General features: G+C 70.3%; 50 protein-coding genes, 1 tRNA gene, 1 rRNA gene and 1 pseudogene (1 of these 53 running past the window's edge). 29 read left to right on the top strand and 24 right to left on the bottom strand.

What is annotated here, in order from left to right:
* Window positions 1-2 precede the first annotated feature (2 nt).
* From rrf to EHO50_RS15345, 3 genes are all read left to right on the top strand, one after another.
* Window positions 3-119: ribosomal RNA gene (gene rrf, locus EHO50_RS15335) — 5S ribosomal RNA — on the top strand.
* A 114-nt stretch (window positions 120-233) separates the two neighbouring features.
* The gene (locus tag EHO50_RS15340) at window positions 234-896 is read left to right on the top strand and encodes a DegT/DnrJ/EryC1/StrS family aminotransferase (RefSeq protein WP_128431245.1); all 663 of its coding nucleotides are present in this window, start codon (window positions 234-236) and stop codon (window positions 894-896) included.
* 76 nt (window positions 897-972) lie between these two features.
* A tRNA-Thr gene (locus EHO50_RS15345) sits at window positions 973-1048 on the top strand.
* Between the two features lie 58 nt (window positions 1049-1106).
* Here EHO50_RS15345 and EHO50_RS15350 read toward each other — a convergent pair.
* Window positions 1107-3857 carry a SpoIIE family protein phosphatase gene (locus EHO50_RS15350; protein ID WP_128430728.1) on the bottom strand — a complete coding sequence of 917 codons (2751 nt, stop codon included), beginning with the start codon at window positions 3855-3857 and terminating at the stop codon, window positions 1107-1109.
* Between the two features lie 377 nt (window positions 3858-4234).
* On the opposite strand from EHO50_RS15350, the gene EHO50_RS15360 reads away from it, so the two are divergent.
* The 9 genes from EHO50_RS15360 to EHO50_RS45005 all read left to right on the top strand — a co-directional run bounded on the left by EHO50_RS15360 (window position 4235) and on the right by EHO50_RS45005 (window position 18654).
* The gene (locus EHO50_RS15360; protein WP_128430730.1) at window positions 4235-9709 is read left to right on the top strand and encodes a HAMP domain-containing protein; all 5475 of its coding nucleotides are present in this window, start codon (window positions 4235-4237) and stop codon (window positions 9707-9709) included.
* A 244-nt stretch (window positions 9710-9953) separates the two neighbouring features.
* Window positions 9954-10634 (top strand): response regulator, encoded by a 681-nt coding sequence (locus EHO50_RS15365; RefSeq protein WP_062700248.1) that lies wholly within the window; start codon window positions 9954-9956, stop codon window positions 10632-10634.
* A gap of 161 nt (window positions 10635-10795) precedes the next feature.
* Window positions 10796-13537 (top strand): DNA translocase FtsK, encoded by a 2742-nt coding sequence (locus EHO50_RS15370; RefSeq protein WP_246101179.1) that lies wholly within the window; start codon window positions 10796-10798, stop codon window positions 13535-13537.
* Window positions 13538-13818: 281 nt separating this feature from the next.
* Window positions 13819-14649 carry a helix-turn-helix domain-containing protein gene (locus EHO50_RS15375; protein ID WP_128430732.1) on the top strand — a complete coding sequence of 277 codons (831 nt, stop codon included), beginning with the start codon at window positions 13819-13821 and terminating at the stop codon, window positions 14647-14649.
* 94 nt (window positions 14650-14743) lie between these two features.
* Window positions 14744-16225, top strand: a complete 1482-nt coding sequence (gene rimO, locus EHO50_RS15380) for a 30S ribosomal protein S12 methylthiotransferase RimO (RefSeq protein WP_128430733.1) — start codon at window positions 14744-14746, stop codon at window positions 16223-16225.
* Window positions 16222-17004 (top strand): CDP-diacylglycerol--glycerol-3-phosphate 3-phosphatidyltransferase, encoded by a 783-nt coding sequence (gene pgsA, locus EHO50_RS15385; protein WP_128430734.1) that lies wholly within the window; start codon window positions 16222-16224, stop codon window positions 17002-17004. Before rimO ends, pgsA begins: the two co-directional genes overlap by 4 nt.
* Entirely contained in the window at window positions 17001-17546 is a 546-nt protein-coding gene (locus tag EHO50_RS15390; RefSeq protein ID WP_128430735.1) for a CinA family protein, read from the top strand. The genes pgsA and EHO50_RS15390 overlap by 4 nt, the downstream gene beginning before the upstream one ends.
* Before the next feature lie 109 nt (window positions 17547-17655).
* Window positions 17656-18036, top strand: coding sequence for a helix-turn-helix domain-containing protein (locus EHO50_RS15395; protein WP_030960654.1), 381 nt, complete (start codon window positions 17656-17658; stop codon window positions 18034-18036).
* A gap of 339 nt (window positions 18037-18375) precedes the next feature.
* Window positions 18376-18654, top strand: coding sequence for a hypothetical protein (locus tag EHO50_RS45005; protein ID WP_128430736.1), 279 nt, complete (start codon window positions 18376-18378; stop codon window positions 18652-18654).
* Here the strand turns inward: EHO50_RS45005 and EHO50_RS15405 are convergent.
* The 5 genes from EHO50_RS15405 to EHO50_RS15425 form a co-directional block, all read right to left on the bottom strand.
* Entirely contained in the window at window positions 18602-19366 is a 765-nt protein-coding gene (locus EHO50_RS15405; protein ID WP_128430737.1) for an SDR family NAD(P)-dependent oxidoreductase, read from the bottom strand. The genes EHO50_RS45005 and EHO50_RS15405 overlap by 53 nt on opposite strands.
* Window positions 19367-19398: 32 nt before the next feature.
* Window positions 19399-20298 (bottom strand): Fpg/Nei family DNA glycosylase, encoded by a 900-nt coding sequence (locus EHO50_RS15410; protein WP_128430738.1) that lies wholly within the window; start codon window positions 20296-20298, stop codon window positions 19399-19401.
* Window positions 20299-20517: 219 nt separating this feature from the next.
* Window positions 20518-25488, bottom strand: a complete 4971-nt coding sequence (locus EHO50_RS15415) for an ATP-dependent helicase (protein WP_128430739.1) — start codon at window positions 25486-25488, stop codon at window positions 20518-20520.
* A gap of 432 nt (window positions 25489-25920) precedes the next feature.
* Window positions 25921-26865, bottom strand: coding sequence for a hypothetical protein (locus EHO50_RS15420; RefSeq protein ID WP_128430740.1), 945 nt, complete (start codon window positions 26863-26865; stop codon window positions 25921-25923).
* A 343-nt stretch (window positions 26866-27208) separates the two neighbouring features.
* Entirely contained in the window at window positions 27209-27637 is a 429-nt protein-coding gene (locus tag EHO50_RS15425) for a hypothetical protein (protein ID WP_128430741.1), read from the bottom strand.
* 289 nt (window positions 27638-27926) lie between these two features.
* On the opposite strand from EHO50_RS15425, the gene EHO50_RS43995 reads away from it, so the two are divergent.
* The 7 genes from EHO50_RS43995 to EHO50_RS15455 all read left to right on the top strand — a co-directional run bounded on the left by EHO50_RS43995 (window position 27927) and on the right by EHO50_RS15455 (window position 35342).
* On the top strand, window positions 27927-28103 hold the full coding sequence (locus EHO50_RS43995; protein ID WP_164904853.1) for a hypothetical protein: 177 nt from the start codon (window positions 27927-27929) through the stop codon (window positions 28101-28103).
* Between the two features lie 130 nt (window positions 28104-28233).
* On the top strand, window positions 28234-28629 hold the full coding sequence (locus EHO50_RS15430) for a lasso peptide biosynthesis protein (protein WP_220096447.1): 396 nt from the start codon (window positions 28234-28236) through the stop codon (window positions 28627-28629).
* Window positions 28630-28658: 29 nt separating this feature from the next.
* Window positions 28659-30077 carry a hypothetical protein gene (locus tag EHO50_RS15435; RefSeq protein ID WP_128430742.1) on the top strand — a complete coding sequence of 473 codons (1419 nt, stop codon included), beginning with the start codon at window positions 28659-28661 and terminating at the stop codon, window positions 30075-30077.
* Window positions 30078-30082: 5 nt separating this feature from the next.
* Window positions 30083-30340 (top strand): actinodefensin-associated protein B, encoded by a 258-nt coding sequence (gene adfB / locus EHO50_RS15440; protein ID WP_128430743.1) that lies wholly within the window; start codon window positions 30083-30085, stop codon window positions 30338-30340.
* A 6-nt stretch (window positions 30341-30346) separates the two neighbouring features.
* The gene (locus EHO50_RS15445) at window positions 30347-31138 is read left to right on the top strand and encodes a hypothetical protein (RefSeq protein WP_128430744.1); all 792 of its coding nucleotides are present in this window, start codon (window positions 30347-30349) and stop codon (window positions 31136-31138) included.
* The gene (locus EHO50_RS45010) at window positions 31128-33386 is read left to right on the top strand and encodes an alpha/beta hydrolase family protein (RefSeq protein WP_128430745.1); all 2259 of its coding nucleotides are present in this window, start codon (window positions 31128-31130) and stop codon (window positions 33384-33386) included. Before EHO50_RS15445 ends, EHO50_RS45010 begins: the two co-directional genes overlap by 11 nt.
* Before the next feature lie 3 nt (window positions 33387-33389).
* Entirely contained in the window at window positions 33390-35342 is a 1953-nt protein-coding gene (locus EHO50_RS15455) for an ABC transporter ATP-binding protein (protein ID WP_128430746.1), read from the top strand.
* 21 nt (window positions 35343-35363) lie between these two features.
* On the opposite strand, the gene EHO50_RS15460 is transcribed toward EHO50_RS15455, so the two are convergent.
* Window positions 35364-36296 carry an ArsR/SmtB family transcription factor gene (locus tag EHO50_RS15460; protein ID WP_128430747.1) on the bottom strand — a complete coding sequence of 311 codons (933 nt, stop codon included), beginning with the start codon at window positions 36294-36296 and terminating at the stop codon, window positions 35364-35366.
* A gap of 288 nt (window positions 36297-36584) precedes the next feature.
* Here EHO50_RS15460 and EHO50_RS15465 point away from each other — a divergent pair, with 288 nt between their 5' ends.
* Window positions 36585-36989, top strand: a complete 405-nt coding sequence (locus EHO50_RS15465; RefSeq protein WP_128430748.1) for a hypothetical protein — start codon at window positions 36585-36587, stop codon at window positions 36987-36989.
* A gap of 297 nt (window positions 36990-37286) precedes the next feature.
* Here EHO50_RS15465 and EHO50_RS15470 read toward each other — a convergent pair whose 3' ends face one another.
* Window positions 37287-37892, bottom strand: a complete 606-nt coding sequence (locus EHO50_RS15470) for a TetR/AcrR family transcriptional regulator (RefSeq protein WP_128430749.1) — start codon at window positions 37890-37892, stop codon at window positions 37287-37289.
* Between the two features lie 144 nt (window positions 37893-38036).
* On the opposite strand from EHO50_RS15470, the gene EHO50_RS15475 reads away from it, so the two are divergent.
* From EHO50_RS15475 to EHO50_RS45015, 5 genes are all read left to right on the top strand, one after another.
* Complete coding sequence (locus EHO50_RS15475; RefSeq protein ID WP_128430750.1) at window positions 38037-38831, top strand: alpha/beta fold hydrolase; 795 nt, start codon at window positions 38037-38039, stop codon at window positions 38829-38831.
* Between the two features lie 175 nt (window positions 38832-39006).
* Window positions 39007-39378: an antibiotic biosynthesis monooxygenase family protein gene (locus tag EHO50_RS15480; protein WP_128430751.1), complete on the top strand. Its 372-nt coding sequence runs from the start codon at window positions 39007-39009 to the stop codon at window positions 39376-39378.
* A 54-nt stretch (window positions 39379-39432) separates the two neighbouring features.
* On the top strand, window positions 39433-39609 hold the full coding sequence (locus EHO50_RS44000) for a cupin domain-containing protein (protein ID WP_164904854.1): 177 nt from the start codon (window positions 39433-39435) through the stop codon (window positions 39607-39609).
* Window positions 39610-39633: 24 nt separating this feature from the next.
* Window positions 39634-39807 carry a hypothetical protein gene (locus EHO50_RS44005; protein WP_164904855.1) on the top strand — a complete coding sequence of 58 codons (174 nt, stop codon included), beginning with the start codon at window positions 39634-39636 and terminating at the stop codon, window positions 39805-39807.
* 447 nt (window positions 39808-40254) lie between these two features.
* Complete coding sequence (locus EHO50_RS45015; RefSeq protein ID WP_246101180.1) at window positions 40255-40488, top strand: hypothetical protein; 234 nt, start codon at window positions 40255-40257, stop codon at window positions 40486-40488.
* Between the two features lie 353 nt (window positions 40489-40841).
* Here the strand turns inward: EHO50_RS45015 and EHO50_RS15490 are convergent, their stop codons facing one another.
* The 9 genes from EHO50_RS15490 to EHO50_RS15530 all read right to left on the bottom strand — a co-directional run bounded on the left by EHO50_RS15490 (window position 40842) and on the right by EHO50_RS15530 (window position 47942).
* Window positions 40842-41828: an aldo/keto reductase gene (locus EHO50_RS15490; RefSeq protein WP_128430752.1), complete on the bottom strand. Its 987-nt coding sequence runs from the start codon at window positions 41826-41828 to the stop codon at window positions 40842-40844.
* Between the two features lie 163 nt (window positions 41829-41991).
* A complete protein-coding gene (locus EHO50_RS15495; protein ID WP_128430753.1) occupies window positions 41992-42996 on the bottom strand; it encodes an amidohydrolase family protein in 1005 nt (334 codons plus the stop codon).
* Window positions 42997-43052: 56 nt separating this feature from the next.
* The gene (locus tag EHO50_RS15500; protein WP_128430754.1) at window positions 43053-44639 is read right to left on the bottom strand and encodes a Na+/H+ antiporter; all 1587 of its coding nucleotides are present in this window, start codon (window positions 44637-44639) and stop codon (window positions 43053-43055) included.
* A gap of 67 nt (window positions 44640-44706) precedes the next feature.
* Window positions 44707-45078, bottom strand: a complete 372-nt coding sequence (locus tag EHO50_RS15505; protein WP_128430755.1) for a DUF2255 family protein — start codon at window positions 45076-45078, stop codon at window positions 44707-44709.
* Between the two features lie 200 nt (window positions 45079-45278).
* Entirely contained in the window at window positions 45279-45662 is a 384-nt protein-coding gene (locus EHO50_RS15510) for a nuclear transport factor 2 family protein (RefSeq protein ID WP_128430756.1), read from the bottom strand.
* 25 nt (window positions 45663-45687) lie between these two features.
* On the bottom strand, window positions 45688-46704 hold the full coding sequence (locus EHO50_RS15515) for a zinc-dependent alcohol dehydrogenase family protein (RefSeq protein WP_128430757.1): 1017 nt from the start codon (window positions 46702-46704) through the stop codon (window positions 45688-45690).
* Between the two features lie 36 nt (window positions 46705-46740).
* Window positions 46741-46890, bottom strand: coding sequence for a cupin domain-containing protein (locus EHO50_RS45825; RefSeq protein ID WP_342786930.1), 150 nt, complete (start codon window positions 46888-46890; stop codon window positions 46741-46743).
* Between the two features lie 181 nt (window positions 46891-47071).
* A complete protein-coding gene (locus tag EHO50_RS15525; RefSeq protein ID WP_128430758.1) occupies window positions 47072-47404 on the bottom strand; it encodes a carboxymuconolactone decarboxylase family protein in 333 nt (110 codons plus the stop codon).
* 31 nt (window positions 47405-47435) lie between these two features.
* Window positions 47436-47942 carry an alpha/beta hydrolase family protein gene (locus tag EHO50_RS15530; protein WP_342786931.1) on the bottom strand — a complete coding sequence of 169 codons (507 nt, stop codon included), beginning with the start codon at window positions 47940-47942 and terminating at the stop codon, window positions 47436-47438.
* A 143-nt stretch (window positions 47943-48085) separates the two neighbouring features.
* Between EHO50_RS15530 and EHO50_RS45020 the strand changes: the two genes are divergently transcribed.
* Window positions 48086-48238, top strand: a complete 153-nt coding sequence (locus EHO50_RS45020) for a hypothetical protein (RefSeq protein ID WP_246101230.1) — start codon at window positions 48086-48088, stop codon at window positions 48236-48238.
* Between the two features lie 242 nt (window positions 48239-48480).
* On the opposite strand, the gene EHO50_RS15535 is transcribed toward EHO50_RS45020, so the two are convergent.
* The 7 genes and pseudogenes from EHO50_RS15535 to EHO50_RS15565 all read right to left on the bottom strand — a co-directional run bounded on the left by EHO50_RS15535 (window position 48481) and on the right by EHO50_RS15565 (window position 55322).
* Window positions 48481-48951, bottom strand: a complete 471-nt coding sequence (locus tag EHO50_RS15535) for a quinone oxidoreductase family protein (RefSeq protein ID WP_342786932.1) — start codon at window positions 48949-48951, stop codon at window positions 48481-48483.
* Window positions 48952-49119: 168 nt separating this feature from the next.
* Window positions 49120-49263: pseudogene (locus EHO50_RS15540) on the bottom strand (sigma factor-like helix-turn-helix DNA-binding protein); the annotation flags it as partial.
* A 45-nt stretch (window positions 49264-49308) separates the two neighbouring features.
* On the bottom strand, window positions 49309-50802 hold the full coding sequence (locus EHO50_RS15545) for a M1 family metallopeptidase (protein WP_128430759.1): 1494 nt from the start codon (window positions 50800-50802) through the stop codon (window positions 49309-49311).
* A gap of 131 nt (window positions 50803-50933) precedes the next feature.
* Window positions 50934-51182 carry an AzlD domain-containing protein gene (locus tag EHO50_RS45630; RefSeq protein WP_281288205.1) on the bottom strand — a complete coding sequence of 83 codons (249 nt, stop codon included), beginning with the start codon at window positions 51180-51182 and terminating at the stop codon, window positions 50934-50936.
* Window positions 51183-51499: 317 nt separating this feature from the next.
* A complete protein-coding gene (locus EHO50_RS15555) occupies window positions 51500-52510 on the bottom strand; it encodes a YdcF family protein (protein ID WP_128430760.1) in 1011 nt (336 codons plus the stop codon).
* 74 nt (window positions 52511-52584) lie between these two features.
* A complete protein-coding gene (locus tag EHO50_RS15560) occupies window positions 52585-54594 on the bottom strand; it encodes an FtsX-like permease family protein (protein WP_128430761.1) in 2010 nt (669 codons plus the stop codon).
* Entirely contained in the window at window positions 54591-55322 is a 732-nt protein-coding gene (locus EHO50_RS15565; RefSeq protein WP_128430762.1) for an ABC transporter ATP-binding protein, read from the bottom strand. The genes EHO50_RS15560 and EHO50_RS15565 overlap by 4 nt, the downstream gene beginning before the upstream one ends.
* A gap of 212 nt (window positions 55323-55534) precedes the next feature.
* Here EHO50_RS15565 and EHO50_RS15570 point away from each other — a divergent pair, with 212 nt between their 5' ends.
* The 3 genes from EHO50_RS15570 to EHO50_RS15580 form a co-directional block, all read left to right on the top strand.
* Window positions 55535-56725, top strand: a complete 1191-nt coding sequence (locus EHO50_RS15570) for a sensor histidine kinase (protein WP_128430763.1) — start codon at window positions 55535-55537, stop codon at window positions 56723-56725.
* On the top strand, window positions 56722-57426 hold the full coding sequence (locus EHO50_RS15575; protein WP_128430764.1) for a response regulator: 705 nt from the start codon (window positions 56722-56724) through the stop codon (window positions 57424-57426). Before EHO50_RS15570 ends, EHO50_RS15575 begins: the two co-directional genes overlap by 4 nt.
* Window positions 57427-57556: 130 nt before the next feature.
* Window positions 57557-57671 carry the start of a DUF4333 domain-containing protein gene (locus EHO50_RS15580; protein ID WP_164904856.1) on the top strand. Its footprint extends 236 nt past the window's final position, so only the first 115 of its 351 coding nucleotides appear in the window; the start codon lies at window positions 57557-57559; the stop codon falls past the right edge of the window.

Below are 57671 nucleotides of genomic sequence, written 5' to 3' on the forward strand. Positions count from 1 at the left end.
GTTTCGGTGGTTATAGCGTGAGGGAAACGCCCGGTTACATTCCGAACCCGGAAGCTAAGCCTTACAGCGCCGATGGTACTGCAGGGGGGACCCTGTGGGAGAGTAGGACGCCGCCGAACTCCTTTTAATAGGGTTGGACCCGGAACTTCGGTTCCGGGTCCAACCCTTTTTTGTTGTGCGTCACCTGGAGTTCACGTTCCGCAACCAACATCCCCCGTATGGGTACTGCTGCAATGCTCAGGGCCGCCGGCGTCGGAGTCGGTGACGAGGTTGTCGTACCGGCCTTCGGGAACGTCGAAGTCGCCGAAGCTGTTGTCCTGGCCGGGGCACTGCCGGTCTTCGCCGACATAGACCCGGTGACGTACTGCCTGGAAGCCGTGGCTGTCGAGGCGGTCGTCACCCCGCGGACGGCGGCCGTCGTCGCCGTACATCGCTTTGGTCGGTCGGCTGATATCGCGCGGTTGCACGAACTCGGCCAGCGGCGTGGGCTGTTGGTGTTGGAGCAGGGTGAGTCCGAGGCTCCGTACGACGAGGTCGCTCAGCGCAGGCAGCGGGCCTCGTATCTGGACGCGAAGTTGAGGGGTGTCCGGACGCCTGATGGCGGGGACGGGCACACCTACCAGCAGTACGTCGTTCGGGTGCCGGGGAACGGGCGGCCTGATCGGGACGCCTTCGCTCGGGCCGTGCGGGCCAGGGGAGTTGAGTGCCGGGTGCCGGTGAAGACGCCCGTACATCGACTGCCTGAGTACCGGCGGTGTGTGTCCCTGCCGGAGACCGAGCGGGCCGCTGATGAAACGTTGGCTCTGCCTGTCGACGCCTCTTTGACGAAGCGGGACATGCAGCGGATCGTGTCGGCCTGCAATGCGCTCGGAGGACTGCTCCAACCCGCCTTCTGATGGAGTTGGGAGCACGGGTGTGTTCGGGGTATGATCTATTCCGTTGCCGCGAGGGAAACTTCGCAAAAGGTGACAGGCCCCTATAGCTCAGTCGGCAGAGCGTCTCCATGGTAAGGAGAAGGTCAACGGTTCGATTCCGTTTGGGGGCTCCAGACAGAAGGCCCCGCCCATTCGGGCGGGGCCTTTCTCATGCCCTCCTTGTGTCTCTTCTCAGTCCTTGTGGATGCCCGGCACCCGCATCGCCAGGATCGCCATGTCGTCGGACGGGGCGTCCGAAGCGAAGCGTTCGACCGCGCGCATGATGCGGGCCGCTACCGCGCCCGCTGTCAGGCCCGTGCAGGTGGTGAGGACGTCGGTGAGGCCGTCGTCGCCCAGCATGCGGCTGCCTTCGCGGCGTTCGGTGACGCCGTCCGTGACACACAGGAGGACGTCGCCCGGGTCGAGGGTGACCGTCTGCTCGTAGAGCTCCAGGTCTTCCATGACGCCGAGGAGCGGCTGGGGCTCGGCGGCCGGCTCGACCGTGCCGTCCTGGCGGAGGCGGAGGGGGAGCGGGTGGCCGGCGCAGACCACCTTCAGCTCGGCGCTGCCGTCCTCCTGTGGCCTCAACTCGCCGTAGAGGAGCGTCAGGAAGCGGCTGCGCGCGCCCTCGTCGAGGATCGCGGAGTTCAGGCGCTCCAGGACCGCCGGGCCGCTGAGGCCCTCGCGTGCGAGGAGCCGTAGCGCGTGCCGGGCCAGGCCCGTGACCGCTGCTGCGTTCGGGCCCGTACCGCAGACGTCGCCGATGGCGAAGCCGTAGGCGCCGTCGCTGATCGGGAAGAGGTCGTAGAAGTCACCGCCCACCTCGTTGCCCTCGCCGGCCGCGCGGTAGATGACCTCGACCTCGACGCCGTCGATCTCGGGGAGCTCGGGCGGCAGGAGGCTGCGCTGGAGGGACTGGCTGATGGCTGTGCGCTCGGAGTAGAGGCGGGCGTTGTCCAGGGCCAGGGCGGCTCGGCGGCTCAAGTCCTCGGCGAGTTCCAGGATTTCCTGGCGGAAGTGTTCGTCGGTCGGCTTGCCGAGCGTCAACATGCCGATGACTCGGTTGCGGGCCACCAACGGCAGTACGACGGTCTCGCCGCCCACCGCGGACGCGGTGGCCAGGGTCGGGCCGATGCCCGTGCTGACCCGGTGTGGGGGCTCGCCCAGGCCCAGGCTGCGCATGGACGTGCGCAGGGCCGCCTGGTGGGCCGACTGGGCGGGGGCCGACCAGACGCGGGCGCCGGGGGTGGGGACCGGGTCCGGTGGGGCGATCTTCGACAGCAACGACTTAATGCCGTCGATGAGTTCCTCGTCCTCGTGCAGGACGTACGACAGATACGGCTCCGAGGCCTGATCGGCGATCGTGTAGACGGCGCACCAGGTGGCCAGGGTCGGGACCGTCATCTGGGCCATCAGGGCCAGGGTCTGGTCGCGGTCCAGAGTGCCGGCGAGCAGGTCGGAGGCCTCGACGAGGAAGCTGAGTGAGCCTCGGCGCAGGCGTTCCAGTTCGCCCAGGCGGGCCGATTCCACCGCCAACGCGATGCGGTCGGCGGCGAACTGCAGGCGCAGTGCCTCTTCGTTGGAGTATCTGGCCGGGGCCTCGGCGGCGACGCCGAGCGAGCCGGTGAGGCGGCCCTCGACCTTCAGGGGCACCGTGACGACCGAGCGCATGCCGGTGCCGTTCAGCAGGGGCACGGCGCCGGGGACCATGGTGAGGTCCTCATGGACGGCCGGCATGCGGGCGGAGCCGTAGCGGCCGGGGCCCGCTTCGACGGGCACGCGCGCGAAGCGCTGGCGGGCGGAGGGCAGCCCCGTCGATGCGCGGACCTCCAGCTCGGTCTCGTCGTCGGTCGCGAGGAGCAGGAACGCGGAGTCGCCGTCGAGCATGTCGCGGGCGCGTTCCACCGTGCGCTGGAGGAGGCCGTCGAGGTCGTCCGGGGCGGGGGAGCCGATGAATACCTCGAAGGGGTCGGTGCTCTGGCCCTCGGAGGTGGTGGACGTGTCGGAGGCCGGTACGCGCAACGGGGTCTGCAGGACGGCGCGTTCGTGGTCCCGGACCAGGAGGCAGACCGTGGAGGGTTCGCCGTCCGTGTCGCGGACGCGGAGGTGGGAGGCGTACACCGGGATGACGCGGCCGTTGGCGCCCCTTATGCCGTAGCTGCCCTCCCAGCGGGAGAGTTGGAGCGCCTCGGCGATACCGGTGCTGGTGCCCGGCGTGTGCGGCCAGGCCGCGAGGTCGGTCAGGGGCTTGCCGATGACCTGCTCGGCCGCATAGCCGAATAGATCGTCCGCGTCCTCGTTCCAGGACGAGATGGCGCCCGTACGGTCGATCTGGACCACTGCGACGCGGACGCGGCCGTCGGCGAGCGGGAGGAGGTCGGCGGGGAGGGACGGGCCGGCGGCGCGGGTGCCCACCGGGCGTTCGGGCAGGTCGAGTTGGAACCAGACCTGCTTGTGGGTGGGCGTGTACTCGACGCCCCAGCAGGCGGCCAGGGCCGCGCACAGCTGGAGGCCGCGGCCGCCCTCGCGGTCGGGGCTGCCCATGTTGACGGGGGAGCCCTGGAGGGGGATCTCCCGCTCCGGATACCGGTCGGCCACCTCGATCCGTACACCCTCGTCACTGCGCAGACACAGGACGTCCGCGGACGTACCCGCGTGGACGACGGCGTTCGTCACCAGTTCGCTGGTGAGGACGACGGCGTCGTCGACGATGTCGGCGAAGCCCCAGCCCTGGAGCGTGTCGCGGACGAAGGAGCGGGCGCTCGCGACTGATCGCCCGACGGGGTCGAAGGTGGCTGCCGCGCGCGCGGTGATCACAGAACTCCTCGTCCGGTTGTCGACGTGCAGGGCTCCGTGGCCGACCGGGTCGCGCCGCTGGTGCGGCATGCGCGCGCCCGTCGGCCGGTCCGGGGATGGTCCCCCCGGGATCAGTCCGGTGGTCATGTCCGGCTGCCCCTCCGATGCCCGCTCGTGCTCCTCCTGCCACCGCCCAGGCCGGACGGACCGGCGCGGCTGGACAGCCGCATGCAAGGTTACTTACCTTCGACGGCCATGCGGATGCCGGTCTGCAGTGTTTCCGTCCGGAGGGTGTGCGGACGATGTGCGAAGCTGCCGAACTGTTATGGCCGGGTTCAGCCAGGGTGAAACACTGGGCAAGCTTCTTGTGAAGGTCCGGGCAGGCTGAGTGTCATTCGCGTTCTGCGGGCAGCAGCACGTGGTGTGGCCTGGTATATCCGGCAGGAACGCCCAGCAGTAACGGGTACGCCGAGCAGTAGAAGCCGAGCACAGCAGTAACGGTCGACCCCTGCGGGAGGGACACAGTGGAGTCTGGCGCAGCGACGCGGGGCACTAAGACGCGCGCGAAAGGCGGACAGTCCCTGAAGAACGAGCGCAAGCCGCGCAACGGGACCACTGCGGTGGACACCGCTGCCCTGAACCGGCTGCTGGCGGCCTTGGTGTCGATGCGCGACGGGAACTTCAGGAAGCGGCTCACGGTGTCCGGGGACGACGTGATGTCCGAGATTGCGGCGGTCTTCAACGACGTGGCCGACCGCAATCTCCACCTGACCGGTGAGTTGTCGCGGGTGCGGCGCATGGTGGGCCGTGAGGGCAAGCTCACGGAACGGCTGGAGACGGGCGCCTGCGAGGGCTCCTGGGCGGCCGCCGTCGACAACTCCAACGCCCTGGTCGACGACCTTGTGCGGCCCGTCTCCGAGGTCGGCCGGGTGCTGTCCGCGGTGGCCGAGGGTGATCTGTCGCCGCGGATGGAGTTGCGGACGCAGGCGCCGGACGGGACCGGGCATCCGCTGCGGGGTGAGTTCCTCAAGGTCGGGCGGACTGTAAACAACCTTGTCGATCAGCTGTCGACGTTCACCGACGAGGTCACGCGCGTGGCCAGCGAGGTGGGCACCGAGGGCAAGCTCGGCGGGCAGGCACGCGTGCGTGGCATGTCGGGTTCGTGGAAGGACCTCACGGACTCCGTCAACACGATGGCGTACCGGCTGACTGCCCAGGTGAGGGACATCGCGCTGGTGACCACGGCGGTCGCCAAGGGCGATCTGTCCCGGAAGGTCACCGTGCATGTGGCCGGCGAGATGCTGGAGCTCAAGAACACCGTCAACACGATGGTGGACCAGCTGTCGTCCTTCTCCTCCGAGGTGACGCGAGTCGCGCGCGAGGTGGGCACCGAGGGCGAGCTCGGCGGGCAGGCGCAGGTGCCGGGTGTGGCCGGGGTGTGGAAGGACCTCACCGATTCGGTGAACCTCATGGCCGGCAACCTGACCGCGCAGGTGCGCGGTATCGCACAGGTGACGACCGCGGTCGCCAACGGTGACCTTTCGCAGAAGGTGACCGTCTCCGCACGCGGCGAGGTCGCTCAGCTCGCGGACACGATCAACCAGATGACCGAGACGCTGCGGATCTTCGCGGACGAGGTCACGCGCGTGGCCAACGAGGTCGGTGCGGCCGGACAGCTCGGCGGTCAGGCGAATGTGCCGGGTGCGGCCGGTACCTGGAAGGACCTGACGGACTCCGTCAACACGGTGTTCCGGAATCTCACCATTCAGGTGAGGGACATCGCCGCGGTCACAACGGCCGTGGCCAATGGTGATCTCTCTCAGAAGGTCACGGTCAACGTGGCCGGCGAGATGCTCGAGCTGAAGAACACCGTCAACGGCATGGTCGATCAGCTGTCGTCCTTCGGTTCCGAGGTCACGCGTGTCGCACGTGAGGTCGGTGTCGAGGGTGAGCTCGGTGGGCAGGCGCAGGTGCCGGGGGCCGCGGGGACGTGGAAGGACCTGACGGACTCCGTCAACACCGCGTTCCGGAATCTCACCGGACAGGTGAGGAACATCGCCCAGGTCACCACGGCGGTGGCCAACGGTGATCTGTCGCAGAAGGTCACCGTGGACGTCTCCGGCGAGATGCTCCAGCTGAAGAACACCGTGAACACGATGGTGGACCAGCTGTCGTCCTTCGCCGACCAGGTGACCCGGATGGCCCGGGACGTGGGTACGGAGGGCCGCCTCGGCGGTCAGGCGGTCGTACCGGGTGTGGCCGGGACGTGGAAGGAGCTCACCGACTCCGTCAACGGAATGGCAGGAAACCTTACGGCCCAGGTGCGGAACATCGCGCAGGTCACCACTGCGGTGGCCCGCGGTGATCTGTCCCAGAAGATCGACGTCGACGCACGTGGCGAGATCCTGGAGCTGAAGAACACCATCAACACGATGGTCGACCAGCTCTCCGGCTTCGCGGACCAGGTGACCCGGGTCGCCCGCGAGGTGGGCACCGAGGGCCGCCTCGGCGGTCAGGCGCAGGTGCCCGGTGTCGCCGGTGTGTGGCGGGACCTGACCGACTCCGTGAACGGAATGGCAGGAAACCTTACGGCCCAGGTGCGCAACATCGCCCAGGTCGCCACGGCGGTCGCCCGGGGTGACCTGTCGCAGAAGATCACCGTGGACGCGCGCGGCGAGATCCTGGAGCTCAAGAACACGCTGAACACGATGGTGGACCAGCTGTCGTCGTTCGCGGAGGAGGTCACCAGGGTCGCCCGCGAGGTGGGTACGGAGGGCCAGCTCGGCGGTCAGGCTGAGGTGCAGGGCGTCTCCGGCACCTGGAAGGACCTCACCCAGTCCGTGAACTTCATGGCGAACAACCTGACCATCCAGGTGCGTCAGATCGCCGAGGTCACGACCGCGGTCGCCAAGGGCGACCTGTCGAAGAAGATCACCGTGGACGCGAAGGGCGAGATTCTCGAACTCGTCACGACCGTCAACACGATGGTCGACCAGCTGTCCAGCTTCGCCGAGCAGGTGACCCGGGTGGCCCGTGAGGTGGGTACCGAGGGCATCCTGGGCGGCCAGGCGCACGTTCCGGGTGTCACGGGCATCTGGAAGGACCTCAGCGGCAACGTGAACCTGATGGCCAAGAACCTGACCATGCAGGTGCGGAACATCTCCCAGGTCGCGGCGGCCGTCGCCAACGGCGACCTGACGCGGACGGTGACGATCGAGGCGCGCGGTGAGGTCGCGCAGCTCGCCGACACCTTCAACACCATGGTGAAGACGCTGAGTTCGTTCGCCGACCAGGTCACCAAGGTGGCCCGCGAGGTGGGCACGGACGGCATCCTCGGTGGTCAGGCGCATGTGCCTGGTGTGGCCGGTACGTGGAAGGACCTCACCGAGTCCGTGAACCAGATGGCGTCCAACCTGACCGGTCAGGTGCGCAACATCGCCCTGGTCACGACCGCCATCGCCAAGGGCGACCTCTCCAAGAAGATCGACATTGACGCTCGTGGCGAGATCCTCGAACTCAAGACGACGATCAACACGATGGTCGACCAGCTGTCGTCCTTCGCCGAGGAGGTCACCCGAGTCGCCCGCGAGGTGGGCACAGAAGGACAGCTCGGCGGCCAGGCACGCGTGCGTGACGTCGACGGAACCTGGCGCGACCTCACCGAGTCCGTGAACGAAATGGCAGGAAACCTTACTCGGCAGGTGCGTGCCATCGCGCGCGTGGCGACCGCGGTGACCCGTGGCGACCTGAACCTGAAGATCGACGTCGACGCGTCCGGCGAGATCCAGGAGCTCCAGGACTACATCAACAAGATGATCGCCAACCTGCGCGACACCACGATCGCCAACAAGGAGCAGGACTGGCTCAAGGGCAACCTCGCCCGTATCTCCGCCCTGATGCAGGGCAGGCGGGACCTGGAGGACGTGGCCTCGCTGATCATGAGCGAGCTGACGCCGGTGGTGACGGCACAGCACGGCGCGTTCTTCGTCGCGATGCCACTCCTCGACGGCAAGGACATGAGTGCCGAGGCGGAGGACCAGTACGAGCTGCGGATGCTCGGTTCGTACGGCTACTCGATGGGCTCCATGCCTACGTCCTTCCGGCCGGGTGAGGCGCTCATCGGGACGGCCGCCGAGGAGAAGCGCACGATCCTGGTGGAGAACGCGCCCAGCGGCTATCTGAAGATCTCCTCCGGGCTCGGGGAGGCCCCGCCCGCGCAGGTGATCGTCCTTCCGGTGCTGTTCGAGGGCAAGGTGCTCGGCGTGATCGAGCTGGCGTCCTTCACGCCGTTCACGCAGATCCAGAAGGACTTCCTCAACCAGATCGCCGAGATGATCGCGACCAGCGTCAACACCATCTCCGTCAACACCAAGACCGAGGTGCTGCTGAAGCAGTCGCAGGAACTGACCGAGCAACTCCGTGAGCGCTCGGCCGAGTTGGAGAACCGGCAGAAGGCCCTCCAGGCGTCCAACGCCGAACTGGAGGAGAAGGCCGAGCTGCTGGCTCAGCAGAACCGCGACATCGAGGTCAAGAACACCGAGATCGAGGAGGCACGGCAGGTCCTGGAGGAGCGCGCCGAGCAGCTGGCCGTGTCGATGCGCTACAAGAGCGAGTTCCTCGCCAACATGTCGCACGAGCTGCGTACGCCGCTCAACTCGCTGCTGATCCTGGCCAAGCTGCTCGCCGACAACGCCGAGGGCAACCTCTCGCCGAAGCAGGTCGAGTTCGCCGAGACCATCCACGGCGCCGGCTCCGACCTGCTCCAGCTGATCAACGACATCCTGGACCTGTCGAAGGTCGAGGCGGGCAAGATGGACGTCTCTCCGACGCGTATCGCGCTCGTACAGCTCGTCGACTACGTGGAGGCCACCTTCCGGCCGCTGACCGCGGAGAAGGGCCTGGATCTGTCCGTACGGGTCTCGCCCGAGCTGCCCGCCACGCTGCACACCGACGAGCAGCGGCTCCTGCAGGTGCTGCGCAATCTGCTGTCCAACGCGGTGAAGTTCACCGACTCCGGGTCGGTCGAGCTGGTCATCCGGCCGGCCAGCGCGGACGTACCGATGAAGATCCGGGAGCAGCTGCTCGAGGCCGGTTCGCTGACCGAGGCGGACGCGCCACTGATCGCGTTCTCCGTGACCGACACCGGTATCGGGATCGCGGCCAGCAAGATGCGGGTGATCTTCGAGGCGTTCAAGCAGGCGGACGGCACGACCAGCCGCAAGTACGGCGGTACGGGGCTGGGGCTGTCCATCTCGCGGGAGATCGCGCAGCTGCTCGGCGGGGAGATCCACGCGCAGAGCGAGCCGGGACGCGGCTCGACGTTCACGCTGTATTTGCCGCTGCATCCGAGCGAACTGCCGCCGCACGGTTATCAGCAGCAGCTGCCGGCCCTCGACGCCGGCGACCTGGTGGCATCGGCGGCCGAGCTGGCGGAGCTGGCCGACGTGGAGATCGAGACGCCGGCCGAGGTGAGGTCGTACCGGGAGACGCAGAACGGCGCCGCCGCGCTCTTCAGGCGCCGCCGCAGGGCCGCGAGCGAGCTCGAACAGCGGCCGGCGCAGCCGGAGCAGTGGTCGGCGGCGGAGCAGAACGCGGCGTCGCAGTCGCGCCGGGGCATCCGGTTCGGCGGTGAGAAGGTGCTGATCGTCGACGACGACATCCGTAATGTCTTCGCGCTGACCAGTGTCCTGGAGCAGCACGGTCTGTCCGTGCTGTACGCCGAGAACGGGCGTGAGGGCATCGAGGTCCTGGAGCAGCACGACGACGTGGCAGTCGTCCTGATGGACATCATGATGCCCGAGATGGACGGGTACGCGACGACCACGGCGATCCGTAGGATGCCGCAGTTCGCCGGGCTTCCGATCATCGCGCTGACCGCCAAGGCGATGAAGGGCGACCGGGAGAAGGCGATCGAGTCGGGCGCTTCCGACTACGTCACGAAGCCGGTCGATCCCGATCATCTGCTGGCGGTGATGGACCAGTGGATGAGGGAGCAGTGACAGGAACCAACAGTGTTCACACGGAGTTGCTGACTCAGTGTGCTCGAAGCCGTGTAGAAGTGCGGGATTGGGGGAACCTTCTGGTCTCCCGCTACGTTTCTGCTACGTGCACAGTGACATCGCGGTGACAGGGTGTGGCGACAGGCGGGGTGCGGCTACCATGACCGGCACGAGGGCGGGCGGCGTAAGGGAGCCGTCCCCTGGGGCGGAGCCCGGTGCACTGCCGGGGCGAGGAGGGCGGGCCATGGTGCAGAAGGCCAAGATCCTCCTGGTCGATGACCGGCCGGAGAATCTGCTGGCGCTGGAGGCGATCCTCTCTGCGCTCGATCAGACCCTGGTGCGGGCATCGTCCGGGGAGGAAGCGCTCAAAGCACTGCTGACGGACGATTTCGCGGTCATTCTGCTGGACGTCCAGATGCCGGGAATGGACGGTTTCGAAACCGCGGCGCACATCAAGCGGCGGGAACGGACCCGGGACATCCCGATCATCTTCCTCACCGCGATCAACCACGGCCCGCACCACACCTTCCGTGGCTATGCGGCGGGCGCGGTGGACTACATCTCCAAGCCGTTCGACCCGTGGGTGCTGCGGGCGAAGGTCTCCGTGTTCGTCGAGCTGTACATGAAGAACTGCCAGCTGCGCGAGCAGGCGGCGCTGCTGCGGCTTCAGTTGGAGGGCGGCGGCAAGGCCGCAGGCGGGGACGCGAAGGAGCCGGCGGGCCTGCTCGCCGAGCTGTCGGCGCGGCTCGCCGCGGTCGAGGAGCAGGCCGAGGCCCTGTCCAAGCAGCTTGACGACGAGTCGGCAGACGCGGCGGCTGTCGCCACGGCGGCTCATCTCGAACGCAAACTCACGGGATTGCGGCGGGCACTGGACGCGCTGGAGCCGGGCACGGGGAGCGCCTCCTCGGTGCCCTCGCAGAACTGACCTCGCGGTGGCCCGCGTTGGCCGGCGGGCGATGTCGAGCCGTCCCGGGCGTTATCGGCCCGTGAACCGGCGTCAGTTCACTGCCTCCACAAGCGCGACACGAACGGGTGAAGCAGTGGGCACACGTGTCCGCTGCTTCCTCCACCGGTAACCTCACACCCATGGCCTCACGTCCCTCCGCAGCCAAGAAGCCGCCCGCAAAGAAGGCGGCCGCTTCCGCGAAGGCTCCGGCGAAGAAGGCCGCTGCCAAGAAAGCCCCCGCGAAGAAGGCGCCGGCCAAGAAGGCCGCGGCGAAGAAAGCCGTGCCCGCGCCCAAGCCGGCGCCTAACCCCACCGGGGGCATCTACCGGCTCGTGCGCGCCGTCTGGCTCGGGCTGGCGCACGCGGTCGGCGCGGTGTTCCGGGGCATAGGGCAGGGTGCGAAGAACCTCGACCCCGCCCACCGCAAGGACGGCGTCGCGCTGTTGCTCCTCGGACTCGGCCTGATCGTCGCGGCCGGCACCTGGTCCAATCTGCGCGGCCCCGTCGGCGATCTCGTCGAGATCATCGTGACCGGCGCGTTCGGCCGGCTCGACCTGCTCGTGCCGATACTGCTCGCGGTCATCGCCGTACGGTTCATCCGGCACCCCGAGAAGCCCGAGGCCAACGGCCGTATCGTCATCGGGCTGTCCGCGCTCGTCATCGGCGTGCTCGGCCAGGTCCACATCGCCGTCGGCTCGCCGGCCCGCAGCGACGGCATGCAGGCCATAAGGGACGCGGGCGGGCTCATCGGCTGGGGCGCGGCGACCCCGCTGACGTACACCATGGGCGAGGTCCTCGCCGTACCGCTGCTCGTGCTGCTCACGATCTTCGGGCTGTTGGTCGTCACGGCCACCCCGGTCAACGCCATCCCGCAGCGGCTGCGGCAGTTGGGTGTGAAGCTCGGCATCCTGCCCGACCCCGACGAGGACGACGAGTACACCGAGGACGAGCAGCGCTACGACGACCAGTGGCGCGAGGCGCTGCCCGCGTCGCGCGGCCGCAGGCGCCCCCCGGCCCCCGAGGCGTACGACCCCGACAGCGCCGAGCAGGAGGCCCTCTCGCGGCGTCGCGGCCGACCGAGGCGCTCTGCGGTGCCGCAGCCCGAGATGGACCGTCCCATGGACGCTGTGGACGTCGCAGCGGCCGCCGCTGCCGCTCTCGACGGCGCCGTCCTGCACGGGATGCCGCCCTCGCCGATCGTCGCCGACCTCACCCAGGGCGTGAGCGTGGGCGACCGCGCGGAGACCACCCCGGTGCCGACGCCCGTCCCTGCCGCGCGGCCCAAGCAGGAGAAGCTGCCCAAGACCGAAGTTCCGGATCTCACCAAGTCCGAGGTCCCGGACCTCACCAAGGCCGCACCCGACCAGATGCGGGACCTGCCGTCGCGTGCCGAACAGCTCCAGCTGTCCGGCGACATCACGTACTCGCTCCCGTCGCTCGACCTCCTCGAGCGCGGTGGCCCCGGCAAGTCGCGCAGCGCCGCCAACGACGCCATCGTCGAGTCGCTGACCACCGTCTTCACCGAGTTCAAGGTCGACGCCCGCGTCACCGGCTTCACGCGCGGGCCGACGGTCACGCGTTACGAGGTCGAGCTCGGCCCCGCCGTGAAGGTCGAGCGGATCACCGCGCTGACGAAGAACATCGCGTACGCGGTCGCCAGCCCGGACGTGCGGATCATCAGCCCGATCCCCGGCAAGTCCGCGGTCGGCATCGAGATCCCGAACACGGACCGCGAGATGGTCAACCTCGGTGACGTGCTGCGCCTCGCGGCCGCCGCCGAGGACGACCACCCGATGCTGGTCGCGCTCGGCAAGGATGTCGAGGGCGGCTATGTGATGGCCAACATCGCGAAGATGCCGCATGTGCTGGTTGCCGGTGCGACCGGTTCCGGTAAGTCGTCGTGCATTAACTGCTTGATCACTTCGGTCATGATGCGGGCGACCCCGGAGGACGTCCGCATGGTGCTGGTCGACCCCAAGCGCGTCGAGCTGACCGCCTATGAGGGCATCCCGCACCTGATCACGCCGATCATCACCAACCCGAAGCGGGCCGCCGAGGCGCTCCAGTGGGTCGTACGGGAGATGGACCTGCGGTACGACGACCTCGCGGCGTACGGCTATCGGCACATCGACGACTTCAACGAGGCCGTCCGCAACGGCAAGGTGAAGGCGCCGGAGGGCAGCGAACGCGAGCTCCAGCCGTACCCCTACCTGCTGGTGATCGTCGACGAGCTCGCCGACCTGATGATGGTCGCCCCGCGCGACGTCGAGGACGCGATCGTGCGCATCACACAGCTCGCGCGCGCGGCCGGCATCCACCTGGTGCTCGCCACGCAGCGGCCGTCGGTCGACGTCGTCACCGGTCTCATCAAGGCGAACGTCCCCTCACGGCTCGCCTTCGCCACGTCGTCGCTCGCGGACTCACGCGTCATCCTCGACCAGCCCGGCGCCGAGAAGCTGATCGGCAAGGGCGACGGGCTGTTCCTGCCGATGGGCGCGAACAAGCCGACTCGTATGCAGGGCGCGTTCGTGACCGAGGACGAGGTCGCGGCGGTCGTCCAGCACTGCAAGGACCAGATGGCGCCCGTCTTCCGGGACGACGTCACCGTGGGCACCAAGCAGAAGAAGGAGATCGACGAGGAGATCGGCGACGACCTCGATCTGCTGTGCCAGGCGGCCGAGCTGGTCGTCTCCACGCAGTTCGGGTCGACGTCCATGCTGCAGCGCAAGCTGCGCGTCGGGTTCGCCAAAGCCGGGCGGCTGATGGACCTCATGGAGTCGCGGGGCATCGTCGGGCCGAGCGAGGGCTCCAAGGCTCGTGACGTTCTTGTGAAACCTGATGAGCTGGACGGCGTGCTGGCCGTGATCCGCGGGGAGGCTTAAAGGGAGTCCGGGGCGGAAACGGGACGCAGTGATCGCCTTGCGGACGGGTGGGTGATGAGTCGATGTTCGATTGTGACTCACCCGTAAGGGATCATTGAGCAACCGTTCCCCTTCGGCGTACGTCAAGTTGAGGGAAGCGCGACAATCTCGTACTCCGTCATCGGCGTGTCCGGCCATTCCGATGGCGTACAAAGTCCCACCGCCCGGTTGCCCCACCCTTTCGTACCCCCCATAGACTGAACCTCCAGCACAGGTGGCTTAAACGCTCGAAAGGCGCCCCCGTGTCCATCGGCAACTCCCCTGAAGACGAGCGTCCGTTCGAAGACGTGTCCGACGAAGCCCGCCCCTCGATCGGCCGTGCCCTCCAGCAGGCGCGCATCGACGCAGGGCTGACCGTCGACGACGTCAGTAACGCCACCCGGGTCCGCATCGCCATCGTGCATGCCATCGAGGCGGACAACTTCGCTGCCTGCGGTGGCGACGTGTACGCCCGAGGCCACATCCGGACCCTGGCCAAGGCCGTCCACCTCGATCCGGCCCCGCTTCTCGCCCAGTACGACGACTCGCACGGCGGACGACCGGCGCCGACCCCGGCTGCCCCCCTGTTCGAGGCGGAACGCATCCGCCCCGAGCGGCGCGGGCCCAACTGGACCGCGGCCATGGTCGCCGCGATCGTCGCCGTGATCGGGTTCGTCGGGTTCACCGCGTTCAAGGGCGAGGACGAGGGTGGCAAGTCCTCGGTCGCCGAAGGCGGCCCGGCGCCGACGGCCGACAAGACCACGCCCACGCCGAAGACCGACAAGCCCAAGGACCCGAAGCCGTCGGACAGCGCCATCGCCGCCGTCCCGCAGGACAAGGTGACCGTCCAGGTCAGCGCCGCCGACGGCAGGAGCTGGGTCGGTGTCAAGGACCACAACGGCAAGCTGCTCTTCGACGGACTCCTCAAGCAGGGCGACTCCAAGACCTTCCAGGACGGCGAGAAGATCAACCTCGTCCTCGGTGACGCGGGCGCGATCGACCTGTACGTCAACGGCAAGAAGATCGAGGACGACTGGCAGCCGGGCGCCGTGGAGCGCCTCACGTACACGAAGGGCGACCCGCAGGCCGGATAAGTCGGGCTGAAGGGTTGAGCTGCGGACGGGGTTGACCAAGATCGGCCAACCCCGTCGACGTGGGCTGTCAGTGAGACAAAGTAGTCTTGAGCCCATGTCTGAACGCCGTACCGTCGCACTCGTCACTCTTGGCTGCGCCCGTAACGAGGTGGACTCGGAGGAGCTCGCAGGCCGCTTGGAGGCGGACGGCTGGGACCTCGTGGAGGACGCCGGGGACGCGGATGTCGCCGTCGTCAACACGTGCGGCTTCGTCGACGCCGCCAAGAAGGACTCCGTCGACGCCCTCCTGGAGGCCAACGACCTCAAGGGACATGGGAGAACCCAGGCCGTCGTGGCGGTGGGCTGCATGGCCGAGCGGTACGGCAAGGAACTCGCCGAAGCCCTCCCCGAGGCCGACGGCGTGCTCGGCTTCGACGACTACGCGAACATCTCGGACCGCCTGCAGACGATCTTGAACGGCGGCATCCACGCGGCCCACACCCCGCGCGACCGGCGCAAGCTGCTGCCGATCAGCCCGGCCGAGCGGCAGGAGTCCGCGGCTGAGGTCGCGCTCCCCGGTCATGCGCCCGTGGATCTTCCGGAAGGGCTCGCTCCGGCCTCCGGGCCCCGCGCGCCCCTGCGCCGCCGCCTCGACGGCGCCCCGGTCGCCTCGGTGAAGCTCGCCTCCGGCTGCGACCGGCGCTGCTCCTTCTGCGCCATCCCGTCCTTCCGCGGCTCCTTCATCTCGCGCCGCCCGAGCGACGTGCTGAACGAGACGCGGTGGCTCGCCGAGCAGGGTGTCAAGGAGATCATGCTGGTCTCCGAGAACAACACGTCCTACGGCAAGGACCTGGGCGACATCCGCCTGCTGGAGTCCCTCCTGCCGGAGCTGGCGGAGGTCGACGGCATCGAGCGTGTCCGCGTCAGCTACCTCCAGCCGGCCGAGATGCGGCCCGGCCTCATCGACGTGCTGACCTCGACGCCGAAGATCGCCCCGTACTTCGACCTGTCCTTCCAGCACTCCGCGCCCGACGTGCTCCGCGCGATGCGCCGCTTCGGCGACACCGACCGCTTCCTGGAGCTGCTCGACACCATCCGCGGCAAGGCCCCCCAGGCCGGTGTGCGCTCCAACTTCATCGTGGGCTTCCCCGGCGAGACCGAGGCCGACCTGGCAGAGCTGGAGCGGTTCCTGAACGGTGCCCGCCTGGATGCCATCGGTGTCTTCGGTTACTCCGACGAGGACGGCACGGAGGCCGCGACGTACGACAACAAGCTCGACGAGGACGTCGTCGCCGAGCGGCTGGCACGTGTCTCCCGGCTGGCCGAGGAACTCGTCTCACAGCGGGCCGAGGAGCGCCTCGGGGAGACCGTGCACGTGCTCGTGGAGTCGGTGGGCTCCGAGGACTCCGCGGAGGGCGCGTACGGCCGTGGCGCGCACCAGGCGCCGGAGACGGACGGCCAGGTGCTGCTCACGAGCGGCGAAGGCCTGAGCATCGGTCGTATGGTCGAGGCGAAGGTGGTCGGCACGGAAGGTGTCGACCTGGTGGCCGAGCCGCTGCAGGGCACGCTCGCGTGTAGTGAGGAGGCGGGCAGATGACCGGAGTTCCGGCGTCCGCCGCGGGTGGTTCCTCCCAGGCGGGTGCGGCTGGCAAGGCCAGTGCGGTGGGTTCGTCCAAGGGCGCAGGCTCGAACAAGGCCGCCGGTTCGAACACCGGCGGCGCCGAAGCCGATGTCCCCGGCGGTGCGAAGCCCGCGCGCGGCGGGAAGATCGCGGCCGCGGCTGTCAACCAGGCCAGCGTCTGGAACATCGCCAACCTGCTGACCATGCTCCGGCTGGTCCTCGTGCCCGCGTTCGTTGCGCTGATGCTGGCCGACGGCGGATACGACCCGGCGTGGCGCTCGCTCGCCTGGGCGGCCTTCGCCATCGCCATGATCACCGACCTGTTCGACGGCCATCTGGCCCGGGCGTACAACCTCGTCACCGACTTCGGGAAGATCGCCGACCCCATCGCCGACAAGGCGATCATGGGGGCGGCCCTGATCTGTCTCTCCGCGCTCGGCGATCTGCCCTGGTGGGTGACGGGCATCATCCTCGGCCGGGAACTCGGGATCACGCTCCTGCGTTTCATCGTCATCCGGTACGGCGTCATCCCCGCGAGCCGCGGCGGCAAGCTCAAGACCCTCATACAGGGCGTGGCCGTCGGGATGTACATCCTGGCGCTGACGGGGTGGCTGGCCACTCTGCGGTTCTGGGTGATGGCTGCGGCGGTCGTCCTGACCGTGGTGACCGGGCTGGACTATGTGAGACAAGCCATTGTGCTGCGCAGGCAGGGAATCGCCGAGCGCGAGGCTGCGTTGGAGGAGACGGAAGCGTGAGTTCCCGGGCCGCCGACGTCGTGCGACTACTCACAGTGAAGGGTGAGACGCTCGCTGTCGCGGAGTCACTGACCGGCGGACTGGTTGCGGCGGAGATCACAGCCACCCCTGGAGCCTCCCAGGCCTTCCGGGGGTCGGTGACCGCCTACGCCACCGAGCTGAAGCATCGGCTGCTCGGCGTCGACGCCACCTTGCTGGAGCAGCACGGAGCGGTGAATCCGCAGGTCGCAGCCCAGATGGCGGTCGGCGTGCGGAAGGCGCTGGGGGCCGACTGGGGCATCGCGACAACCGGCGTCGCGGGGCCCGAGACACAGGACGGGCACCCCGTCGGGACGGTTTTCGTGGCCGTGGACGGACCCGTCGGCCCTGGTTCCGGTTCCGCCGGTGGCGGAAAAGTGGAGGCCCTGCGGTTGAACGGCGACCGCGCGGAAATTCGTATGGAGAGTGTACGGAGCGTACTCGCGCTGCTTCTGACGGAGCTTGCGAGCGAACACACTGGGAATGAGCGGGCACAGGATACGGAACAGAACGGGGGGTTTTGATGTTTGCAGCCCTTAGTGAACACGACATCGCTCCCCGCACGGCCGCGGCGCAAGGCGGTACGGTGGGGCGTGAAGGATGCGGCTACGCGGTCCGAGGAGGGAGCCACCGATGATTCTGCTCCGTCGCCTGCTGGGTGACGTGCTGCGTCGGCAGCGCCAGCGCCAGGGCCGTACTCTGCGCGAAGTCTCCTCGTCCGCCCGAGTCTCACTCGGCTATCTCTCCGAGGTGGAGCGGGGGCAGAAGGAGGCTTCCTCCGAGCTGCTCTCCGCGATCTGCGACGCGCTGGACGTACGGATGTCCGAGCTCATGCGGGAAGTGAGCGACGAGCTCGCCCTCGCCGAGCTGGCCCAGTCTGCTGCGGCCACACCCAGCGAGCCTGTACCCGCGTCGGTCCGACCGATGCTGGGTTCCGTGTCGGTGACCGGTGTGCCACCGGAACGGGTGACCATCAAGGCGCCTTCCGAGGCGGTGGACGTGGTCGCCGCGTGACGGTGACGCCGGTGCGCGTGGGCTGACCACGCGCTGAGGAGTTGTGTGAGGCCCCGGCCAGGGCTTCGCCAGGGAGACCTGGGGAGTGCGGTCGGGGTTTCGTGCTGTGCGGGCTCTTTCTGGGGCCCTTCGTGGCCACATGGGCCGACATGGGCCGGTATGGGCCGGTATGGGCCCTCTCGAGGTCCGTTTGCCGGTGTGTGACCCGGCAGTCATCGTGGAGGGTGTGACGGCGCCTGACGCGCCGTGAACACGTTGGCCCGCGCTGCATCCGTGTGCCGTTGGTGCGCCCTCCCGGCGGGTGAACGGGCGGCCTAGCCTCGGGCTGGAGGTGGGTGGATGGCACGGCCGATAGCGCGTTGGGGGGTGGCCCTCGGGTTCGGAACGCTGTGGTGGTGGGCCGTGCTGCGGCTTACGCTGGCGCCGGACGCAGGGGCGCTGGAGGGAGCCGTAGCCGCCGGAGGGTGGGGGTTGAGCCTGCTGCCGGTGCACTGTGTACCGAAGGCGCGGGCCGCGGGCGCCGTCGACCCGCGGCGGTGGGCAGAAGCCTGGCGGGCGGGGCGGGCTACCACGGCATCGCCACACCGCCGTTCGGACGCAGGATCTGCCCCGTCGTGAAGGCCGAGGCGTCGGACGCCAGGTGCAGCACGGCGTGGGCTATGTCCTCGGGTTCGCCGACCCGGCCCAGCGGCGACATCCGGGCCATGAACGCCTCGGTCTGTGTCTGCGCCGCGGTGTCGTGACGGTCGGTCATGGGAGTGCGGATCCAGCCCGGGGCGACCGCGTTGACGCGGATGCCGTGTGGGCCCATCTCCGTCGCCAGCGTCTTCGTCAGCTGCACGACCGCTGCCTTGGCCGCGCCGTAGCAGAGCAGACCGGGACCGCCGGTGTCGACGGCGCCGGAGGCCATGGTGATGATGCTGCCCTGTGTGCGTTGCGCGAGCATCGCGCGCGCGGCCTCCTGGCAGGCGTACAGCACTCCCTTGAAGTTGACGTCCAGGACCCGGTCGAGGTCCTCGTCGCGGGTCTCCAGGACCGTGCTGCTGTGCATGATCCCGGCGACCGCGGCCATCACGTCGAGCCGCTCGCACGCTGCGACGGCTTGGCCGAGATGTTCGCGGTCGGTGACGTCGAGGTGGTGGGTGCGTGCGGTGCCGCCGCTCGCCTTGATCAGGGTTGCCGTGTCGTGCAGGCCCTGTGCATCGCGGTCGGCACAGTGCACCGCGGCGCCGGCCTCCGCGAGAAGGATGGCCGAGGCGCGGCCGATGCCGCTGGCCGCGCCGGTGACGAATGCGGTGCGTCCGGTGAGGTCGTACGCCTTGACGGCCATGAAGGGACGGTACGAGGGTTTCTGACGGGTCGTCAATTGTTTGTACGGTGCTGAGTTCTGCGGCGTGAGGTGGTGGCGGGCGTCGTGCTCGGGGCCGGGCCCGCCTGGCAGTCGGGGCACCAGTAGGTGGGGCGCTCGCGGGAGCCGTCGCCTTGGTCGGCCGCGCGGATCGGGGCGTTGCAGCGCAGGCAGGGGCGGTTGGCGCGGCCGTACACGAAGAGGTCCTGACCGCGGCGGCCCGTCGTACTACGGATCGGGCGGTCGCGGTTGGCTTCCAAAAGCTTCTTGGCGAGTACGGGCAGTTGGGCGGTGTGTTCGGCGGGGAGTGCGCCTACGGGGAGCCAGGGGGTGACGCGAAGCAGGAAGCAGAGCTCGCTCTTGTAGACATTGCCGATGCCGGCGAGGTTGCGCTGGTCCAGGAGGGCCTCACCGAGGGGGCGGGCGGGGTCCGTGAGGAGGTTGGCGAGGGCGCGGTCGGGGTCCCAGTCCGGGCCCAGGAGGTCGGGGCCGAGGTGGCCGACGGCGCGGGATTCCTCGGTGGTGCGTAGGAGGTCCAGGACGGGGAGGCGGTAGCCGACGGCAGTGTGGGTGGGGAGGGTATCTGGAGCGGGGGAGGGGGCGGAGGTGCGGGGCGGGGCGGGGGTGGCGGCGAGGATCACGCGGATCTGGTGCGCGGGGCCGCCGGTCCAGCGCTGCTGGTCGGTGTACACCTTCCAGGAGCCTTCCATCCCCAGGTGCGAGTGGAGTGTCAGGCCGCCCTCGATGCGGGTGAGGAGGTGTTTGCCGCGTGGGGTGACGTCCAGGACGGTGCGACCCGTGAGGTCGACCGTGGCGTACTTCGGTACCCGGAAGTCGGTGCGGGTCAGAGTCTTGCCCGCGAGCGCGGTGTGGAGCCGTCTCGCCGTCTGCCAGACCGTGTCTCCTTCGGGCATGGGTCAAGAGTGGCATGGGGTGGGGCGAGGTGGGGGGTGGTGGGTCTGGTCAGGTCGGGCCTTGGGTTGGGCCGGGCGCCCGGCCGGGGTGTGGGTCGGGTGGGGCAAGGTCGGGGTGTCCGGCCAGCCGTGGCTCGGGTTGGGGCGACGCGCGCTGCGGGCCGGGTCCGGGCGGGGGGGACTGAGGGGACTGAGGGGCATGCCGGGCTGCGGTTGGGGTCAGGCGCGTAGGCGTAGGCCCCGGGGTGTCGCGATGAAGCCTGCTCCTTCGAGGAGGGCGCCTATGGGGGAGGTCAGGGCCGAGGTGCCGTTCACGCGCTCCACCGTGACCGTGCCGAGGGAGCCCGCGCGGGCGGCTGTGGCTAGGGCCTGCGCTGCCGTGTGCAGGCGGGGGTCGTCGGTGGGTTCGGTGTCCGGGGCCGAGGGCCAGGCCAGCAGCGTCTTGCCGCCGCGCTCCATGTAGAGCGTCAGCTCGCCGTCGACGAGCACGACGAGGGAGCCCGCCTTGCGCCCCGGCTTGTGGCCGGCGTCGGTGGGGGGCTCCGGCCAGGCGAGGGCGGCGCCGTACGCGTTCGCCGGGTCGGCGGCGGCGAGGACGACGGCTCGGGTGTCGGCGGCGGGGCGGGTGCGGCTGGAGGCGAAGCCGGGGCCTGAGGCGGCGCCGGGGCTGTGCGGTGGGCCGCCGTTGCGCCAGGCGGGGCCTTGGGGGGTGCGTGGGTCGTGCTGCGGGGCCTCGTCGAGGGGGGAGACATAATCGCCGGGGCCCAGGTGGGCGTCCAGGAAGTCGTGGTCGAGGTCGGGGATGTCGTAGGCGGGGGTGCCGTCGGGGTTGTAGTACGTGGGGGTGTTGCCCTGGTCGGCGGCAGTGGTGCCGAAGCCGTCGAAGTCGCCGTACGTGTCAGGTGCGCCGCTGGTGCTGGGGGTGCCTGGGCCGGGCAGGCTGTCGCCTCGGTCGCGGGCGTTGGCCACCGCGCGGAGGCGGTCGACCGCGCCGTCCATCGCGAACTGGGCGGCGCCGAGCCCTTCGACCACATAGCCACGGCGCGCCTGGCCGCTGTCCTCGAAGGCGGACAGGATGCGGTACGTCGCCGAGAAGCCGCCCTCGACGCCCTCCGCGGTGACCGCTCCCCGGGTCACCACGCCGTGTCGGTCGAGGAGAGTGCGGGCCAGGGCGTGGGCGCGCACGGTGGGGTCGGTCTCGTGCGCCGGGAGCAGGGACCAGCGGCCGGCTACGGTCGGCGGGCCGGTGCGGGAGGCGGGGCGTGCGGCGGCCGTGAGGGAGCCGTAGCGGCCGCGTGGGATGGTGCGTTTGGCTCGGTGGGCGGTGGAACCCGCGGTTCGGCCCGAGCCCAGGAGGGAGCGCATGGGTGCGAGGGTGTCGTTCGTCAGGCGGCCCGACCAGGCCAGGTCCCAGAGGATGTCGGCGAGTTGGGGGTCGGTGACGTCGGGGTGGGTGGTGGCGCGGACCTGGTCGGCGATCTGGCGGAAGAACAGGCCGTAGCCGCCGGACAGCGCGTCCAGGACGGACTGGTGCAGCGCCGTCAGCTCCAAGGGGTGGGGCTGCGGCAGGAGCAGGGGGGCCGCGTCCGCCATGTAGAGGGAGACCCAGCCGTCCTTGCCGGGGAGCGAGCCCGCTCCGGCCCAGACGACCTCGCCGGCCGCGGTGAGCTCGTCGAGCATCGCGGGGGTGTAGTTCGCGACGCGGGACGGCAGGACGAGCTTCTCCAGCGCGGACGCGGGCACGGACGCGCCCTGCAACTGTTCGATGGCGCGGACCAGCCCGTCGATGCCCCGCAGCCCGTGGCCCTTGCCGATGTGCTGCCACTGGGGCAGGAACTGGGCGAGTGCGGCAGGCGGCACCGGCTCCAGTTCATGACGCAGGGCGGCGAGGGAACGGCGGCGGAGGCGGCGCAGCACCGCCGCGTCGCACCACTCCTGGCCGATGCCGGCCGGGTGGAACTCGCCTTGTACGACCCGCCCGTTCGCCGCCAGCCGCTGGAGGGCTCCCTCTGTGACGGCCACACCCAGACCGAAGCGGGCCGCTGCCGTGGCCGATGTGAACGGGCCGTGGGTGCGGGCATAGCGCGCGAGGAGGTCGCCGAGCGGGTCCTTGACCGGCTCGGTGAAGGCCTCGGGGACACCGACCGGCAGGGCAGTGCCGAGGGCGTCGCGCAGGCGGCCCGCGTCCTCGATCGCCGCCCAGTGGTCCGTGCCGGCCACGCGGACCTTGATGGCGCGGCGGGCTGCGGCCAACTCCTTGGCCCAGTGCGGTTCGGCGCCTCGCTCGGCCAGGTCGGCGTCCGTGAGCGGGCCGAGGAGGCGGAGGACGTCGGCGACGCCTTCGACGTCCTTGACACGGCGGTCCTCGGTGAGCCACTGGAGTTCTCGCTCCAGCTCGGTCAGCACCTCGGCGTCGAGCAGCTCGCGCAGCTCCGCCTGGCCGAGCAGTTCGGCCAGCAGCCGTGAGTCCAGTGACAGGGCGGCGGCGCGGCGCTCGGCGAGCGGGGAGTCTCCCTCGTACAGGAACTGGGCGACGTACCCGAAGAGGAGGGAGCGTGCGAAGGGGGACGGCTCGGGGGTCGTGACCTCCACGAGGCGCACCTTGCGGGACTCGAGGTCGCCCATGAGCTCGGTCAGTCCCGGGACGTCGAAGACGTCCTGGAGGCATTCGCGGACCGCCTCCAGGACGATCGGGAACGAGCCGAACTCGCTGGCCACCTGGAGCAGTTGGGCGGCCCGCTGGCGCTGCTGCCACAGTGGGGTGCGCTTGCCGGGGTTGCGGCGCGGCAGCAGCAGCGCGCGGGCGGCGCACTCGCGGAAGCGGGATGCGAACAGGGCCGAGCCGCCCACCTGGTCGGTGACGATCTGGTCGACGTCGCCCTTGTCGAAGACGACATCCGCCGCGCCGACGGGTGCCTGGTCGGCGTCGTACTCCAGGCCGGCCTTCGTCGGCTCCTGGTCAAGGAGGTCCAGGCCCATGAGGTCGGCGTCGGGCAGGCGCAGCACGATGCCGTCGTCGGCGTGCATGACCTGCGCGTCCATGCCGTAGCGCTCGGAGAGCTTCGCGCCGAGGGCGAGGGCCCACGGGGCGTGCACCTGGGCGCCGAAGGGGGAGTGCACGACGACCCGCCAGTCGCCGAGTTCGTCGCGGAAACGCTCGACGACGATCGTGCGGTCGTCCGGGACGTGGCCACAGGCCTCGCGCTGCTCGTCCAAGTAGGAGAGGACGTTGTCGGCCGCCCAGGCGTCCAGGCCCGCGGTGAGGAGGCGGAGGCGGGCGTCCTCCTTGGACAGCGAACCGACCTCGCGCAGGAACGCGCCCACCGCGCGGCCCAGTTCGAGCGGGCGGCCCAGCTGGTCGCCCTTCCAGAAGGGAAGCCTGCCGGGTACGCCCGGGGCGGGGGAGACCAGGACGCGGTCGCGCGTGATGTCCTCGATACGCCAGGAACTGGTGCCGAGCGTGAAGACATCCCCGACGCGGGACTCGTAGACCATCTCCTCGTCGAGCTCACCGACCCTGCCGCCGCCCTTCTTGGGGTCGGCTCCGGCGAGGAAGACCCCGAAGAGGCCGCGGTCGGGGATCGTGCCGCCGGAGGTGACGGCCAGTCGCTGGGCGCCGGGGCGGCCGGTGATCGTGCCGGCGACGCGGTCCCAGACCACGCGCGGGCGAAGCTCCGCGAAGGCGTCGGACGGGTAGCGGCCGGCGAGCATGTCGAGGACCGCGGTGAAGGCGGATTCGGGGAGGGACGCGAAGGGGGCGGCTCGGCGGGCGGTGGCGAGGAGGTCGTCGAACTGCCAGGTGTCCATCGACGTCATGGCGACGAGCTGCTGGGCGAGGACGTCCAGGGGGTTGGCCGGGACCCTGAGGGACTCGATGGACCCGGTGCGCATTCGTTCCGTGACCACGGCCGCCTGGACGAGGTCGCCGCGGTACTTCGGGAAGACCACGCCTGTGGAGATGGCGCCCACCTGGTGTCCTGCGCGGCCGACGCGTTGGAGGCCGGAGGCTACGGAGGGGGGTGATTCGACCTGGACGACGAGGTCGACGGCGCCCATGTCGATGCCCAGTTCGAGGCTGGAGGTGGCGACGACCGCGGGGAGGCGGCCGGCTTTGAGGTCCTCCTCGACGAGGGCGCGTTGCTCTTTGGAGACCGAGCCGTGGTGGGCGCGGGCGATGACTGGTGGCGCGCCCTGAGCCGCGCCGGAGCCGCCCATGAGCTCGGCCGGGGCATGGTGCTCGTCCAGGGTTTCGCCGGTGGCCCGCTCGTAGGCGATCTCGTTGAGGCGGTTGCAGAGACGCTCCGCGAGGCGGCGGGAGTTGGCGAAGACGATCGTGGAGCGGTGGGCCTGGACGAGGTCGGTGATCCGCTCCTCCACGTGCGGCCAGATCGAGGGGCGTTCCGCGCCTTCGGAACCGTCGGCGACCGGGGAGCCGCCGAGTTCGGCGAGATCTTCGACGGGGACCACGACCGAGAGGTCGAACTCCTTGCCCGACTTCGGCTGGACGATCTCCACCTTGCGGCGGGGGGAGAGGTAGCGGGCCACCTCGTCGACCGGGCGGACGGTCGCCGAGAGGCCGATACGGCGGGCCGGCTTCGCAAGGAGCTCGTCCAGGCGCTCCAAGGAGAGTGCGAGGTGGGCGCCGCGCTTGGTGCCCGCCACCGCGTGCACCTCGTCCAGGATCACCGTCTCGATGCCGGTCAGGGCGTCGCGTGTCGCTGACGTCAGCATCAGGAAGAGGGATTCCGGGGTGGTGATCAGGATGTCCGGGGGGCGGGTCGACAGGGCTCGGCGCTCTGCGGCGGGGGTGTCGCCCGAGCGGATGCCGACCTTTACTTCGGGCTCGGGCAGGCCCAGGCGTACGGATTCCTGGCGGATGCCGGTCAGGGGGCTGCGGAGGTTGCGCTCGACGTCTACGGCCAGGGCCTTGAGGGGGGAGACGTAGAGGACTCGGCAGCGCTTCTTGGCGTCGGCGGGTGGGGGTGTGGAGGCGAGCTGGTCGAGGGCGGCGAGGAAGGCGGCCAGAGTCTTGCCGGAGCCGGTGGGGGCGACCACCAGCACGTCCGAGCCCTCGCGGATGGCTTGCCACGCGCCTGCCTGGGCTGCGGTGGGCGCGGAGAACGCCCCCGTGAACCAGCCGCGGGTCGCGGGGGAGAAGCCGTTGAGGGCTCGGTGCGGTTTGCTGACCATGCGTCCATCCTGCACCCGGGGACTGACAATGGGGCTGAGCTGGGGAAATGTCGTCGGCTGGTGGGTGGGGTGGGGTGGGGTGCCTTTCGGTGCCTGCGGCGGCCCGTGCGGGTTCGGTGGGGGTTCGCGTAGCGCCTTGGGGTGCGTTGTGGGTCGGGGCCGCGCCGGGGGGTGTCCGTCCTCGGTCGGGCGGTTGCTGTTGGGCAAGAGGTGCTGTTTCTTGACGCCCGCCGCTGCGGGCGGACACCCCCCGGCGCGTTCCCTTGCCGTCGTACGCGGCCGCCGCGCCGCCGGGGGTGCACCCTCGGCAGCCCGTCGCCGTCGTTGCGGGAACGGAGGTATGGGAGGGGGCAGGTGAGCGGGCGCGGTACTGGTGGTACGCCGAGATGCCCGGGCCGGGGGGAGGGTGCGGGACATGGGTGGCTGAGCGGGTCAGCCGATGCGGCGGCCGTATGACCTGAGCGTGCTCAGCGCCTCGATCGTCACCATGGGGCGGGCCTCCAGGGCGGTGCCCGGCGCCCACTGACGCCAGTTGATCGGCCAGCCTCCGTCCTCCTGCTGCTCGCCGGCGAGGTGGTCGAGGGAGCGGCTCATCTCGTCGTCCGTGAACCACGCGCGCGCGAGGGAGTGGGGTGTCCGCGCGTAGTCGTGCGGGAAGTGGTGCTCGCCGGGGGCGTAGCCGGGTGGGACCGGGTACGTGGTGAGGTCGTCCGGCTCCAGCGCGGCCAGGCGCTGTTCGCGCACCAGGCGGCCCAGTCGGTCGGCGGCTGCTTCCGCGCGCGTGCGGTCGGGAGCGGAGTCCAGGAAGGCCACGGCGGCCTCGATCTCGTACGGATGGGACTTCTCCAGGGATTCGACCGCCTGCCAGCAGAAGTCCGTGGCCCGGAACAGCCAGGCGTGCCAGACCTCGTTGCGGTGCAGCAGACCGACCACCGGCCCGGTGGCCAGGAGTGAGCTGGGCGGGTCGTCCACGATCGGGATGAAGGGGGCCGCGGGGTAGCCGCGCTGGCTGGGATGGATCGCGGGGAGGGCGCCGTCCGCGGTGGAGATCGAGGTGAGGTAGCGGCATACGCGATCCACGCGCTGCCCACCGCAGCGTTCGATGGCGTCCAGGACGTGCAGTGCGTGGCCGGTGTGCAGTGGCTGGCTGACCGGGCCGCGCAGATCGGGCTCCAGCGCGTGGCCGTACCCGCCGTCCTCGTTGCGGTAGGCGTCCAGCGCGGTCTCCACCGCGTCGGCGGCGCCGTTCAGGAAGTGATACGCGAACAGGCGCTGTTCGAGCACGCGCGCGGTGAGCCAGACGAACTGCTCGGCGCGGAAGAGCGGGGAGTGCGCCGGGGGCGTCGGGGGGAGTGGGGAAGCTCCTGTTTCGGCCATGCGTCAGACCGTAGGGCGGAAAGCGGTCTCGGCAAGCGGTCCCGGCGCAGGCCCACTCTCAGGGGCGGGATACCGGACGCATGCGGTTGACGGTCAGCAGGAAGACAGGCGTGGTGGGGGCTGTGGGCTCGGGATGAGGTAGGCCTGCGGTCGGCCCATCGGTTCATCGCCGGAAACGATCTTCTCTTGCGCCAGGTACGCGCTGGTTGCGACTTCCGCGAGTGCCCCATGACCCCTCGTCGTCTCAGCCGATCTGGCGGACCGGAGCAGCTGGGCGCCGCCTGCCCGGCTTCCCTGGCCTGGGCCCCTGCTTGGCGCTCGGGTGCTTGCCGAGATCGGCCGCCTATCTCGCCTTGTCCAGCAGGGCCGCGACGAGGGTGGCGGTTTTCTCGCCCGCTCGCTGCTTGATCAGACCTTCCTTGGCAGCTGCGCGAAGCCGGACCTCCGAGCCGTTCTGCCCGCCCTTCGACACCAGCGCAGTCACCACTACAGGATTCATGCCGCCGGCACCGCCGCACGCAACGACACGGATGGTCTGTTCGTCCCTGCCAGGGGCAACCTGCATGTTCGCGACCGCTCGCCCTACCTGATTGAGCATGCTGGAGACGTGCTCCACGGCGTCGTTGAACGGCAAGGGGATGACGAGGTCGATCTCATGGACGTTCTTCCTCATGAGCATGGCCACCCACCGGACCAGGCGACCGCTGCCCCCACTCACAGCACCCAGAGCCGCAAGCTCATCAGCCAGGATCTGGTCCTCACTCTGGTCCACGCGCCCCCCATACGACTCGATCGCTCTCTGGCCCGCCGCCGGCGTCCCGGACAGTCATGGACACAGTGCCTCACCCCCGAACGGATAGGCAACTGCCTCCCTGGCAGCAGGTCATGCAGGGCCTGTTCTTTCACGGTTCCAAATTCCTTGAAATGCTTGAGTAAATAGATTCTTTATGCGGCATCGGCGAATCTCCGAAAGAGTCTTGAAGGTCACTTATGAATGTGGTTCCGTCTGATTCAAGAGGTTGGCCGACCGGTCATCCGTTAATCCCGAGTTGGGGGATGTCATGTCTGTGACGTCACTGTCCGAGCGACTCGCCGGCAATGGACTGCAGCAGCATCTGCACGCGGAGGCGACGGCTGTGGAGGAGGGCTGCATTCCGCGCTATGAGGCGTGCGCCTGGGACTCTCAGTGCTGCCACGGCCTGATCTGCGAGTGGTTCCACTGCTACCTGCAGGGCTGACAGCCGGCGGATGAATGCCCCCGTCGGGGAGGTGGACCCGGAACTGGTCCACCGCCCCGGCGGGGTCGGGACGACCGTGAGGGGGCGCGACGGCCCCACTCCACCACCGCGGCAGCCTGGGGGCAGCGAAATGCTGAGACTGTGGAAAGCGGCGCGGACGGCACGGGAGTTCGTGTTGTCCGCCCGGCGTGACGGCGGTACATACGAACTGGAATGGCCACACGTGCAGCGGAAATTCGGTGCGGCAGCGCGCGGCGCGCCGTCCGCAGTGGCCCGGCTGCGAATGGCCGAAAGAATACTCATGGGTTTCCTCGACCCGGTCGAGGATGCATTGTTCGTGGCCGCTGGCCTGATTTCGCTCGGATATCCGGCCTCCTTTCATATCGGCCGGGAAACGGCCCCGGTCGTGGCACCGGGGGGCTTCTACGCCTGGGTGCAGTGCGCCGGCGCCGTGGTGAGCACCTCGCTGCCCGTCCGGGAGGAGTACACCGAGGTGCTGCGCGCAGGGGAGGAAGCATCGTGCTGAAGGTCGTGACCACAGACCGTCACGATGCCGTGACCGCACCCGTGGGCCCCCGGGGCTTGGCGCTTGAACGGCGGGAGATCGGCGAGAAGGATGTGTACTACCGCGTCGGTCCCGGGCGGCTGGAGTGGAGCGAGGACCCCGCGGACCTCGCCGGTGGAAGTGACGGGCAGCCGCCCGACAGGCACCTTCCCGCACCGGGCACCCTGCTTGCCCTGGTCCACGGTCTGGCTCCGCCCCCGGACGCCACACCGCTGCCGGGGGTCCGCCGTCTGGCGCTGGGCACAGCGGTGCACGTGGGCCCCGATGGGGTCACCGTCTCCCGCCGACGGCCGCCCCTGCCGGCCGAGTCGGGCAGTCTCCTGGGGGCAGTCGCCGACGTCTTGGCCGCTGCGCCCGACGACTATGCCATCGCCTACGGCGGTGGGCTGTCGTCCGCCTTCCTCGCGGTTGCCGCGCTGGCCGTCGGCCACCGACCGCAACTGGTCCACGCCGACCTGGGTCTGCCCGGCTTCCGCCCGGCCCCTGCTCCCCTTCGCGGGCTGGACGTCCGCCGGGTACCGATCGACGTGTTCGACCTGCTCGACCATCACCGGGCACCCCTCGGCGGATTGACGCCGACCCTGCCCGACGTGGAGTTCCCCCGCAGGCTGGCCGCCGCTCTGTCCTCCGCGGCAGGACGGCCGCTGGCTTCGGCCGCGCTCCTGGAGGACCTGGCCGCCGCCAAACTGTCGGACCTCGACATGGGATACCGCGACTGGCGGCTCCTGACCTGCGAACCGTTCCACCTCTCCGGTGTGCTGCCCTCCCTGCGGGAGGCCGCCGACCTGCTGGCGCAGGGCGTGGTGCGCAGCGATCGGCCCGACGCGGGCGTCCCTAAAGACGCCCAGCCTCTCGACGGGCCTCCTCCGCCTCCCCCGCTGGGCAGGCGCGACCTGCCGGTGATGACGCCGCAGGGCCGCGTCGCCCTGCAGACCACCCAGCAGGCATCCCTGTCCGTCTGGAAGGACCATCTGGATTTCCTGGGCCCGCTGCTGGGCCGCGCCGACGCCGGGGTGACCGAACGGGTGCCCCGGGACAGCCTGGTCCTTCCGGCCCTCGAACCGTCGGTGCTGGGGGCACTGGAGGCCCTGCCCCCCGAACGGCTCGGCCGCGTCTCCCGGGGGCTGTTCCGCAACAACGGGCCGCTGGTCGCGGCGGTCGCCCGGCATCGGGTGCGTGGGCTGCGACGCGCCTCGTCGTCGTTCGACCTCAGGCTCGCGGCAGCCGCCTATCTGCATCGCGAACGCGCCAAGATCATCGATGAGCTGGAGCGGGAGAGCGCCCTGGCGGACATGGGGATGATCGACCCGGGCGCGGTGGCCGGTCTGCTGAGGAGCGGCCCCGGCCGCGCGGACCACGCCCTGCCGCTGCTCCGACTGCTGTGGATCGACCGATGGCTGAAGGGCTGACCGCCATGACCGCTCCCGCAAGGCACCCCTCCGGGCGCTTCGTCCTCGGCCCCGGAGTACGACTGACCTGGCTCCCCTTCGGGGGCGCGGTCCTGCTGAACGAAAAGACCCTCGCCCTTGCCGAATGCGTCGAGGAGGACGCCGCGGTGATGGAGCGCCTGTTGGCGGGCGAACGGCCCGACCCCGGCGACCCGGACGTACGGCGAGTGGTCCGCGACCTGTTGACATCCCAGTGGCTCGTCGTCACCGACGAAGCGAAGTGAGGTCCCATGCCATCCCGACTTCCGCAGGCGGCGCTGGCCGCACTGGCCGGACCGCTGCTCGTCGGCGGTGCCGCGAAACTCCTCACCCCCGCGTCCCGGCTGGCGTGGCCGTACCGCAAAGGACCCCTGCGGGCGCCGCTCGGGCCCCGTCTGGCGGGCGGTGCGGAACTCGCCGCGGCGGCCTCGCTCGTCCTGCTGCCCGGCCGCGCGGCTCCGGCCGCCGCCGTCGTCACCTACGGCACGCTGACCGCCGTGGCACAGTCCCTGGACGGACAGCGCTGCGCGTGCTTCGGAGCCGCCCGCCTGGCGACCGTGGGCCGAGCGCACATCGGTGCCAATGCCCTGGGCAGCGCCGTGGCGGCCACTCTGCTCGCCTGCGAGCTGCCTGCCCGGCCCCGGCTGCGCGGGGCGACCGCCGCGCTGGCCGCCACCGTGACGGCGGCCGCCGTACTCTTCGCCGACCGGCAAAGGGCACAGGGGGCGGCGGATGCGGTGGAACGCTGCGAGCAAGCGGTGGCCGCCGTACGGCTGTACGTCTCGGACAACTGCCCCGCGTGCCGGGCGCTCAAGCAGCTGCTCGGTGCGATGGAGCCGGTGCGCCAGGACCGCGTCACCCTGACGGTGGTCGGCAGCGGCAGCGAACTGCCGCCGGAGATGGCGGACATGTCGGTGCCGTGCGCCCTGCCGGTCGACGCGGCCGGCGGCCCCGTCTGCTCGCCGGTTTCCGGGATCGGGGCGGTCAAGGCCCTGATCGACACCGTCGTCATCGCCGGGGCGGACGCGCCGCATGCCGCCTGAACCTCTGGGGTCCGCCTCCCTCGCCCGGCCCGGCGGAGCCGCACACGACACCGTGCTCTTCCGGCCGGATCTGTCCGTCTGGGCCGTACTCGGCTCCGCCGAACGGCCTTCCGTGGCCGACCACAACCCCCGGACCGTCCACTGGCGGGACCTGCCGGTGGATCCCGGCCTGGCCGGTGTCGCGCCGGCACGTGCCCGGCACGCCGACGTGGTGATCGGCGGCGTGCCAGGATCCCCTCCGTGGCGGCTGCCGCTGCGGACGGTCCTGTCCGCAGGGCTCGCCTGGCATCCCCGACTCCCCCTCGTCGCGGGCCTCGTCCAGCAGGGCGAGGGCCTGCATCCATGGAGCGCCGACTACGCGACCCGTCGGCTGACCGTCCACCAAGGCGTGCGGGCCGCGCTGTCCCTGCTCTGCCGCCGCCCGGGCCGATCGGTCCTCGCATGGTGCTCGGACGGGCAGTCGGCCCTGCTTGCGCTGCCTGCTCTCGTGGCGACCGGCCCGCCGGACGAGGGCGGCCAGGACCGGGCGTGGAGTCCCATGGTGTACGAGGCCGCAGGACCGGGTCATGTCGCCTTCGTCCCCGGTCACGCCGAACTCCTGCGCCTGGCCGGCGCCTCGGTGTCCGTGGTCGACCCGGTCACCGGAGCCCTGCGCACGCTGACCCCGCCGTTGCTCGTGGGAGGCCTGGAATCCTCTCCGAGCGGACGGCGACTGCTCGTCGAGCACAGCACCGCGGCCGACAGCGGCCCGGCGCAGCGGCCGCCGGAGCCCGGCGACGGGCTCGTCTGGTCTCGCGCCGTGCTGCGGACCGACAGTGGCTCTTGGGCGGCCGTGCCGGCAACCACCCGCTGGGCCACGGGGCACGACGGGGACACGACGGCCGCGAGCACGGTCGTCGCGGGGGGCACGGCGATCGAGTTGCACACGCTGCCCGACGGCGAAGGTCCCCCCGCGGCCGAGGAGCGGGGCGCGACTGCCGGACTGACGGTCACTCACGAAGTCGACGACCCACCCGTGTGGTGGCACTGCCTGACAGTGGGCGGCGAGCCGGCCGTCGTGAGCCGCCACCGCGCTTCGCTCCGCCTGCGCACGGGTGCGGACGACCTCCGCGTGGCGCTGCCGCGGGCACTCGGCAGGCTCGGCCCGGCGGCGGCCGGTCCCGACGCGGCAGGGGTCGTCATCTCCTGTGTGCGGGACGGCCGGGCGGGGTTCCTCCGGCTGGACCGTGGCGAGCCGGTCGCCCGCATCGCGGTCGAGCCACCGGGGGAAGGCGACGACGCCCCCCTCGAAGCCAGCTGGGCCACGGTCGAAGACGGCGTCCCCCGCCTCATCACGCGTCGTGCGGGACGCTTCGCCCGCCACGAGCTGTGCGGCCTGCGCCTCGACCCGGTGCACGGGACCGTCCCCCCGCCGGTGTGTCCGGCGCCGTCCCGCACCCGGGGTCGAGCCGCGCCACCCGCGCTGGTCCTGGCCCCGCCGCCGGGAGGGGAGAGCCCCCGGCTGACCCACGTCGACGGCCCGGCCCCAGGAGCGCGGGCGGCGGCGCAGCTGCTGTGGATCCAGGTACGCCGGAGCACCGGCACACCGACGGGTGGCGCAGCGGTGGAGGGTGGCGCAGCAGCGGACGGGGGCGCCCCCGTCCATCTCACCGGCCTGCGGTCGCGCACCTGGCTGCTCGATCTCCCGCTCGTGTGGACGGCCGACGTCCGGCCGGACGCTGTCCGGCAGCAGATCGTCCATGCGGTCGATCAAGCCGTGGCGATCCTGCGGGAACGGCCCCCGCGGGGCGGCCCCGTCGTTGTCGGCGGCCACAGTTTCGCCGCCACCGTCGCCCTCCACGCCCTTGCCCACTGCCCGTCACTGGCGGGCGCGATAGCGCACAGCGGGTGCTACAACCGGACGCTGACGCCGGAGGGTTTCCAGTACGAGCGGCGTAGCTACTGGCAGGTTCCCGAGCTCTACCGGGCCTTCAGCGCCCTCGACTTCGCCGACCGCCTGACCCGCCCGGTGCTGCTCGTCCACGGCCTCGACGACACCAACGCGGCCACCCCGCCGGAGCAGGCGGTGGCCCTGTACCGCGCCGTCGTGGCCACCGGTGGACGGGGCCGGCTTGTTCTCCTGCCGTACGAGGGACACAACTTCCGCCACCGCGAAAGCCTGGAGACCGTGGCACGGGAGCACGACGCATGGCTGGCGGCCTGCGTCGCACTCTCCGATCACCGGGCGGAGAGCCTGGAAAGGACCTGACCGATGGCACAAGTCGACGCGGAGCACCCTGACGGCCTGGACACGACCTCGGACGAGACCGGTGAGGAGGCACGGATCAGCACCGCCGACCTGATGCGGGCCAGCGCGTACATGGTGCGTATGGCATGGCGGGCGGACCGTTCGCGGCTGGCGGGCATTGTCGCGGTGCAGTTGCTGACGGCGGCGGGCCTGGCCGCGCTGGTGCTGGTGCTGCGGGACACGCTGGGAACGGCGTTCTCGCCCGGCGGCGCGGGCGGCCCTTCGGGGGACGGACTGCTCCTCGCGCTGTGCGGGCTGGTGATGCTCACGTCCGCGGGCGGCATTCTGCGTACGGTCGCGAGCGGCTGGCAGCGGATGCTGACGGTGAAGACCGACCGGCACATCATGGCCGCGGTGCTGCGGAGTGCGGCACGGTCGGACCTCGCCCGCTTCGAGGATCCGGCGTTCCATGACCGGCTGCAACAGGCCGTGTTCGCGTCGCGGTCCCAGCCGGTGATGGTGGTGACGGCCCTGATCGGCGCGCTCCAGGCGCTGTTGAGCATGGCCGCGGTGGGAGCCGCGTTCGCCGTCATGACCTGGTGGCTGCTGCCGTTCACACTGCTGGCCGTGCTGCCCGTGCTCAAGGCGGCCCGCGATGAACGGGACGCCGACTACCGTCTGCACGGGCAACTGGCGGAGGGCCGCCGGGCGCGCGAGTACCTTGAGCACCTCCTGGCCGGGCAGGACGCGGCCAAGGAGATCCGCGCCCTGAACCTGGGCGACACCCTGCGCGACCGCTGGAACAGCGGCTACGCCCGGGAAATCGCCAGTACGGCCGAGATGCAGCGTCGGCACACCTGGCGCAAGGTGCTCGCGCGGCTGATAGGTGATGTCCTCTTCGTCGCCGTCATCGGCGGTATGTGGTGGACGGTACGCAGTGGCGGCGTCGCCCTTCCCACGGCGCTGGCCGCGCTGGCGGCGTTGCTGATGCTCGCCACCCGCGTGCAGATGCTCGGCTACCTCTTCAACAACATCGGCGCCTCCGCCGCGTACGTGAAGGACATCCGCACCTTCACGCGGGACGGCGACGGCACCGATCGCGGGCGCGCTGCCGCGGTGCTGGACGACAGCCGCTCTCCGGCCTCGCCGCCCACGCGGCCGGCCTTCTCCTCCCTGCGCGCCGACAGGATCTCCTTCACCTATCCGGGCTCCGCCGGGGCCGCGCTGCACGACGTGTCGGTGGAGCTGGGGGCCGGCGAACTGATCGCCGTCGTGGGAGCGAACGGCTCGGGCAAGACGACACTGGCGAAGATCCTCGCCGGCCTGTACGAGCCCGACGGCGGATGCCTGCTGTGGAACGGGCTCGGCGAGTGCCGCCCCGAGCTGCGGCGGGCCGCGACGGCGATGGTCTTCCAGGACTTCGTCCGCTTCAAGCTTCCCGCTCGGGACAACATCGCCTTCGGCCGTCCCGAGGAGCCCGCGGATGTGGACGCCGTCGCCGGTGCGGCGGCCGAAGCGGGGGCCCGCGCCGTCATCGAGGGGCTTCCGCAGGGCTACGAAACGGTCCTGAGCAAGGAGTTCAGCAACGGCGCCGACCTGTCGCTGGGCCAGTGGCAGCGGCTGGCCTTGGCCCGCGCGTTCTACCGAGACTCGCCCTTCGTCATCCTGGACGAGCCGACCGCCTCCCTCGATCCGCAGGCGGAGGCCGATCTCTTCGGCCGCATCCGCACCCTGTTCGCCGGCCGGACGGTTCTGGTGATCTCCCACCGGTTCTCCAACGTCCGGGACGCCGACCGGATCTACGTCATGGAGTCCGGCCGGGTCATCGAGCAGGGCACCCACGACGAACTGACCGCGGCCGACGGCACCTACGCCCGGCTGTTCAGGCTTCAGGCCGAGGCGTACCAGCACGGTCGGCGCGGTCAGCGCCGCAAGGGGCCGGCCGACGGAACGGCCGCGGTTGCCGCACTGCCCTGAGACCGCCCGGCCGGCGGCGGCTCAGGAGGCGAGGGCACCCAGCAGCCGTTCACCGCGCCGGGTCAGCAGCAGCCGCACCTGCTGACCCTGACGCTTGCGCCGGACGAGTCCGGCCGCCTCCAGCAGCTTGCAGTGGTGCGTCGCGGCTCCGGGCGCGCACTGGAGCAGCGCGCTCACCTCTCCCATGGTCAGCCCCCGGTGTGCGTGACGCATGACCCGGGCCCGCATACCGCCGAGAACCGCCTCCAGAGGGTCGAGGGCACGGTGGTTCGTGGTGGCCGAACCGTCTGCCAGCTCCCGCAGCCCCGGCACGGGGTAGCCGATCCAGGACGGGCCCTTGCCACCGAGGCCGAGCACGGCCGCGGTGGTGCCGGACACCAGGGGAACGAGCAGGAGCCTGCGGTCGGGCAGGTCCAGCGTGCCCGCGGCGCGCCCCGGCAGCCACAGCCCCTCCGGGGTCCGGTGGACGCGGGGCCCGAGCCCCGTCAGGGCGGTGTCCAGTGTTCCGGTGACCGCGGCGATACCGATGCGCTCCACCTCACGTTCGAGAAGGTGCCGCGACCGATGCCATACCGGCGCGAACGCCGACCAGATACCCGCCGCCGCATGGACGTAGCCGTCGATGAACGGCGCCGGCCGTTCGAGTACGCGTTGCCACGCGTCGGGGATGCCGGCCGGGAACCTCTTGGTCAGTTCCTCGCCGAGTTGCTCCGTGGTGACCGCGGCCGCCCGGTCGAGTTGTGCGGGGACATCGTCCGTGTCGAGCGGAGAAGGGGACAGACAGTCCGGCAGCCACAACCGGTCGCTGCCGCACGCGGGGCTCAGCGCCTGGGCCGCGGCGCGCGGACACGCGCGGCGAGCCGCGGACCGCCACTCGGGCGGTACCCCCTGGACGGCCGCGCCGAGGGCATCGGCCAGCAGTGACAGCACCGTCGGCAGAGGCTGACGGCACACGGAAACCTTCAGACGGGCCACGGGCCCTAAGCGCAGTACGGACTCGTTCCTCACGTGCTCCCCCGTTTGTTCGCAGCAGCCCCTCCGGTCCTCGTCCGAGCCGGTCGCCGCCGGAGAAGTCGTGGTCTGGTCGCTGTTGCGGGAGTCAGTCAAGAACACCGGTGCGCGGGCGTGAACCTGAGAGGTCTGAGGGTGAGCGGCAGCCTCACCTTGACAATTGCACGTCAGGGACGCGTCACCGTGCCGCGCCGAGGCAGGCACCAGATCCACCCCGTCGCGGAGGTTCATGTGCCGACGAAGACCCGTTGGGCGGTCACCGAGGGCGGCCGGCCCGCCGACGCCGCCAAGGGAGTCCGGTTCCTCCGCATGGAGGACGGAGCTGCCATGTTCGAAGTCAGGTCGGGGGCCTACAGATTCGGCGTCGACACCGTCCTCGACGGCCTCGGCGAGGCCGAGGATGCGGCCGGAGAGCTGCGCGACCTGGTGGCGGACCTGGACGCTCCGGGCGCACCGACGGCGAGCGAACAGGCCCGGCAAGTCCAGACCTCCGTCAACGCCGCATGGACCACCTACGCGGCGGATGGTGCGCAGAGCACCGACGAACACGTGGACCGGGCCCGGGCACGTCTGGGCGACGTCGTCAGATCCCGGACTGCTGTGGCTAGCTTCGGGTGGTCGGGCAGGCGGAGGTGACAGAAGGTCGGCGGCTGGGAGGAGGAGACCTGCCATGTGGTGGGCGATATCGGCCTCGTAACGCCGTACGTGCCAGACCTCTGACGGTCCGTCCGCCTCTATTCGACGATCATCCTCAACGGCAGCTACTACTGCCTCTGCGGCTCCAAGAGACCCTGCGGCAACGGCGTCACCAGCCGCCTACTGCGCCGTGGCCTGACTCTCACGGCCAACTACGTTGCTTCCTGGGCTGGGGCCGGGGATTTTCCAGGCCAGTACCCGCAGGTCAGACGCTGTTCTGTTGGTTTTTGGCGGGCACTACCGGGAGCCGGGAGTCCTGGGTGTGTCGGGGTGCTGCAGGGTGGTGAGCCACTGGGTCACGACGGCGTCGATGAAGGTGTCGGTGACCTGGCCGCGGTCGAGGAAGAGCCGGGCGAGGACGGGTCCGTAGAGCAGGGTGAACTCGTCGTCGCTGATCTGGATGCCCGAAGGTTCCAGCAGCTTGTTGAAGTCGGTGTAGCGGTCTTCGCCGATGCGGACGAGTGCCTGGGCGCTGTCGGGGTCGTGGTCGGCCTGGGCGGTGACGGCGAGGGCCGCGGTGCGCACGGCCGGCACGCTGACGCCGGCGCGCAGGCTCTTCAGCCAGGCGGTGGCCACGGCCCGCACGTCGCTGCCCGGTTCGGGGTAGGTGCCGAGGTCGGGGCCTTCGAGGATGAGGTCGAAGAGCAGTGCGGCTCGGGTGGGCCAGTGCCGGTAGAGGGTCTGGCGGGTGACGTCCGCCCGCTCGGCCAGCAGGGCATAGGTCAGCCCGGCCGGTCCCACCTGAGGCAGCAGTTCTCGCGCGACGGCCAGCACGCGGTTGCGGGTGCGCTGCACGCGCGGGTTGCTCTGGGTCGGCTGTCGGCGGTGGAGGGGCTGCTTCATGCCTCCACCCTACCGGTTAATCATACGCTGCGCGTGATTGACGTCACAGCTTGAATCATACGCCGAGTGTGATACACCTGGAAGAGTAATCACACGCACTGGATGATTCTTCCGTGCCGGTACGCATTCGAAAGGCAGATGGCCATGTCACCTCGCAACCCGCTCGAAGCCACCTTTGCCCGCACTCGCCTCGGCTCCGGCCCCGGCCTCCTCCTCGCCCACGGCGCCGGCAGCAGCCTGGCCGGTACCTACGGCCCTGTCCTGGAAGCACTCGCCGCCCGCTACACGATCGTCGGCATCGACTACCCCGGCAGCGGCGACACCCCCCGCTCCACCACCCCGCTGTCCGTCGACGACCTCGCCGACCAGCTCATCGCCGCCGCCGACGCAGAGGGCCTCGACCGCTTCGCCGTGTCCGGCTACTCCCTCGGCGGCCCGGTCGCCATCCGAGCCGCCACCCGCCACCCCGAGCGCGTCACCGCACTCGTCCTGACCGCCGCCTTCCCGCACCGCGACAACCGGCTTGCTCTCGCCTCCTCGGTCTGGAGCAAGATCGCCGCGTCCGGCGACCGCGAGCTGCTCGCCGAATTCCAGCTCATGATGGCCCTCGGCACCCAGGCACTGGAGTCGATGCCGGCCGAGCAACTGCAGCAGACCCTCGGCTACGTCGCCGCCAGTGCGGCCGACGGCAGCTCCGAGCAGACCGACCTCGTCGGCCAGGCCGACGTCCGGGACGACCTCGCCGGCCTCACGGTCCCCACCCTGGTCGTCTCGACCACCGACGACCGGCTCGTCTCCACCGCCCTGCACCGCCACCTCGCAGAGACCATCCCCGGCGCCGAACTCGCGGAAATCGCCACCGGCCACCTGCCGATGCTGGAGCGGACCGAGGAGTGGCTGCAGCTCATGACCGACTTCCTCGGCAAGCACAACGCCTGAAAGCACACCGCTTCGGGGCCACGCAGCGAACAGCGGCCTAGCCCCTCACCCGGACCACCATTGATCGCGACTCACTGCACGCCCTGGTGGTGGAAATTGGCCACCTCCCGGCCCGAAATCACTTGAATCTCTGTGGGTTCGTAGACCCACTTCCCCTCGAGTTCATGGAGGAATCATGCTCACGTTCGGCAGCCTCGACGAGTCCACCCACCACCGCGACCAGCAGAAGGAGAAGGCCGGCCCGGTCACCATCATCAACACGTTTGTCGCGCCCATAGGCAAGGAGGACGAGGTGGTGGCCGCCTGGACGGCCGACGCGGAGTACATGAAGAAGTCGGGGAGCCTTCTTTCGGTGCAGCTGTACCGGGGCATCGGCGGCAGCCGGCTGTTCACCAACGTCGCGGTCTGGAAATCCACCGAGCACCTCCGTGCAGCGCTCGGCACACCGGAGTTCGCCTCGTACCTGGAGCACTACCCTGACGGCACCGTCGCCTACCCGCACCTGTACCAGAAGCTCGCTGTCGAGGGCGTCTGCGAAGGGGAATGACGACCACTCCCCGACTCCGGGCTGCCGCTCGCCACGCACACAAGGTGTAGCGATGTGCAGTCCCTGGGCGGCGGGACGGCTCGCGCCGATGACGCCGATCTGTTCCCTCTGTCCGACCGGCCGGTGCTCGACGCGCTCGGCCTGGTCAGCGAAGAGCAAACGCAGCGGCAGGACGCGCGGACCCATGAGCTGGTCACCTACGTCGCCGGACAGGCGTGTCCGGCGACGTAGGCGCCCCCATTGCACGGCCGGACGATGCAGGACGCAATCGCTGCCGGGAGCGCCGACGAGCCGGAAGTCCAGGGCAAGGCGGAATCAAAGTGGAAATGGACGCCGATACCCAAGTCGGAGCCCGCCGGGTTCCCGCACGAGGCGCCGGCGACGCTGATCGAGTCGGGCGGAACCATCCAGTTTCCCTACCGCGACTGAGCTTCCCCCGAGATGCGGAGTGAGTTGACAGAGGTCGGATGGGACTCATGAGAGGAACATCGACCATGGCTGCCCCCAGGAAGTACTCGCTGGAGGTGCGTGAGCGTGCAGTGCGGATGTATCGCAGCGCCGATCCGAAGCCGCAGATCAAGAAGCTCGCCGTCGATCTGGGCTGCGCGTCGGCGACGGCGTCGACCCTGGCACGCACATCGGAGTTCCTTACCCGTGGGGGGTGTGCGCCGCACAGGGCCCGCTCCGGGGCGCGTTTGCAGCATGGATCAAGGTTCTCCTCTGTGACCGTCGGTGGTTGAGGCGAATTGCCTCAACCACCGAGGAGTTGTTGGAAGCCGTTGTCTTACCGGATGTGATCGTTGAGTTTCCGCTGGTCAGGGATGGTCTCGGCGTCGTCGTGGCAGGGTTCGGACGTTCAGTTCGTGCTCGGCGCCGGTGACGTCGGTGATGGGGCTGCTGGAAGAGGGGGGAGACGGGGCGGAGGCGGCGTTGGAACGCCGGGTGATCGCGCGGGCGGAGGTCGCCGAGGCCCTGGCCCCCGCGGCCGAGACGGACTACGCCCACGACCTGGTCGGCCACCTGACCTCGGACATGCTCCTCCTGGCGGACCGCGCCTTTGACAGCAACGAACTGCTCGCAGACATCGCAGCTCTGGGACTCAGTTCCTGATACGCGCCACCAGCACCCGACGCCCGCCGGTGCTGACGCTGCTGCCCGACGGCTCCTACTGACCCGGATCGGGGGGCCTCCCGCTGCGGGTGGTTACCTCCGCCCACACCACGCAGCGCAGCAGAACGAGATCTCCAACACCGATGTGCTGCTGAAACCGGAGGTACTGGAGCGGACCGGTCCAGAGCCTCGATCTGCTGGGATGGCGTCCGCGAGGCGGGAGCCATCCCATACGCGATGAGCACGATCATGACCTTCGCTGTGGTGCGGCCCGCTGCAGGCGGCAATGGCCGCGAACGGGTGCTGCCACCGAAACCGGTGGTGCCCGCCCGGGGACGTCCTCTGTTCGCCTGCTACTTGTCGACAAGCGACATGTGGTACTCGTTGTAGCGGTCTCCCTCTACCCCGACCCGGCCGGCGAGTTCGTTGAGGTCCGCCAGGTCGTCGGCGGAGAGCGGGAGTTGGGCGGCGCCGATGTTCTCCTCGATGCGCGTGATGCGCCTCGTTCCGGGAATCGGAACGATCGACGGATGCTGCGCAAGCAGCCAGGCGAGTGCGACCTGCCCCGGCGTGGCGTCTTTGGCTTGCGCGAGCGTTGCGATGTGCTCGATCAGAACCTGGTTCGCCGCCCGGTTCCCCTCCGTGAACCGGGGGATGGTTGTGCGGACGTCGTCAGCCGCGAACGACGTCGACGCGTCCACTGCCCCGGTCAGGAACCCCTTGCCGAGGGGGCTGAAGGGCACGAATCCGATCCCGAGCGCCGCGCACGTCGGCAGGACCTCTGGTTCGGGATCCCGGGTCCACAGCGAGTACTCGCTCTGCACTGCCGCCACCGGGTGGACCGAGTGAGCACGGCGGATGGTCTCCGCACCGGCCTCCGAGAGCCCGAAGCAGCGGACCTTGCCCTCCTGCACGAGGTCGCCCACTGCGCCGGCGACCTCTTCGATCGGCACCTGTGGATCAACGCGGTGCTGGTAGAACAGGTCGATCGTCTCGACCCCGAGCCGTTCGAGGGAGGCCGTCGCGACGGCACGGATCTGCTCGGGCCGACTGTTGAGTCCGACTGAGGCACCGTTCTCGATGCGGAATCCGAACTTCGTGGCGATCACCACTTGTTCACGCACCGGCGCGAGGGCTTCTCCGACGAGTTCCTCGTTGACGTAGGGGCCGTACACCTCTGCGGTGTCGAAAAACGTGACCCCGCGGTCGACGGCGCCCCGGAGCACAGCGATCATGTCGGTTCGATCGCCGGGGTTCGGGCCGTAACTCTGGGACATCCCCATGGCGCCGAGGCCGATGGCGGATACCCGGAGGTCTCGCCCGAGCGTTCGCGTGTGCATTCTTCCTCCTTGTTGGTGCCAACACCGGTCGGCTGCTCTAGGACGTTGACGTGCCTGACGCTGATTCCGCGCCCCGGATCACCGTCCCAGGAGCCCAGGAAACCGATCCCGCCGCCGTCACGAACGGCGGAGCGCCGAGCTCTTCGACAGGCGATCGAACTGGTCACGCCGGCCGCGTGATTGCGCTGAGACCCGGGCGGCTGTCGTTCACCGCGCTGTCCCCCGAGAACAGGCGCTGGGCGTTGGCCGTCGTCAGGGAACGCCACGTGGTCCCCTCTACCGGTGACTCGGCCGCGTCGATCGCCGCGATGTGGGCATCGGCCAGCGGGGGAGGCGTCCAGCAGTAGTCGCTGCCGAACAGCACGCGGTCCGGATCGACGAGGTTGAGCAGCGCGGGGACGTGGCGTGGGAAGGCTGTGCCCGCCATGTCGTAGTACAGGCCGCGTAGTTGCTGCACCGCATCGAGGGAGGGTGAATTTTCCGAAGGCAGGAACAGCCTCATGAACTCGTTGATGCGGTCGGCCAGGACGGGAACCGCGCCACCGCAGTGCGGAACGATCACCTGGATATTGGGGTGGCGCGTCAGGACGCCCGCCATCACCAGGTCCGTGACGGTGCGAGCCGTGTCGAAGATGTACTCGACCATCGGCCGCGGTCGGCCGAGTGCGGACTGTTCCCAGCACACCGGTGAGGTGGGGTGCAGGAAGACCACGGCGCGGCGGCGGTCGAGTTCCGCGAAGAGCAGGTCGAGGCGTTGGTCGCCCAGGTACACACCGTGCGTGTGCGTCAGCAAGGCCAGGCCGTCGGCGCCGAGTTCGTCGAAGGCGAATGCGATCTCCTCCAACGAGCCGTCCACGTCCGGCAGGGGAAGCGACACGAAGTTGCCGAAGCGGCCGGGGTGGTCTCGGGTCAGTTCGGCGGTGTACTCGTTGACGCGCCGGGCGAGGAGTCGGGCCGCCTTGTCGTCGCCGAAGTGCACGCCGGGAGACGACATGGACAGCATCGCGATCTCGATGCCGTTGCGGTCCATCAGGTCCAGGTGCGCTTCCACGGACCACGACGGCCAGCCGCCCATGCCATCGGGGTGGGCGTGGCCCGCCGCTGTCGCCTGCTGGACGTAGAAGTCGGGCAGGAGGTGGGCGTGGACGTCGATGAGGCCGGAGGACATTGCAGGAGAGATCCCTTCCTATGGGGCTTGGGGCAAGGCCGGGTGTCGGACTCGGCTCACTCCACCTGCTCGCGTCCGGCCAGCCGCACCTCTTCGTTGTCCAGAGCGGCCTGGAGCTGACGCAGCACGGTGTCGTCGATCTGCCGCTCGTCGCGCAGGCGTACGACGGTTGCGCGTTTGTGGGCGATGAGAGCGAGGCGGAGGTCGGTGTAGTGGCGGTTGTGGAGCAGGGCGGGATCGTCGTCCGTGCCCGCGCCTCTGGCCCTTACGGTGGCCAGGTGGGCCTCGTACTCCTGGTGCAGCCACTCCATGACCTTGGGGGTGGTGCCCAGTTCGGCGGCGAGTCGCGGTAGTGCCTCGATGGCTTCCTCGGTGGCAGTGGTATCGGCGAGGACGTGCTCCTCATCGACGGACGTGTCGCGCGGCAGCTTCGCCCAGCGCACCACGCCCGGCAGCAGCAGCCCCTGCACCACGAGAGTGACCACGATGGCGCCGGAGGTGACGAAGACGATGAAGGCACGGTCGGGGAAAGGCACGCCGGAGTCGAGGGTCTCCGGCACCGAGAGCGCCACCGCAAGCGACACCGCGCCCCGGAACCCCGCGAGGCCGCTGACGGTGCGTGCCCGGTGACTGATTCTGCGCAGCCGCTGGTCAGGACGCCGGTCGAGCAGGCGGATCAGGCAGGCGGAGGAGAACAGGAACGCGAACCGGACCGCGACCAGCACCACGCTGACCACTCCGATCGCGATCAGGGCGTCGCGGAGGTCGGACCGGTTCAAGTGGCGGAGCGCATATTGGAGTTCCACTCCGACCAGGACGAACAGTGCGCCGTTGATGATGAAGGTGAGCAGTGGCCAGAAGGCCAGTGCCTGGCGGCGGTGCTCGGCGCGGATGAGACTCGGCGCCACCTGGGCCATGATCAGCCCGCTCACGACGACCGCGAGGACACCGGAGGCGTGGATCAGCTCGGCGAGCAGATACGCCGTGAACGGCGCCAGAATCATCACGAGATTGCCCAGCAGGGGGTCATCCAGGCGGCGCCGCAGGTTCATGTTGACCCAGGCGACCACCACGCCGACCGCGGCCCCGCCGCCGTAGGCCAGGAGGAACAGCGCGCCGACATGCGGAAGAGTGAGGTGCTCCTCGCCGACGGTGAGACCGACCGCCAGGCCGAAGATGACCAGAGCCGTGCCGTCGTTGACGAGGCTCTCGGCACGCAGCACGGTGACCTGACGACGCGGCAGAGACCGGGCCAGGACGCCCACCGCGGTCGCGTCGGTCGGAGCCACGGCCGCTCCCAGCGCCCACGCCGGTCCCCACGGCAGTCCGAGCGCGTGCCCCGCGACCGCCACGGCCCCCGCGGTGAGGATCACCAAGACCGTGCTGAGCAGCACGATGCCGCGCAGGTTCGAACGGATCTCCCGCATGGACGTGGTCAGGCTCTCCCAGTACAGCAACACCGGCAGGAAGAGCAGCAGCACCACTTCCGGCGGAAGCTGAGTCTGGCGCACGGCTGGGACCAGCCCCAGAAGAGCACCCACGACAAGCAGCACGACAGGCGGTGCAACACCCAAGCGCTGCGCAACGGCCTGCCCCACCAGCACAGCCACGCCCAGGAGTACGACGAGTTCGAGACCGAGCATGGCGCCTACTCCTGTGTCGGGCTGACTATGGGCGGCAGTTCAGCGGCCTGAACCAGGAATGCCGTGCTCATCTGGGCACCAGCTGCAGCGTCGTCGAGCGCGCCGCCACCATGGGGTTGACGTACGATCCGCCAAAGCGGCCGTACTTGGTGCGGTACGCGGTGTCGACGCGGTCGTTGATCTCCGAGTCCGCCACCTCGACGAAGGCGACGTCCTTGTCGACGCCACCGGAGCGGATGTGCCCCTCGTGGCTTGCGCGGGCCGCGCGCCACCAGCCGCCGTGCGTGCCTTGGAAGGAGCGGACGTACAGGTTGTCACCGGCGCGGACGACCCAGATCGGCACCGGCCTGCGCAGAGTTCCGTTACGCCGGAGCGGCGCCATCTCCAACTCGTCGGCCCCCGCGATGCGGTCGAGCTCGTCGCTCGTCCATGTCGTCATCGGTGTTTCTCCAATTCCTTGATCCGGTGAGGACAGGAGGAAGCTCGTCACGGTCGTCGGACCGGTCGCGGCACGAAATTCGCCGCGGCGCTGACGAAGGCCGTCACCGGCGGTGATAGCCAGGCTTTCGTGGGCTCCTGAGACCCAGAAGGGCGTAGGAACGGGCGTCGCTGTGGTCGGGGGTGTCAGAAGATCTGCGGTCACGCGGGCGTGGTGGTGAGAGGCTCACCGAGGTAGGTGCGGGTGATTCCGAGTGAGTCCTCGAAGACGCGATAGTCGGAGATCAGGCCGCCAACGACCGTGAAACGCAGGATCATCTCGCTTTCGAGTACCTGCCCCGAGGGCTGGAACCGGGAGGCGTACCAGCCCGGTACCAGTACCCGCCCGTCGGCTTCCACCATGGTCTGCACCTCGAACGCGAGCGGCTCGACGGCGGCGAAGAACGCGGTGAGGGACTGCCGGATCGCCTCCGGCCCGGTGCGGCGTCCGGCCCAGGGCGTCAGTGCCGGATCGCCTGGGATCGTCCAGGTCGCATGGGGAGTTACCGCTGGTTTGGTGTCGGCGGTGGTGGGTGCCGCCGACAGCGCTCACCACCGCCGGGGCTTCAGGTCACGGCCGCAGCAGCGTCTTGATGGCGCGGCGTTCGTCCATGGCCTTGTAGCCTTCGGCGACCTCGTCCAGGGGCAGGGTGAGGTCGAAGACCTTGCCCGGGTTGATACGGCCGCTGAAGACGCGCTCGATGAGGTCGGGAAGGTAGGCGCGTACGGGGGCGGGGCCGCCGCGCAGACCGACGTGGGTGAAGAAGAGCTGCTGGCCGTCGATCTGCACGTCGTGCGGCATGCCGACGAAGCCGACGTTGCCGCCGGGTCGGGTGGACAGCAGGGCCTGCTGCATCGACTCCTGCGTGCCCACGCACTCCAGCACCGAGTCGGCGCCCATACCGTTCGTCAGCTCCTTCACGCGGGCGATGCCTTCCTCGCCGCGCTCGGTGACGATGTCGGTCGCGCCGAACTCCAGGGCCAGCTTCTGCCGGGAGGCGTGCCGGCTCATGGCGATGATGCGTTCGGCGCCCAGTTCCTTGGCGGCGATGACGCCGGACAGGCCCACCGCGCCGTCTCCCACGACGACGGCCGTCGAACCGGCCTTGACCTCGGCCGCCTTGGCGGCGTACCAGCCGGTGCCCATGACGTCGGACAGGGCGAGCAGGCTCGGGATCAGCTCTTCGGCGGGCTCCTCCGGAATGGTGACCAGGGTGCCGTCGGCGAGGGGGATACGGATGTACTCGGCCTGGCAGCCGTTGGGAAAGTCCCGGTGCAGGCAGTTGGTCTGGTAGCCGGCCCGGCAATTCGGGCAGGTGTTGTCGGAGGCGATGAAGGAGCCGATGACGAACTGGCCGGGCCTGACGGTCGATACGTCGCTGCCGATCTCCTCGACGATGCCGACGTACTCGTGGCCGATCGGCTGCGGCTCGTTGACCGGGTTGATACCCCGGTAGCTCCACAGGTCGGAGCCGCACACGCAGGTGGCGACGGTGCGGATGACCGCGTCCGTGGGTGCCACGATCTTCGGCTCGGGGGCGTTCTCCACCCGGATGTCCCCGGGGCCGTGAATGATGGTTGCTCGCATGATGCTTTCCCAGGTCTTGTCAGGTGCGTGGTGGTGTCAGGGGCGCGTGCGGGTGCTGACGCGCGGGCCGTGGTACTCGTCGTCCGAGACGTGCTCGAGCCATGTGGCGTCGTCCGTCTCCCACAGGGCCAGGTGGATCACGAACTGGTCGGGCGCGCCACCGTGCCAGGGAGGGGGCCTCGCCACGGTGGATCACGTCGGCGTAGGCGTCGCCGGTGAACCACTCGGCAGGAAGCTTCATGGTCGGGGGCTGCTTCAGCAGTTCCATGGTGTGTCGTTCCCTCGGGGCGGTGCTGCCGCCGGACGGCGCGGCGGCGGTATGTGGGGGCGAGCCCGCGCTGTGGGGTGCGAGCGGTCGGGAGACGCTTCAGCCGGACTGGTCGGCCTTGTCCACGATCTCCTTGAGCTGCGTCATCGCGGTCATGGCGTTGGGCCATCCGGCGTAGAAGGCCAAATGAGTGAGGGCCTCGATCAGCTCGTCCTTGGTCACGCCGTTCTCCAGTGCCTTGCCGAGGTGGAACCCGAGCTGGTCGGTGCGGTACAGGGCGGCGAGGGCGGTGACGGTGACAAGGCTGCGGTCGCGCGGGGACAGCCCCGGCCGCTCCCAGATGTCCCCGAACAGGACGGTGTCGGTCACCTCCGCGAGCTTGGGGGCGAATTCCTGGATCGCCGGCGGCGCGAACTTCTTCCGTTCGGGCATGGGGTGGTGCTCCTAGCGTGTGTTCAGGGATTCAGGCCGCCCGGCCTTCGGCCGGGGGCTGGTTCAGGTGGTCACCGAAGAACGAGGTGAGCTTGGCGAGAGCGGGGGAGACGTATGCGTTCCTGTCGTACAGGTCGAAGTGGGGCGCACCGTCGACCCAGAACAACCCCTTCGGCTCCTCGGCCCGTTCGACGGCCGTCCGGCTGAAGCAGGCCGTGGCGGCCTCGCTGCCCGCGACCATCAGCAGCGGACGCGGAGCGAGGCTCTCGATCCCGGCGAAGGAGTCGTACTGGGCGCTCTGGTCGACGCTGCGCAACACCCATGCGTTCTCGGACCGTGGATGCGCGCCGCGCGCAGTGCGGTAGTACTCGTGACCCTGACGGAGAGGGGACGGCGTCGTCTCGTCGACCTCCGCGGGCACGATGTGTTCGAGGAGAGCGGGCTCGCCCAAGGCCTCCTCCGTGCGCAGTCGGCCGGCGCGGACGACGAGATCGCGGAAGACCGCCGGGTCCTGACCGCCGCCGAGCCCGTCGCGCAACAGGCTGCCGATGTCGGCGGCGCTGACGGTGCCAATGGCCCTGATGCGGTGTGAGTGCTCAGGTAGCTGACGGCGCTTTTGATGTCCTCGGCTCGCTGGAAGGGGTCCTCCAGGGAGTGGGGTTCGCCCTCACTCTCCCCCTGATGGGCGGCGTCGAAGGCCAGGGCGGCGAAGCCGTGCTCGGCCAGTCGCCGGGCCAGCGTCAGGCCATTGCTGAGGAACGTGACATCCGTCTGCACGTCTCTTCTCGCCTCCTCCGCCTGCCGCAAGGAAATACGGAATATCGATGGCATTAGGAAAACAATCCCCATCCGGGGGTTGGCGACCCGCCCGTTCGGTGAATGCCTTCCGTTGGCCGCCCCTGGTCGCCAGCCACGTCATGGACCCTGCCACCATCGCGCGAACCCGCAAAGGGGAGAATTCCACCCTGGGATTTACTTATCCAGGGGAGAAATCCTTACCCCCCTGCGAGGGCTGAGCGGTGCGAGACTGGCCGTCATGACCAGCGACGCGTATCCGAACAAGCTGGGAGAATTCCTCAAGGCGCGGAGGGCCGAGTTGAGCCCGCGCACCGTCGGCTTGCGTGTCGACATCGGAGCTCGCCACTCTCGTCCGGGTCCTGCACCTCGACGAGGGACGCTGCCTGCGCGTCGGTCGTTCCGAATGGAGCGCGGACGACCGACTCCGCCGGCACCACGACCTGCTCGGCGTACGCGCCGTGCGAGCCGTTGGGCAGCACGATCGCCATCACGTGGTCACCGACCCGCACATTCGTGTCGACACCCGGGCCTATCTGGTCCACGACGCCTGCGGCTTCCATGCCGGGAACGAACGGCGGCTGGGCGTCCGGCGGTCCGGAGGGCCCGCCGCGTTGCAGGGCGTCGACAGCGTTTACGGTCGCGGCGTTCACCCGGATACGCACCTCGCCCGGACCGGCCTCGGGTGCGGGCAGCTCCAGGACCTGAAGCACCTCCGGCCCGCCGAATTCCGTGAAACCTACAGCCTTCATCGAATTACCTCAGTGCTTGGCATGCGGTCGTTGAGGTTCCGACATTCGCCCCTCGTACACGCCGCGAAAAGGGGAAGGTTCTTGCCTGGGGTGTGTGTATAGGGGGGAAGGATCTTCCCCCAGCGGCGTACGACCCCTCAGGCCGCAGATGGCACCGGGGTGCAGCGCTCAGCGTCGTTCAGCCACTCGATCGATCAGCGAGGTGCGGGCGCGTGCGACCCGTGAGCGCACCGTGCCGATGGGGCAGTCGCTGACGCCGGCCGCTTCCGCGTAGGGCAGTCCCACCAGCTGCCCTTGCTTTCGGATGTCTGGCCTCTGCCTGCTCGCAGGGGTGAGAAGCCTGCTTCTCAGGCCGGGTCAGGAGCGCCAGTCGGGGTGACCGGGCATGGCGGGGACCTTCTCGGCGTACAGCCAGGAGCGGAGGAACGGGCCGAGGTCGCGGCCGGTGACGCGGCCGGCGAGGCGGATGAAGTCGGCGGTGCCGGCGACGCCGTCACGGTGTTCGCGGACCCAGGCGCGCTCGATGCGCTGGAAGTCGGCCTCGCCGACCTTCTGCCGCAGGGCGTACAGGGCCAATGCGCCGCCCTCGTAGGCGGTCCAGCCGTAGGGGGCGGTCGCCCGGGGCTTGAAGGCGCTGAGACGGGGCGCCGCGATCGGGCCCTCCTTGCGGAGCTCGGCGTTGGCCGCCCGATAGGACTCGCGCATGGAGTCCTCGAGGCCGGCCGCGTCGCGTTCCCACAGCCTCTCGTAGTAGACGGCGTGCCCCTCGCTGAGCCACGTGTCGCTCCAGCGGCGCGGGGAGACGCTGTTGCCGAAGTACTCGTGGGAGATCTCGTGCTCCACGATGGCGTCCGTGCCGTTGTTCGCGAATGCCTCGGGGGTCAGCTCGTCGATGGACAGGGTGGCCAGGGACTGGGTCTCGAGCGAGCCCCCGGCCGGGGTGGCGTAGACGCCGTAGGTGCGCAGCGGGAAGCTCCCCGTGCCCAGATGCCCCTCCAGGAACCGGATCGCCTTGGGGACCGTCTTGTCCAGCTGCGGTTCGATGGCCCGTGCCTGGTCCTTGGGGAGCGCATAGCGCAGAGTGATGCCGTGCGGGCCCTTCTTGTGGACGACGGTGAAGGGGCCGACGCCGATCTGGAGCAGCTCGGTGGCGAGCTTCTGACGGCTCTCGAAGCGGCGGGTCGTGTACGCGCCGTCGCGCCGGGTGGCGGTGAGCTCTCCGTTGGCGACGGAGTTCAGCCGTGAGGGCGCGGTGATGCTGATCGTGGCGGGTGCCTTCTGGGCGGGGTGGTCGGCGAGGGCTGCGATGCGGTGGGCCCCGGACGGCTGGTTGAGGTCCTGGATCCACGAGCCGTCACGGAACAGACCGACCGCGCCGCCGGCGTCGAGCTTCGACACCTGCTGTGGGTCCAGGACCGGCGCCTGCACACGGACCCGCACGGTGAACCGCTGCCCGCGGCGCAGCGCCGCGGCCGGGGTCACGCGCAGCTCCTCGCCGGAGCGCGACCAGCGGGCCTTGTGGCCGTTGACCGTGACTTCGCGGACGGTGGTGCCGGTCAGGTCGAGGTTGAAGCGGGACAGGGCCTGCGAGGCGTGTGCCTGGACGGTGGAAGTGGCGGTGTAGTGCTTCAGGTCGTTGGCGAAGCGCAGGTCGAGGCCGTAGTGGCGGACGTCGTAGCCGCCGTTGCCGAGTCCGGGGTGCAGACGGTCGCCGAGTCCGGCCGCTCCGGGCCGGGGTGTGTCCGCGGCGCGCGGCGCGGGGGCCGCATCGGCGGTGGTGCACGCCGTCAGGCCGAGCAGGGTGGCAGCAAGGGCCGCCGCGATCTTGGGAGTCGAGGTGTTCCGTGACATGCCTGGAGCCTCGCCCGTCGTGGGCCTGCACCAGATCGGCCAGGCGGCCGATCATCCGCCTCGGCCATCGGCCGCGAGGCCGAGAAACGGTCGCTGCGGAGGTGCCTACTGAGGAACTCCGGATTGGAGCCTCAGCGGGCGAAGACCGGTATTGGGCGGCCAGGGCCCCCGTGGACGGCGGTGCCGACGAGGACGCTCAGCAGCGCATTGCGGCGCCACAGGTGCAGTCCCGTGGTGACGGCCACGCCGGCAAGCGGGGCGGGGGCGGGAAAGGGCAGGGCGCGCGGATCGGGCAGGCCCGGCTTGCGGGCCAGGCGGCTTGTCGGGTGGGCGTGTCCACGGCGGCTGCGTGGGCGCCCCGGCGCTGCGCGGGCGCACAAGCCGGGGCCTTTGGGAGACGAGACCTTCCCCCGCCGGCGCGCCGCCGACGGTACTACCGCCTGGTCGCGGCAGACCAGGGAGGTGCTGCGGCTGGGAGCACGAATCGTTCGTGGGCCCGGCCGCCGAAGCGAACAACTGACGGCTTCCCCTCATCGGCGCTGACCAGGGCCCCGGAATCTGGAAGGTCCTCCGAGGAGGCGAACACGGCAGGTGTCGGCTGCGGTCGCTACGCGCTCGGGGTCGGGGTCACTCACGCCGGCCGGTGGTGCAGCGGGTCGAGATCCGCGACCTGAGGTCCCGCACCTGTTCCCCTGGCTCAGGACGTAATGGCCGTGCCCAGGAGGGCAAGCAGAGCGCAGAGGCCGAGGTTGGCCTTCTTGTGGTGGAGGAAGATCGCGGCGAACTCGCGGATGGTCGCGCTGGGCCAGAAGTAGGCGGCGGTGGGTGAGCCGATGACCTGGCCGTTCACGCCGGTGCGGCGGGCCGTGAGGGCGGCGCGGAAGACGTGGAAGTTGTTGGTCACGACGACGCACCGGTGATCCGGCTTGCGCTCCTGCATGATCGCCCTGCTGAAGCGCAGGTTCTCCTCCGTGGTGCGCGAGCGGTCCTCCCGTAGGACATGGTCCCCGGGGACGCCGCGTGTGGCGAGGTGGTCGGCCATCGCGTGGGCCTCGGGCAGGTCCTCGTCGGGGCCCTGGCCGCCGGAGGTGATCAGCACGGGCGGCGTGCCTCGCGCAGCCTGCTGCTCGTAGACCGCACGTGCCCGCTCCAGCCTGCTCGCCAGCAGAGGCGGCACCCGTGAGCCGCCGATCAGTCCGGAGCCGAGGATGACGACGAAATCCACATCCTGCCGGAACGCCAACCGCCCGTAGAGGAAGGCGTAGACGAGGAACGAGAGGAAGAGGAACGAGACGTAGCCGGCCACCAGGATCGCCGCGCCCGCCATGTGCCACAGGGGCGTCGAGTCGGTGTCGTAGGCGGTCAGGGCGAGCGCGACGCAGCCGAGGATGCCCAGCCCCGCCAGGCCCGAGAGCAGGTTGGCGGGGCGTAGGCCCTCCTTGCGAACCATCTGCACACCGTTCGCGATCAGGAAGAACGCCAGGACGATGACCCCCAGGGCGAGGAGCAGGACGGTGAGGGTCACCGCCGCGACGAGCGGCCCGGGCGCGCTCCCGTCGGCCACCTGGGCGAGCAGCGCCACGGTCAGCAGGACGAGGGCCAGGCCGAGGAGGACGGCGTTGCTGAAGCGCCGGGGATCGCGCCGCAGCCGGGCGAGGAAGAGGAGGAAGGACACTCCGGCGGGGATGGTGAGCACGAGGGACGCCATGGGTTCGTCTCAACTTCGATGGTCGATGGGGTGGTTGACGAGGCGCCCGGTTCAGGCGCCCCGTCGGTGGCCGGTCACTCAGGGCTCGGGCCCGCCCGTTCCGTGACCGCCCGCAGCAGGGGTCGGCTGAGCGCGCTCGCTCCCATCAGTCCCGCGATGCCGAGGCCGAAGCACACGGCGAGCAGGGCGATGCCTCCGGCGTCGAGGGAGGAGGATCCGCCGGCCAGGGTGAGCGGGGCGGCGCAGAAGATGCCGGTGAGGACGGAACCGCCGGCCAGTACGGCCACCGGGATGAGGGTTTCCTTGCGGCGGGCCGCGTCCAGGACCCGCAGCGGGGTGCCGGCGAGCCGCAGCAGGCCGTAGGTGCGGCGGCGGTCCAGGACCGAGGAGGCCGCGGTGATCCCGGCCGAGGCGATGGCGGTGAGGAACGTGACGCCGAGGACGACCCGGGTGGCGGTGGTGAAGTCCTGGGCGAACAGCTTGCCGGACCAGTCGATGTCGGTGCCCGCGACCGGGTACTGGCCGGGCACGAGCGAGGCCAGCGCGGTACGGGCGCGCTCCAGGTTCTCGGTGCCGCCGGGCACGGTGGCGGTGACCTGGACGCTGTTCTCGCCGCCGCCGATGGCGACCCAGTCGGTGTCGCTGCCGACGGTTGCGGTGATCCCGGCGTGCTCCAGGCGTTCCCGCGCCTTGTGCTGGACGACGGCTTCCCGGCTCTTGGGAACGGCCACGGCGAGGGTGTCGGGGCTGCCCCACGGGGAGCTGCCGACGAAGCCGAAGAGCGCGAAGAACCCGGCCACGAATCCGGCGAGGGCAAGCCCGGAGACCGTACGCCAGGCGCCCTTGGGGTCGTCCAGCAGGCGGCGGCCCGCCAGCAGGGTCGCCGCCTGCCGGGCCCTGGCGCTGATGATCCGGCCGAGGACGCCGACCACCCATGGGCCGATCACGGACAGGGCGAGGAAGACGACGGCGAAGAATGCCAGGACCCCGTTGATGTCGCTCTTCTTGTCCGCGGTGAACTGCGCGTAGCCGAGGATCACCGCGACGAAGACCAGGGCGCGCACAGCGCTCATCCGGGCCGGCCGTGAGCGGCGCGCCACACCCAGCGGGCCGACCACGACCTGGCGCAGCCCGATGAGCGCGCTGCCGATCACCATGGCGACGATTCCGGCGAGTACGGCGAGCAGGACCGGGAGTCCCACCCACAGGTCGGCGGCGTACCAGGAGCCGCCCGCCACGGACACCCGAGCGGCGGCCGGCAACAACAGCGCGTAGCCCGCGGCGCCCAGCAGAGCCCCCGCCGCGCCGGTGAGGGCCGCCTCGGCGGCGGTCATCCCGGCGATCCGGCCGGGGGTGGCGCCGATCAGCCGCAGCGCGGCCAACCGCTCGTCGCGGCGGGAGACCGACAAGCGGGCGGAGGAGGCCCCCAGAACCAGCAGCGGTACGACGACGAGGATGGTGGCGACCTTCATGAGAGCGACGTAGCCCTCGCCGATGCCATCCGCCACGGGCTTCCCGGTGAAGTCGGCGACCCGGGTGGGGGTGATGGTGTCGCCGGGGCGGCGTGGGTCGTCCTCGCGTGGGGCGGTGACGGCGGCGGCGGTCGGCTTGTGGCCGACGACGGCGACGAGTTCCCCGGGATGCGCCAGTGCGGCGCGGCCGAGCCGGCCGGCCGGGGTGCCGGGGACCGGGTGCCGGTCGGCGGGCAGTCGGCCGAGCAGGTCGGCGAGGGCCGGCGAGACCCACACTTCCCCCGGCTCGGGGAAGTGGGTCATGCCGGGCGGGGCCGGAGCCTTCTCGCCGGGCAGCTGCGCCACGTCCACGACGGTGACGGGGGTGCCACCGCTGAAGGTGGTGCCGACCGCCTCCACGGCGACCGGGGCCGCCGACTTGACGGGGTTGCGCCAGTCGATGCGGTCGGCGCGCTGCTGGAAGCCGAGGTTGCCGGCTACGCAGACGAGAAGCAGCGCGGTACTGATGGCGACCGCGGCGACGGCCAGACCGGTGGCGAGCAGCCCGGTCCGGCCTCCGGCGCGGGTCAGCCGCCAGGTCAGGGTCCAGGTGGTGCGGTCCAGGGCCTTCATCGGTCGTACCTCGCACCGCGAGCCGTGTGGGGCGTCCGGTCGTGCTCGGTCAGGTGGCCGTCGCGGACGCGGACGGTGCGGTCGCACCAGCGCGCCACCTGCTCGTCGTGGGTGACCACGACGAGCGCGGCGCCCTGCTTGCGGGTGATGTCGACCAGCAGGTCGATGACCTCCATGCCGGTGATCTGGTCCAGGGCGCCCGTGGGCTCGTCGGCGAAGATCACCTGAGGGCTGCCGACCAGCGCGCGGGCGATGGCCACCCGCTGCGCCTGACCGCCGGACAGCTCCCCGGGCCGCCGCTCCTCCTTGCCCGCGAGGCCCAGCACCGGGAACCACTCCCGTGCCTTGTGGACCGCCCGGCGGCGCGGCATGCCGCCGAGCATCAGCGGCAGCGCCACGTTCTCGTCGGCGGGCAGTTCCGGCAGCAGCTGGCCGGACTGGAAGACGAAGCCGAAGCGGGTGCGGCGCAGTTCGCTGCGGTGCGGTTCACTCAGGTGGTCCACGCGTTCCCCGGCCAGGAGCACCTGGCCCTCGTCGGGCCGTTCGATGCCGGCCAGGCAGTGCAGGAGGGTGGACTTGCCCGACCCGGACGGGCCCATGACCGCCAGCGACTCGCCCGCCCAGACGGACACGTCGACGCCGGCCAGCGCGCGGGTCAGGCCGAAGGACTTCATCAGGCCGGTCCCCGCCAGGACGGGGGAGGCGGCAGCCGTACCGTACGAGCTCATCGGGCCCACTCCATGGGGACGAGGGCGCACAGCACGAAACACAGCCCGGCGAGGGACGCCAGGGCGAATCCGAGAACAGTGAGAATCTGCATGCGTCGACGATCCCGCCGGACCCGGGCGCCCGTCCTCGGCCACCGGGCCGGTCCCGGGCGACCGGCATCGGCCCGCGGGCCGATGCCCTCCTCGGCCCCACCATCCGTACGCTGCACACCGTGGAACTCGATACACCGCTCTCGCCGCGCCTCCGGCGGTCGCTCACCGGCCTGCTCGTCGGCTGCCTGGCCGTGCTGTGGCTCCTCGACCTGATCAGCAGCGACCCAGGCGACTGGCCATTCCGGCCGGTCCTGCTGGCCTTCGGTCTGCTCACCGCCGTGGTCCTGCTCCTGCCCGACCGCGGCCCGGGCCCGGAGCTGCGGGCCGGGGCAACCGCGGCGGGTTCGCTCGTCCTCACCGTGTGGCACCTCGTCTTCGCCCCGCAGGAGTACGCCTGGGGAATGCTGGAGACAGTGGCTCTGCTGGGCCTGCTCGCCCGTGCCACGCGCCGGATCGAGCGGCCCGCCACCGCGGTGGCCCTGTCGGCGGCACTCGGCGTCGCGGTGATCTCCCTGCCGCTGCGCACGGGCACGAGCGACGAGGTTATCTCCTCCTCCTACCTCCTGACCGTCGCCGTCGGCGCGGCCGTGGGCCTGGGCTGCTACCTGCGGCTGCTCGACGCTCGCCGGGCCCGGGCCGTGGACGCCGTACGACAGAACGAGCGCATGGAGCTGGCCCGTGATCTGCATGACTTCGTCGCCCACCACGTCACCGGCATCATCGTGCACGCCAACGCCGCGCTGACGGTCCAGGAGACCTCGCCGGAGCAGATCAAGCCCCTGCTGGAGGGCATTTCACGGGCCGGAGGGGAAACCTTGGACTCCATGCGCCGCCTGGTGCGGGTGCTGCGCGAGGAAGACCATCACGGCGCGCGCCCGGCGGAGATACTGACCGAACTCGACCGTCTGGTCTCCGCGTTCTCCGGGGACGGCACCGAGGCGCGGCTGGACGTCGCGGACCCGGTGCGCGCGGTCCGGCTGGTTCCCGAGGTGGAGACCTCCGTCCACCGTGTGGTGCAGGAGGCGCTGACGAACGTACGCCGCCATGCCCCCGGTGCGGACGTGGCCGTCCGCCTCGGACTCGACCGGCGCACGGGCGGTGACCTGCTGCGGGTGGAGGTGCGCAACGCGGCCCCGGCCGTACGTTCCACCGCCCCGGTCGGCGGCCGGGGCGGCTTCGGCCTTGTCGGGCTGCGCGAGCGCGTGGAGGCCGTGGAAGGCGCCCTCACCAGCGGTCGGACCCCGGACGGCGGCTGGTGCGTGACCGCCACCTTCCCGGTCCTGGAGGCTGTGGCAGGATCACCCGCATGAGCGGCACGAACGCGGCGAGCGGTGCAAACGGTGAGGCCCAAACGCGCGTGCTCATCGCGGACGACCAGGAAATGGTCCGCACGGGCTTCCGGCTGATCCTGGGCGCCCAGCCCGACCTGGAGGTCGTCGGCGAGGCGGCCGACGGCGCCGCGTGTGTCGAACTCGCCCGCAGGCTGCGCCCGGACGTGTGCCTCGTCGACATCCGCATGCCCAAGCTGGACGGCCTGGAGGTCACCCGCGCCCTGGCCGGGCCGGGCGTCTCCGACCCCCTGCGCGTCGTCGTGGTCACCACCTTCGACCAGGACGACTACGTGCACACCGCCCTGCGCAACGGCGCCTGCGGCTTCCTCCTCAAGGACGCCGCCACCAACCTGCTGATCGAGGCCGTGCGCTCCGCCGCCCGCGGCGACGCCCTGGTCTCTCCCGCCGTCACCGTCCGGCTGCTCAAACACCTCGCCGGGCAGCAGCCGGCGCCCGCGGCCCCCAGCCCGCTCTCCGAGCGCGAACGCGACGTCACCCGCCTGGTGGCGGTGGGCCGCACCAACCAGGAGATCTGCGACGAGCTGTACCTGTCCCTGGGCACCGTCAAGACCCACCTGGCCAACATCAAGGACAAACTGGGCGTCCGCAACCGCGTCGAGATCGCCGCCTGGGCTTGGGACACCGGCACTGTGCGCGAACGCCAGGCCCCGTCCGCCTGACGCGAGGGTCGGCCTCCAGGCCGACCCCGGCAGCCCGCTATCGGCCGACGGGCCGAAGCGACGCCACCCCCGGCGGGGTCACTCTCCTGGTGACAGCTTCACCACAGCAACGCATCCCCAGGAGAGAATCGTGAAGTACATCGCTGTGTCCCTGGTGACGGCCACCGCCGTGGCCGTGGGCGGCCTGGCCTTCGTGGCCGTACCCCGGCTGCTGAGCACGGAATCCACCAGCACTGTCGGCTCCA

It is taken from the genome of Streptomyces cyaneus (assembly GCF_004028635.1).
Classification (GTDB): Bacteria; Actinomycetota; Actinomycetes; order Streptomycetales; family Streptomycetaceae; genus Streptomyces; species Streptomyces cyaneus.

Coding starts and splice junctions, on each gene's coding strand:
- EHO50_RS15545 (WP_128430759.1), bottom strand. CDS start 50,802: ATGTCACGGAACACCTCGACTCCCAAGATCGCGGCGGCCCTTGCTGCC.
- EHO50_RS15395 (WP_030960654.1), top strand. CDS start 17,656: ATGATTCTGCTCCGTCGCCTGCTGGGTGACGTGCTGCGTCGGCAGCGC.
- EHO50_RS15405 (WP_128430737.1), bottom strand. CDS start 19,366: ATGGCCGTCAAGGCGTACGACCTCACCGGACGCACCGCATTCGTCACC.
- EHO50_RS15430 (WP_220096447.1), top strand. CDS start 28,234: ATGCTGAGACTGTGGAAAGCGGCGCGGACGGCACGGGAGTTCGTGTTG.
- EHO50_RS15515 (WP_128430757.1), bottom strand. CDS start 46,704: ATGCGAGCAACCATCATTCACGGCCCCGGGGACATCCGGGTGGAGAAC.
- EHO50_RS15490 (WP_128430752.1), bottom strand. CDS start 41,828: ATGCACACGCGAACGCTCGGGCGAGACCTCCGGGTATCCGCCATCGGC.
- EHO50_RS15420 (WP_128430740.1), bottom strand. CDS start 26,865: ATGGCCGAAACAGGAGCTTCCCCACTCCCCCCGACGCCCCCGGCGCAC.
- EHO50_RS15565 (WP_128430762.1), bottom strand. CDS start 55,322: ATGAGCTCGTACGGTACGGCTGCCGCCTCCCCCGTCCTGGCGGGGACC.
- EHO50_RS15455 (WP_128430746.1), top strand. CDS start 33,390: ATGGCACAAGTCGACGCGGAGCACCCTGACGGCCTGGACACGACCTCG.
- EHO50_RS15495 (WP_128430753.1), bottom strand. CDS start 42,996: ATGTCCTCCGGCCTCATCGACGTCCACGCCCACCTCCTGCCCGACTTC.
- EHO50_RS43995 (WP_164904853.1), top strand. CDS start 27,927: ATGTCTGTGACGTCACTGTCCGAGCGACTCGCCGGCAATGGACTGCAG.
- EHO50_RS15575 (WP_128430764.1), top strand. CDS start 56,722: ATGAGCGGCACGAACGCGGCGAGCGGTGCAAACGGTGAGGCCCAAACG.
- EHO50_RS15445 (WP_128430744.1), top strand. CDS start 30,347: ATGCCATCCCGACTTCCGCAGGCGGCGCTGGCCGCACTGGCCGGACCG.
- EHO50_RS15535 (WP_342786932.1), bottom strand. CDS start 48,951: ATGAAGGCTGTAGGTTTCACGGAATTCGGCGGGCCGGAGGTGCTTCAG.
- EHO50_RS15480 (WP_128430751.1), top strand. CDS start 39,007: ATGCTCACGTTCGGCAGCCTCGACGAGTCCACCCACCACCGCGACCAG.
- EHO50_RS15505 (WP_128430755.1), bottom strand. CDS start 45,078: ATGACGACATGGACGAGCGACGAGCTCGACCGCATCGCGGGGGCCGAC.
- EHO50_RS45005 (WP_128430736.1), top strand. CDS start 18,376: ATGGCACGGCCGATAGCGCGTTGGGGGGTGGCCCTCGGGTTCGGAACG.
- EHO50_RS44005 (WP_164904855.1), top strand. CDS start 39,634: ATGCAGGACGCAATCGCTGCCGGGAGCGCCGACGAGCCGGAAGTCCAG.
- EHO50_RS15475 (WP_128430750.1), top strand. CDS start 38,037: ATGTCACCTCGCAACCCGCTCGAAGCCACCTTTGCCCGCACTCGCCTC.
- EHO50_RS45010 (WP_128430745.1), top strand. CDS start 31,128: ATGCCGCCTGAACCTCTGGGGTCCGCCTCCCTCGCCCGGCCCGGCGGA.
- EHO50_RS15560 (WP_128430761.1), bottom strand. CDS start 54,594: ATGAAGGCCCTGGACCGCACCACCTGGACCCTGACCTGGCGGCTGACC.
- EHO50_RS15370 (WP_246101179.1), top strand. CDS start 10,796: ATGGCCTCACGTCCCTCCGCAGCCAAGAAGCCGCCCGCAAAGAAGGCG.
- pgsA (WP_128430734.1), top strand. CDS start 16,222: ATGACCGGAGTTCCGGCGTCCGCCGCGGGTGGTTCCTCCCAGGCGGGT.
- EHO50_RS15340 (WP_128431245.1), top strand. CDS start 234: ATGCTCAGGGCCGCCGGCGTCGGAGTCGGTGACGAGGTTGTCGTACCG.
- EHO50_RS15410 (WP_128430738.1), bottom strand. CDS start 20,298: ATGCCCGAAGGAGACACGGTCTGGCAGACGGCGAGACGGCTCCACACC.
- EHO50_RS15500 (WP_128430754.1), bottom strand. CDS start 44,639: ATGCTCGGTCTCGAACTCGTCGTACTCCTGGGCGTGGCTGTGCTGGTG.
- EHO50_RS45020 (WP_246101230.1), top strand. CDS start 48,086: ATGGGCGGCGTCGAAGGCCAGGGCGGCGAAGCCGTGCTCGGCCAGTCG.
- rimO (WP_128430733.1), top strand. CDS start 14,744: ATGTCTGAACGCCGTACCGTCGCACTCGTCACTCTTGGCTGCGCCCGT.
- EHO50_RS15350 (WP_128430728.1), bottom strand. CDS start 3,857: ATGACCACCGGACTGATCCCGGGGGGACCATCCCCGGACCGGCCGACG.
- EHO50_RS15525 (WP_128430758.1), bottom strand. CDS start 47,404: ATGCCCGAACGGAAGAAGTTCGCGCCGCCGGCGATCCAGGAATTCGCC.
- EHO50_RS15470 (WP_128430749.1), bottom strand. CDS start 37,892: ATGAAGCAGCCCCTCCACCGCCGACAGCCGACCCAGAGCAACCCGCGC.
- EHO50_RS15555 (WP_128430760.1), bottom strand. CDS start 52,510: ATGGCGTCCCTCGTGCTCACCATCCCCGCCGGAGTGTCCTTCCTCCTC.
- EHO50_RS15415 (WP_128430739.1), bottom strand. CDS start 25,488: ATGGTCAGCAAACCGCACCGAGCCCTCAACGGCTTCTCCCCCGCGACC.
- adfB (WP_128430743.1), top strand. CDS start 30,083: ATGACCGCTCCCGCAAGGCACCCCTCCGGGCGCTTCGTCCTCGGCCCC.
- EHO50_RS15365 (WP_062700248.1), top strand. CDS start 9,954: ATGGTGCAGAAGGCCAAGATCCTCCTGGTCGATGACCGGCCGGAGAAT.